This window comes from Butyricimonas sp. BSD2780061689_150309_C8 (genome assembly GCF_015560935.1).
Classification (GTDB): Bacteria; Bacteroidota; Bacteroidia; order Bacteroidales; family Marinifilaceae; genus Butyricimonas; species Butyricimonas paravirosa.
In genome coordinates, this window is sequence record NZ_JADMSV010000016.1 from 1 (window position 1) to 57,671 (window position 57,671).

The window sequence follows — 57,671 nt, forward strand, 5'->3', positions numbered from 1 at the left end:
TCCATAATTATCCATTTTTGAAAATTGCATTACAAAAATAATCAATTCGGAATTTACACACTTTTTGAAACACTATCTCCAATTTGATCATGTTTCAAAAAAGTATCACTCACGAAACCTGTATTACAACAAAAAAAAGAGACTAAAAATCAATAATTTAGTCTCTTTTCGTGATCCAGCTGGGACTCGAACCCAGGACCCCAACATTAAAAGTGTTGTGCTCTACCGGCTGAGCTACTGAATCCTTCAATTGTGTTTCTCAATTGCGGTTGCAAAGGTATATCTTTTTGTTTCTCTCACAAATTTATTTCGATTTTTTTTCACGCATTTTTTTCATGAAAAGAGTAAAAACTTCATTATGATTTAATTGAGTTTCCCGTTTCCTCGCCATAAATTCGGACAAAAGATAGGAATTGTCGGTATATTTTACTTATTTTACCAAACAATCACAAAAAAATCATTCATGAACACATCAAAAATTCTATTTTCTTTATTCCTTGTGCTATCTCTTTTAGTTTCCTGTGAAAAAGACAACAATCACTCGGAAGACAATGAATTAGCCACACGGATGAATCAATTCATTCAGAACAATTTATCTACATTCTACTTGTGGTATGACGAGATTCCGGACATTAAACCGGAATCAGAAAAAGACCCGAAAGAATATTTCAAGGCCCTCCTTTCCTCCAAAGACAAATGGTCCCTGATCACTGATGATGCCAACGGACTTCTAGAAGAAATGGCAGGAACAGGGGAAACTTACGGTTACGGGCTTGCTTACGGACGATTCAATAACAGCGACAAATGTTTTGCCATCGTCCAATACGTTTATCCCGGTTCTCCGGCTGCCGAAAAATTGAAACGAGGAGACATTATCTTAGAATTGAACTCGCAAAGCTTTACAGAAAGCGACCTCAGCAAACTTACCAATCCCGGGACCCTCAACTTGGGAGTGGGAAAACAAGAAGGGAATGTCATAGCTCCTTCGGGAAAGACTGTCACCATCACTTCCCGGAAAATGGATGCAGACCCCGTTCTTATAACCAAACTCTTCGAACGGGGAAACCACAAAATCGGCTACCTCATGTACACCAATTTCACGAAAACGTTCAATACTAGCATTGTAAAAGCCTTCAACGAATTTAAGGAAGCCGGGATTACCGATCTTATACTCGACCTCAGGTACAACCACGGAGGTGACGATGACGCCTCCACATTCCTATGCAGCGCGATTGTTCCCAAAGAAAAAGCCGTGGTAGGTACACTTCTCTCCAAAGAAACATGGAATTCGCCCTGCCAAAAAATATTCGAAAGTGATTCCCAATACGAAAACTTACTTAACAGGTTCTTCGTGGAAACCAATTGCAATCTGGATTTACCCTCCCAGAAAGTATATATCTTAACCTCTGGCGAGACTGTTTCTGCCTCCGAGTACACGATTGCCTGCCTTAAAGCATTTATGGATGTCGAACTCGTGGGAACAAAGACTTACGGAAAATACGTCACCATGTACGCTTTCTCCCCGCAATATGAAGAAAATGGGAAATTAGTGGCAGATAAAGAACTGGCCAACTGGTTAATATTTCCGGTATGCTCCCGATTCACCAATATCGACGGGTATCCCAACTCCTTGGAAGGCATGACACCTCAACACGAGGTTAAAGAGGATCTTTTCAACGGTATTCAACTTGGCGATGAAAACGAACCCTTACTGGCAGAGGCCCTATCCCTCATTTCCGGAACACGGCGAATGCAAGTAAAAGGCAGAAGCATTGAAACATCTCCTGTATTTAATATGCTCCCAAAAGCATTTAATGACATCAAAAGCAATCGGATAATTCACGTAAAATAATCAAATCAATATAGTAACTATTTAGTAAAATATTCATAACTTGTGATGGCGTTTATACAGCTAATATCACAACCATGTTTATCAGAAAATCGGAGAAAAAAGGAATCATAACATTGGGCATTCTTACCATGGCATTATTCGTGCTACCACGAACCATTCACAAGAGTGAATACCCGGTCTTCCTGATTCCCTATTCCCGACTTTCTGATACGACACAAACCGTCTCCCCAAACCCTCTTGTAATCGAACTCAATTCCGCCGACAGCACGGCATTGGTCAGTATCCGGGGCATTGGCCCATACTACGCCAGCAAAATCCTGCGTTACCGGGAACAACTGGGCGGTTTTCACACCACCCGTCAACTCAAAGAAATTAAATTTCAATACCTGAACATAGATTCATTACTTCCCCATTTCTCCGTGAATCCCGCGCTAATCCGAAAAAAGGAACTGGACACCATGAGTTTTAAAAGCGTTTTACATCACCCCTATCTAGTGTACGAAGATGTTCAACTCATCTTCAACGCCAAACGAAAATTCGGTAAGATTGACTATTCTACCTTGGAATCCCAAAATATTTTACCATTATTTAAACTCAAAAAAATAAAACCTTACTTCAAATAATTTTGTATAACTTTGTATAGAACAATACATGATAGCTTGTCGTAAATAATTTACAACACTGTCATTTACAACGCAAACAACACACATAACTTATAGCGTATGAAAAAAGTATTTATAACACTAGCAATTATTATCGTGCTAATTATTGTCACACTGATGGTTATACCCGTCTTTTTCAAAAGTGACATCCTACGATTAATCGAGGAGAAATCCTCAAAATACATCCAGGCCGAACTGGCTATCGGGGACGTACATCTGAGCATGTTCAAGAACTTCCCGAACCTAAGCGTATCCTTGGATAACGTGGTCATTTCCAAGGAAGAAACGAACACTCGGGACACTTTAATCAATATTCCTCTTTTCGAGGCATCCGTAAATTTACGTTCCTTAATTTCCGGTAAAGAAATCATAATCAATAACATTTTATTAAAAGATTGTGATTTTATGCCCAAAGTCAATGCCGAAGGAAAAGCCAACTGGGACATCATGGTTCCTTCCGACACGACAGAGGTGAAAACAGAAGAAACTCCCGTGGAAACCACGGAAGAGTCCGGTTCGGAAACTGCCATCGCTTTCAACAACATCGAAGTGCGTAACCTGATGTTAAACTACCAAGACGAACAAGCACAGACATTTGCCCGGGTTGATGCCGTGAACATGGCCTTACAAGGAAATTTTTCCGAAACCAACACCATACTAAACGTGTTATTGGAACTCAAAAACATATATTTGCGTCAAGGTAAGAGTGTGTGGGTAAACAACACTGATTTCAACTGGCAAGCCGAAATCGGTGCCAACTTGAAAGAACTCCAATTCGATATCAAGAAAAATGATATGTCATTGAATGACTTGAAACTGGATTTAACCGGAAGCATTGATATTGATGACGACAAATACACGATGGACTTGAATCTGAACGCACCCGACACGAAATTCGAAAGCCTGTTAGCGCTAATTCCCAAAGATTTCCAGAAAGAAATCGAGGGGGTCAAAACTTCCGGAGAATTCCAACTCAGCCTATCCGCGAAAGGGGAATATTACGAGAATCATCTTCCCGCTTTTGACTTGCGTTTCAACATTCTGAACGCAAACCTGAAGTACCCGGACCTTCCCGAATCGGTTGAAAAAATCAATCTGAAACTGGCAGTAACCAACCCCGGCGGAACTATCGCGCAAACCAAGGCAGATTTAAGTACTTTGACCTTCACGGTTGCCAACAACCCGTTCAGCATGAACCTGCTTGTGGTCAATCCGGACGACCCGACATTAAAGGGCGACATGAAAGGCGTTATCAACTTCGAGAGTTTGAAAAAAGCCTTACCGTTAAAAGACATCACATTAAACGGTATCTTAACAACTGACCTTTCCTTTGACGGGAAGTACCAATATATCGAGAAAGAACAATACGAAAAGTTCACGGCAAACGGTAAGATTGCCCTGCAAAACGTGTTGTTCAAGAACGCGGACTTCCCTGCCGGAATTTCTGTTCCCTCCGGAGAGGTAACCATCACACCCGCCCGGCTGAACTTGAAAGATTTGAAAGTAAAAATCAACTCTTCAGACTTCGCCCTAGCCGGCTATCTAGCCAACTACCTGCCTTACGTGTTCAAGGATCAGACCTTAAAAGGTAACTTCACCTTGAATTCCAACAAAATCGACTTGAATGAATTCATGGCAAACATGACGACCTCAGAGGCCGACACGACACAGGCTGCAACAACACAAAGTTCGGCCCCGGCAGAAGAAACATCAAGTGTACTGGCTATTCCGAAAAACATAGAACTGGCCTTCGGCACGAACATCAAAGAAATTTTGTTCGATAGTCTCGTGATAAACTCCGTCAAAGGAAACATCGAAACATCCGGTGGTATCGCCACGCTAAAGAATCTGAGCATGGATATGCTGAACGGGAACCTGATCATGAACGGGGCCTACAACACGGCAAACCCGGCCAAGCCTTCCGTAGACTTGAATTTACGGGTTACCGACATTGACATTCACTCGGCATACAACGCCTTCTCGTTCATCAAACAAAGCCTGCCGATTGCCATGAACTGCAATGGTAAAATATCTGCTGCCATGAAATTTAGCTCGGATCTGGACAAAGAAATGAGCCCGATCATGACAACGGCCAATGGTGGCGGTAGCCTCTCAACCAAGGGATTTGTCCTGAATGATAATCCGGCCATGACCCAACTGGCCAGCCTGTTGAAAAATGACGAGTTAAGCCGTTTAAGTATTTCCAACTTGAAAATAGACTTCAAGATTGAACAAGGAAATATTATCGTAGAACCGTTTACCACGAATATCGCAGGTAACCCGACCACCTTCTCCGGTAGCCAAACCGTTGATGGCAAAATGGATTACACGATGTCCATGAACATTGCCCGGAAATACTTCGGGAAAGACATTGACAACGTGTTGAAAGCCATCCCCGGAGCCAACAACATTCAATCACTGGACGTTGATGTCAAACTTGGTGGTACTCTGGATAAACCGACAATTACCCCCGATTTGTCTAAAGCATTGAAGAAAATAGAAAAAGAAGCCGGTAAAGAATTAAAAAATAACCTCTTGAAAGGCTTGGATAAACTATTCAAATAAAAGAAACGGAGGAGCGTAAAAAACATTCAAAAAAAGCAATTCTAAAAAGAATTACCACGCTCCTCCTATATATTTTTCCATCAATATCTCTTGCTGCAAGCAATGGATATCCCCGGCATAATAATCGGCCAAAGCGGCATCACACAATTTTCGGGCTCCCATCATAGCCTCTTTGCCATAGAATCCTGCAAATGAAAGTATATTCACCTGCACCTTTCCACCTTTTTCTTTAAACCGCTCACAATACCGGACAATATCCTTCGCGTAAAACGGATACCGTTCCGGATGCGCCAGCACAGGACAAAATCCCCGTCCCTGCAAACCAAATAATATATCATCCACGTAATTAGATGGCCCGACAAAACTATGTTCAACCAACACTTCCCCCCGGTTCGATGCCATGATTTCTCCCCTTTCCAACACCTCCAGCATAAACTCCCCCATCCGGTATTCCGCCCCGGAATCCACCTCAACACGCACCCCCTCTTCCCGCAAGCGGGACTTCAACACGAACAACATACTCTCCACATCTTTCGGTGTATTTATCATAGCCGGGTAAGCCACGTGGGGCGTACACGTCAATCGTTTCAATCCCACCCGTTCCATTCGTTTCACGATCATCACGGCCTCATCCATCGTCTTCACCCCATCATCCAAACCGGGTAAAACATGAGCATGTATATCATTTTCATACTCGAAAAAATATCGTTTACGTCTATTAAAAAACAACATGATCAAGAAGTTTTACGATCTTTATTCCCGTTACCGTAACCGTATTGATAGCCGTATACATAACCGTATCCGTACCCGCCCGATTCAACCTTTACCCCGTTGAGAACAACCCCTAAATCCGATAGACGCTTATCTTTTTCCAGCTCGGATAAAAGTCTTAACGATTCCTTCCTCAATACATTAGCCCGCACCACGTAAACACAGGCATCCGCCAACTTACTCAAAGTAAAACCTTCTGCCAGCACACCCAGAGGCGGTGTATCCAGAATAATACAAGAATACTTCCCTCTCAGATACTCCAACAACTCCTGCATCCGTGGACTAGCTATCAATTGTACCGGATTAGGCGGTATAACTCCCCCGAACAAAACGTGTAACTCCTCGTTAACCCGCCAGATTAACTGCTCCGGAGTATCACACAATCCCGCCAAATAGGCAGACAATCCCTCCTGTCGATCGAAATCAAGAAAATTATGCAAACTGGGATTCCGCAAGTCACACCCGACAACAATCACTCGCCTCCCTGCCTTGGCATACGCGTTGGCCAGATGAGTTGCAACCATAGATTTTCCTTCTCCGGGAATGGTAGAGGTCACCATAATCACCGGGGACTTTTGTTGTTTAAGGATATAATTCAATTTCTCCCGGATCAACTGCATCGATTCCGATTGAATAAAATCCTCTTCTCCAACCTTTACCTTTCCACTCCCGACCTCCGGGAAGGTTCCCAGCAAAGGCAAACGAACCACTCGTTCGAGATCCTCAACACTCCTCACTTTCGAATCCAACATATCCATTCCCAGAATAATCCCCACGGGTATACACACGCCCAACATACACCCCAATAACAAAATCAACGATTTCTTCGGGCTTACAGGCCCCTCTCCCGCATCAGGATCTTCGATAATCTTCGCTGTCGGCACATAAACCAGTTTCGCAATTTCCGCCTCTTCCCGCTTTTGCATCAGAAAAAGAAACAAATTCTCCTTCAACTCCTGCTGGCGGGCTATTGCCCGGTATTGTTTCTCCTGCGTGGGTACCGAAGTCAATCGTTCGTCCACCGAAAGACTTTCCCGTTCCAACCCTTTAATCTTTATAATCAATCCCTTTTCCACGTTTCCGATGGCCTCCCGGATACTACTCTTCACCCCTCGCAACTGCATATCCAACCCCGTCACGATCGGGTTATTCTCCCGGGCACTCAACAATAATTTCTCGCGTCGTAATATCATTTCGTTGTAACGGGAAAGAGCGTTATTCAACCCGTCGTCCGTCAACCCCATATTCTCCGGTAGCAACGAGAACTCCCCATCCTCGTTCTTTTCCGTCAGCAATCGAATACTTCGCACCACGTCCAACTCCGTTTGAGCCTTTAGTAACTCCGTTCCGGCCAGCTTTTTCCTTTCCATGGCAAAAGCCGCATCAGAAGTCAGATCCGTCAGTTTATTCGTGCGCTTAAAACGTTCGGCATCATTCTCAATTGTCCCCAATTCCCCGTTTATTACCTGCAAGCGAGCATTAATAAACTCCACCGTCTTAGCCGAAACCTGTTGTTTATCCGTCACCCCGTTCTGGTTATAGCGATCCACCAAAGCGTGTATCAACTCAACTCCCCGCCCCGGAATCGGATCTTTCAACATAATTCGCACGGCATTCGTATTTTTTTCCAGCGGTATGATACTCAAATTTTTATAAAAAACCTTCGTGGCCGTTTCGTATGAATCCAAGTTAATCCGGACTTCCCATAATTCACTCCCCATGTAGTCCGCATTCTTTTCCACGGAGATACAATAATCCCCCATGGAAATACTCTCCGAGAAATGCCCTCGCCGGATCACCTCTCCCTTCGGATCGGTCACGACAATCTCGTCATTTGCAGCCAAAAGAACATACAGACAAGTATCCTTTATACCCTCCGGGTGATCAACCAATATCTTCACGGGAGAATCATTATAAAGTTCATGATCCCGGAAAAAACATTCTTGAGTATAACGTATATTTAACTCCAAATCCCGAACCACCTCCCGCATCAAATTCTTCGACTGCAATTCCACCATCTCGTTCTCCACGTACACGTCCCCCGCCCGGAACAACCCCAACTCCTTCATCATCACGTTCGTTCCCAACTCACCCTTTTTCGTGTCACTAATCATCACCTTCCCGTGAATATCATACACCGGAGTACTGATTAAGCAATAAAACAGTGCCGCCGCCAGACACAGCGGCACCGAGATGATAAACCAACGCCACCGGACTAGAATCTTATAAAACAACTTACCCAAGTCAATGACATCTTCCTGATCAGACAGTGTTTCTCTACTAACATTCTCGTTCATAAAATGGTTATTTTATAGATTCATAAATAGTTGCAACCAGCTCTTCCGGTCATCATCTTAATATTAAAGCCAACACGGCCACGAAAGTGGATACACTTGATAATATATAAGGCAGGAAAGTTCCCGCGTTACCTCCCACGATACGTCCACGACTCGGTTCAACATACACCACGTCATTTTGCTGCAAATAGAAAAACGGGGAATGTAACAACTCACTCGAAGTTAGATCGACACGGGAAAACACCTTTTCATTCCCATCCTCCCGCATCACCAGAACATTCTTTCTCTTGGCATTAATCTGTAAATCACCCGCCATTCCCAAGGCATCAAGAATAGAGATTCGCTCGCTGTTCACCTTGTAGCTCCCGGGATTACGCACCTCTCCCAAAACCGTCACCTTGAAATTCAGGAATTGAATCGTCACGATCGGGTTCTTCAAATAACCGGACAACTTCTCCTTCAACAGGTCTGCCAATTCATTACGAGAGATACCGTCCACCTGCAACTTACCTAAAACAGGAAAATCAACATATCCCTCTTTATCAACTAAATATCCCAAGGCTGCTTGCTGGTTCCCCGAAGTGACCTCTTTCCCTAAACCGATCATCGGGGTATTGAATGGTAAAGCTGCCTCAATGTCATCACACGACACGATAATCGACAATAAATCATCAACGTGAATCACGGTTCGATACTCACATGCCGCCTTAACTCGTTTATCCACTTTAATATCCTGTAAATAAACGACCTTTTTACTGGATGCACATCCGAGAATGCACATTCCACACACCCAAACAATAAATAGCTTATAAACAGACATATACACCTCTCTTTTTATACATTCACGCTATCAAAAAACCAAGGTTTAATCCTGTTTTGAAATTATGTGAGAAAACGGGGGATTTCGTAGGGATCGGCATTTATGACGGAAGAGAAAGAGAAGATTATTGCTCGACTATATTGCAAGTTGAGGCATGAATTGCGTGTTTATGCTGCTCGCTATTGTCCTGATGAGGCAGAGGATATAGTACATCAGGCTTTCGTGAACGGTTATAACAAGATCGTGGAAGAACGAAATGAATCGGAACAGCGTTCCTATCTTTATTCCACGGTAAAAAATTTGTGTCTGAATTTTATTCGTAATTCTCGTCCGGTATACATGGATTTATCCCCCGAGCTGATGACCGAGTTTGTTGTCGTGGATACTCATGATTATATGTACGAACTGATCGGTCGCTTACCGCGAAAAGAGCGTTGTATTTTAGAATTAGCCTTACAAGGATATGACACGAAGGAAATCGCAGAACAAATTGGCATGGAGTATAATACCGTGCGGCATTACAAGAAAGAGGCTTACGCTAAAATACGAGAGGCATTGAAAAACGAGATTTAATGTCCTGTTTTATTTTGAAAAGGGGGCCGGAGTGAAGGATATTTTACTATTTTTGTGGGATTAGGCGTTGAATATAATCAAATTTGTAAGGTCGTGGATAATAATGGTCGGTTCAATAGTGGACGTGTTCAAGATTTATTGAATAAGGCACGAATGGGTTGGTGGGAAGCTGATTTCTCTAAAAAGCAGTATGTCTGTTCTGATTTTCTTCGAGAATTGTTAGACTTGGGCGAAGATGGGATAATCAGTTTTGTTGATTTTCGTAAGTTGATCCGGGAGAATTATCGTTTGCGAACGGTGAACGAATTTCGTTTTGGAAAAACCCAGAATATATATGACCAGATTTACCCGATCGAGGTGAGAGGAAAAATCGTGTGGGTACGAGTGAAATTGTGTTCCAAGGAGGTGAATGCCGAGGGGAATATGAAAACCTGTGGTTTCATGGAGTGTCTTGATGTCCCGGAGAATATGGATACGGAGGAAACGGCGATGGAACGTGTGAACAATTTGTTTGCCCAGCAAAATAGTATCTCTCGCTCGTTGCTTTCATTGCTTCGTTCCGGGGATATGAGCAGTGTTATCAATAAGATTTTGGGTGATATTATGCAGCATTATCCGGAGGGGTGTACCTATATTATAGAGTACGATTGGGAAAATCGCACGCAGACGTGTCGTTACGAGGCGGGAAATTACAAGTCTTTTAAGAAAAAGAATTACATGGAGAAGTTCCCGATGAGTAATATTCCCTGGTGGACGAAACAGTTGGCCGGGAATGCGTCCCCGATTATTTTTGCCAGCTTGGACGAGTTACCGGAAGAGGCAAGCGAGGAAAAAAGGCGTCTGACGGAGCAAGGGGTGAAATCGCTTATTGTTATCCCGATGTTTTCAAAAGACGGCGTGTCCGGGTATGCCGGTATCGACATTTTGGATAAGCCTCACGTGTGGAAAAATGAGGATTACCAGTGGTTTGCCTCGATGGTGAATATTATCAGTATTTGCATGGAACTCCGGAAGTCGGAGGATAAGGCACAGGAAGAGAAAAAGTTCTTGGCTGATTTGTTTAAACATATGCCGGTGGGGTATGTGCGGATGAAATTGTTTTATGACGAGGATGGACACGTGAAGGATTATTATTTCATGGATTCGAACACGATGGCTCAGATTCTTTACAACACGAGAGGGAATAGTTGGACCGGGAAATATGCTAGTAAAGTTGATCCGCATTTTGTGGAACGGCTGCCTGATCTGGAACGGGTGATGCGAAGCGGGGTTGTACGGGATATAAATTATCATCTGGAAGAGAAAAATAAATATTTCCATGCCGTGATGTATTCTCCTTGCAAGGATGAAGTCGTGTTGATGTTTTCGGATATGACCGATACCTTCTCAGCCCACGAGGCGTTGGACCGGAGTGAACGTTTGCTGCGTAATATATATCAGAATATCCCGGTCGGGATAGAGTTGTATGATAAAGACGGGTATCTTGTCGATTTGAATGATAAAGATCTTGAGATGTTCGGGTTGGTTAGGAAAGAGGATGTTTTGGGAATTAATATGTTTGAAAATCATCTTATACCGGAGGGGATGAGGGAAAGGATGAAGAGAAGAGAGGATGTGAGTTTTTCTCTGGTGTATGATTTTTCGAAATTGAATGGTCTTTATGTTTCTAAGAAGACGGGAAGGTTGAATTTGTTGACGAAGGTAACGACGTTGTATGATGCACAAAATAATTTGATCAATTATTTGTTGATCAGTCTGGACCGGACGGAAGCCACGGAGGCGTATAACCAGATTCAGGAGTTCAAGGATTTTTTCACGTTGGTGGGCGATTATGCCCAGGTCGGGTATGCGCATTTTAACGCCTTGACTCGTAACGGGTACGGTCTGGATAGTTGGTATAAGAATGTGGGAGAAGAAATCGGGACGCCTCTACCGCAGATTATCGGGGTACACTCGCATTTTCACCCGGAGGATCGGGCTATGATGCTTGCCTTTTTGTCAGATGTAATTGCCGGGAAGCGGACGCATTTACGGAATGATATGCGAATCCGACGGGCTGATGGGCATTACACGTGGACGCGGGTGAACGTGCTGGTGAGGGATTATCGCCCGCAGGAAGGAATGATCGAGATGATTTGTATTAATTATGATATTACAGAATTGAAGGAGACCGAGGCGAAGTTGATCAAAGCGAAGGATAAGGCGGAGGAATCGGATCGTTTAAAGTCGGCGTTTTTGGCGAATATGAGTCATGAGATTCGGACTCCGTTGAATGCGATTGTAGGTTTTTCCAATTTATTGGCTTATGCCCAAGAGGAAAGTGAGCGTGCGCAATATATCGGTATCGTGGAGGAGAATAATGAATTGTTGTTGCAGTTAATTTCGGATATTCTGGATTTATCAAAAATCGAGGCGGGGACTTTTGAATTCGTGTATGATCGGGTGGACGTGCGCCAGTTGTGCGAGGATGTCGTGACTTCACTCCGGGTGAAAGTTCCAGCCGGGGTTGATTTGTGTATAGCTCCCAATTTGCCGGAATGCTGGGTGTACAGTGATAAGAATCGGTTACGGCAGGTTATTTCCAATTTTGTGAATAATGCTTTCAAGTTTACGACTTCCGGGGAAATTGCCGTGGGGTATACGTTGAGAGATGGAGAGGTTGAAATATCAGTGACGGATACGGGCGTGGGCATCGAAGAAGAAAAGCAGAAACAGATTTTTGACCGTTTTGTGAAATTGAATAGTTTTGCTCATGGAACAGGTTTAGGATTATCTATTTGCAAGAGTATCGTGGAACAGGTGGGAGGTCGCATTGGGGTTAATTCTGAACTGGGGAAGGGTTCTCGCTTTTGGTTCACACATTCACTGGGTAGATAATATTTGTATACAATATGATTGTTAATGTAAGTTAAATATAAATTTTCTTTCATACATTTTTGTTGTTCATGTGTAACATGGATATAAGACAAAAAGATGATGAAGGAACTACATAAATTAATCACGAAGGACATCTTTGCTTGCTTGTCGGAAGAGGATGCCGCGAGGTTACGAGAGTTGCGTGCCGAGCTGCATATTGATGATGAGGCATACAGGGAAATGAAAAAGATGATCACCAGCCGGGAGGTTCACGAACGGATCATGGAGGTAAGGAAAAAGCCGAGCCGGATGATAAAGATGATGCGTTACGCGGCCATTCTGATTTTACCCGTGGCTGTTGCTGTCTATATCTTCATAAGTCAAGGAAATGTAATAAAGCCGGAAATAGTGGTACAAAATCAAGTCGAAGAAAAATTGCCTGTTCCGGTTCGTAAACAGGCCATGCTGGTTTTGGAAGACGGTTCTGTCTTGCAACTTCAGAGAGTGGAGGGTAAAAAAGAGGTTACCTCGAATGCCATCACAAATGGAAATGAGCTTGTTTATTCGAAGAAAGATTCTTCAGAGAATAACGTGGTGGTTGAGTATAATACCGTGGTGGTTCCGAAGGGTGGAGAGTATCACGTGATGTTGGCTGACGGAACAAAAATTTGGTTTAATGAAGAGACCCAATTGAGGTTTCCCGTAGATTTTGTTGGTGATAGCCGTGAAGTGTTTTTGAGCAAGGGCGAAATTTATTTGGAAGTGGCGAGAGATGAGAAACACCCTTTTATCGTACACACGGAGAATGGAGATATACAAGTGCTAGGGACGGAGTTTAACGTGAAGTGCCTGCCGGATAAAAAGGTGGCAACGACTTTGGTGAAGGGTAGCGTGCAAGTGAAAGGGAAGGATGCGGAAGTTGTGTTAAAACCTAATCAGCAAGCAGTTGTGGGTAACGTGATGAACGTGGTCTCGGTGACCGAGGTGGATGTTGAAGAAATTGTTTGCTGGAAGGATAACATGTTCTTTTTCCGGGACGTGGAATTGGAGAAAATTCTGGATCAATTGGCGGAATGGTATGGCTTTACGGTATTCTACGAGAATGCGGATGTAAAGCAGGAGAAATTTTTTGTCCGGGTAGATAAATATGCCGAAGTAAATAAAATCTTAGATGTGATTTCTGAAGTTGGTAATGTCAAATTTAAAATAAACGGAAAAATAGTAACAGTATATAAGTAAGGAAAGCGAGTGCTACGAACACTCGCTGTATCCTATGCCTGAAATGGCATAAGTGTTAAATTCTAATTTACAAATGTATGAAAAAAATGTTTGATTTCTGGGGAAGTCATATTAAAAAAATTCCCCATCAAGGATTGTCATGTCTTCTTATCTTGTGTTTGAGTTTACCGCTTTGTGCTCAGAATGAGGGTGGTAAAATAAACATTAGTATGAAGGATGCTAATGTAAAAGAGGTGTTAGAGGTATTGAAAAAGTATAACTATCGGTTGGCATATTCCACGGCAGTCATCGAAGCTTGTAAGAAAAAAGTAACCTTGGACATGAAAAGAGCTACTCCTGCACAAGTATTAGATGAAGTTTTTAAAGAGACGAATTTGGTATACAAGATCGAGGGTAATCTGATCACGATTAAAGAGGTGAAAAAGGATGAATTGATTGTTGTCCAAGGAGTAGTGAAGGATGAGAAAGGGGAACCTATTCCGGGAGTATCCGTCCTGATTAAAGGAACCGTGACTGGGACAGCGACGGATGACAAAGGAAACTTTCAGATGAAAGTAGCAAAAAATAGTGCATTGTTGTTTTCTTTTGTCGGAATGGAAACGAAAACTGTTTTCGTGGAATCAGAAAAACCTATATCAGTGGTTATGAAAGAAATGACAAATGAAATGGAGGAAGTGGTAATCACGGGGTATCAGAAGATCAACAAAAGAGAGTCGACTTCTTCAATCGTGTCATTAAAAGCTGAAGATATTATAGAACCTGTCGGAACATCTATTGACCAGATGTTACAGGGGAAAGTGCCGGGGATGTCCGTGATGCAAATGACGTCGACAGTTGGGGCGGCTCCGAAGATTCGTATTCGCGGTTCTTCAACGATTATCGGAAATCGGGAACCTGTATGGGTTTTGGACGGAGTGGTTTTGCAGGACCCGGTGCCCTTGGATGCCACAGAATTAAACAGTATGGATCAAGTAAATCTTATCGGTAATGCCATTTCTGGATTGAATCCGGAAGATATAGAGCGAATTGATGTGTTGAAGGATGCTTCTGCGACTGCACTTTATGGAACCAAGGCGGCTAATGGAGTGATCGTGATCACGACAAAAAGAGGAAAAAAAGGAGCTCCTGCTGTTCGTTACAGTAATTCAATGAGTTTTATTGAACGGCCGAGTTATGATGATTTATTTTTAATGAATTCCCAAGAAAGGATCGAGGTCTCTGAAGAAATTTATCGGAAAGGTTTACAATTTGTTGGGTATTCTCCGACGAATGCGGGGTTTGAAGGTGCATTATATCAATTACGCAATGGTTTGATTGATCAGGCACAATTCTCTCGTGAAGTACAAAAAATGAAAGAGATGAACACGGATTGGTTTGATTTGCTTTTCCGTAACTCTTTCAGTCATCAACATACTTTGTCCATTTCCGGGGCTAACGACCGGGTGGATTATTATTTCTCTGCGGGATATTCTAACCAACAAGGTTCTTCTTTGCAGGAACAATCAGAACGTTTTAGTTTTATGTCAAATCTAGGATTCAAGATTTCAGATAAATTCCGTGCCACGGTTATGTTAGGTGCAAACGTGACGACGACGGATCGCCCGACAGTGGATTTGTTCGAATATGCTTATACGACCTCTCGTGCTATTCCTGCCTATAATGAAGACGGGAGTTGGTTTTTCTATGATTGTGCCGAAGGGTATGCTGATATTTGGTATGATAGAATCCCGTTGGTGTATAACGTGTTTAACGAATTACATTATTCAGGATCAACTGATAAAATCAGTAGTATCAATACGAATATTAACTTAGATTATAAAATCGCTTCTTGGCTTTCTGCTAGTGCTGTTTTGTCCTATAATACAAGTTCAACGGAAAGTGAAACTTACTATGATGAGCGTACTTATGAAGTATCTGTTTATCGGGATCTTCCTTATGGGTATGATAGGAACCAGTTGGTGAACTTGTCTAATTATATGACGAATGTTTGTTTAATTCCCTATGGTGGAATCTTGAATACCAGTTCAAACGGGGCTGATTCATTTACGGCTCGTGTTTCCCTTAATATGAATAAATCCTTTAATGATGTGCATAGTGTGTCTTTTATGGCGGGGCTTGACATACAAAGTCAAAAATCAAAAGGATACTCGAAAGAAGAATGGGGATATTTACCGGAACGAGGGAAGAACTTCGTGTCTCTTGATAACCTGACTGATTGGCCCGCTGCTGCGTTGAGAATGGTACAAATGAAGCCTTCAATTACGGACGCCACGAGTAATAATATTGCTTATTACGGGTCATTCTCGTACGGCTATAAAGGAAAATACGTGATGAGTGCTAATATTCGCGGAGAAGGTTCTAATAAATTGGGAGAACAGGCTCGATTTTTGCCTATTTGGTCTGTTTCTGGACGTTGGAACGTGACGGATGAATTTTTTATGGACCCGTTTTTAGATGTCCTTTCAAGTTTAGCAATCCGTACTTCGTACGGTATTCAGGCAAACGTGACGGATGCTCATAACCCAAATATGATTATTTCTATCGGTTCACTGGATACAAAGTCCGAGGAATATGTGGCAACTCTTTCCTCTTTACCAAATGAGGGGTTGAAGTGGGAAAAAACGTATTCTTTTAATTTAGGAGTTGACTTTGATCTGTTTAAAGGAAAACTCTCCGGAGCTTTTGAGTATTTTTATAGGAAAAGTAAAGATCAATTACTTAATTTGCAAGTAACCAGTACGAATGGAGGGAAATCTGTTACAATAAATGGCGGAAACCTAACGAATAAAGGATGGGATTTAGCCTTGTCTGCGACTCCGATAAAAACGGAGAATTTTGAGTGGAGGGTGACTTTTAACACTAGTAAAGTGTATAACGAGGTTTCCACGACGGCAGATCAAAGCGTAACTTACGAGAATTATCTGAATGGTTCCCTTGTGAAAGACGGATTCGCCTTGAACTCGTTCTATTCTTATCGTTTTGCAGGTTTGGATGCTAAAGGTATTCCGACGTGGTACGGATTAGAAGACCACGATGAAAGTGGAAATGTTACAATTACTACTCAGGAACAAGCTTTTGCTTCAGCTATGGTTTATAGTGGTAAACGTGAACCGGATCTTTCCGGAGGGTTAAGTATGGGATTCCGTTATAAGAATTTGAGTATTAATTCTACGTTTACAATTCAATTGGGTAGTAAAATCAGATTGAATGATTTGTATGACGGGGATAATTTTAAATTGCCTTATCCAGGGCAAAATATGGGATCGGATTTTGTGAAACGTTGGAGAAATCCTGGTGATGAGAAATCCACGAATATACCGGCTTTAACAGATGAACTTTATACGATAAGCGGTGTGTACAGGGATATGGATAACCCGATTAATAAAACGGATATAATGAATAACGTTTCTTCAAATTACTGGCAGATGTATAATAATGCGGATATGCGTGTCGTTTCCGGTAACTTCATGCGTTGTAATTCTATCTCTTTGTCTTATACGTTTAATGGAGACTTCGTGAAGAAGTTATACCTTAAATCACTATCCATGAGTTTGGGCGTAACGAATCCTTTCGTTATCAAATCAAAAGGTTTACAAGGACGGGATCCTGAACAATTAACGATGGGATCGGGAACGATACCTCCTCAACAAACTTATTCTTTCACGATGAATGTAACCTTTTAATTAAGAAAAAATGAAACATATAATATTTTTAGTTAGCTTGATCCTGTTATTTGCTTCCTGTAATGATTTTCTTGATTACAAGGATAATGACAAGGTGATTCCGGAAGAACTGGACCAATATAGCGAATTAATCTTGGGGGAGCTGATCCAAAAATCGGTGGGGGCGACTTGTTATAATCTTTGGATCATGAGTGATGATTATAGTACTTCTGTACCTTCTTATATTGGCTCGACCAGTACGGATGAACGTATTGATTATCAAAGTTGGTATACGTGGGCAAGAGAAACACAGATAACCCCGGAAGGAGATGAAAAGATAGATCCTGCTTGGGAACATTTTTACCATAAAATATTGATGTGTAATATTATCGAAAAGGCTGTCAAGGAGTTCGAAGATGATCCGGAAGGGGTGAAATACCGTTTGTTGGGGGAAGTACAGGTAATTCGGGCAATGTCCTATTGGTACTTGGTAAATATGTACGGGGACCCTTATCGCAATGAAGAGCAGGCAAAGACGGCTATGGGGATACCGATTAACAAAGAAACGAGTATAAAAGATAAATTATACACGAGGTCTTCTTTACAGGAAGTCTACATCTTGATGGAAGGTGATCTTAAAGATGCCTTGCAAAATTTGGAGAAAGGAGAACAGAAAAACTCTATTTTCCGCCCAAATCCGGATGTGGTACGTTTATTCCTATCCCGAATTTATTTGGAACAGAGAAGATATGAGGATGTGATTACAATCTGTAACGAAGCTTTGAAGAAAACGACTAAAACGATTATTTCATTGAGTGATATGTTGACGTATAGTGATAGTGAAAAACCAATAATAAATAAAAATAGTAGTAGTTTGCTTTATTCTTGGTTGTCGCGAGAGGCTCAGCCAGCTTCTTCTATGAACAAATATCAACAGGGGTGTTATTGTCCTTCGGATGAATTACTAGGATTGTTTGCAGATGATGATGTACGTAATTATAGAGATGTACTTGTTGATTATTGGACCCCAACTAGAGTGATTAAATACAATGCGAATCATTCTGGATGTTATGATATGAACTATCGTGTGGAAGAGTTCTACTTCAATCGAGCTGAAGCTTATATTGAATCAGGGGAGTGGGAAACGGGAATGGGGGATTTGAATGAGGTTTATTCCCAACGTATTGAGGGGGGAAATGGCCAATTGAATGTAAGTAATGTAGATGATGCTCGGAAAAAATTGCGTGAGGAGAAACGTAAAGAATTTTGTTTCGAAGATATTCGTTGGTTTGATATTCGGCGTTGGGGACTGGCAATAGAGCATAAGTATTATAATTTTAGTATGGATGGAAGTTTTGTTACTTACCTGTTGGATGCGGAAAGTCCCAATTATGTGTTATCTATCCCGTTGGATGTTCAACGTCGTAATTTCGAGATAGAACAACCGCAACGAGTTGAAAGTAAAACCAAATAAATAAATGGCTATGAAAAAAATACTGATACCCTTATTGTGTGGATTATTACTCACTGCCTGTTTTGATGATGAAAATATTCATGCCGATTACGTGGAATACGGGAGAGCTTATGATACGACCTCTTCGGATCCTGTGTTAAAGTATATTTCCCAATATTATTACAAATATGGTAAGGTTTTAATCACGGACCCGGATACGGCGGATTATATGTTCAATTTCCAGATGAAGAATAAGGTTCGCATGGTGGAACCCCGGCAAGATCAAGAACATCTTGTGGAAGCGTTGACATTCTTGAAAGAATTATTCCTTGATGGGTATAATGACAAAGTAAAGAAAGAAGTTTTCCCGTATGCTATTATTATGGCAGATTCTATCTATGATTGGGGAAACGAAAAATATGTTAGTGAGTACACTGCATCCTCTTATGTAGCCTTTTTGGTAAATGACGAGATGTTGAGTAAAAATGAGGAAGAAAAGGTCGCTCTTTCTATGGAATGGAACAGTACTTTTTTGAATTATTGTATGGATAAGGTTGGGTGGACGGCTCCGGAAGAATTTTATCTTTATTCTGATGCAGAGTATGGAAAAAAGGAGAATTGGTTTATTACGGGAGTGGAAGAAGGAGATATAGATGCAGTTTGGGAGAGGGGATATCCAATTGGAAAATGGGATTGGAATTTTGATGAAAATTGGAATAGAGTTTACGGTTATTCAGTTTCTTCTTCTAGAGCTGGTTACTTGGAAAAATTCTTTGAATTTTTATTTACAACACCTCAAGAAACTATAAATAAAGCCATTCAAGATCATGAAAAACTAAAGAATGCCCATGATATATTAGATCAAGCCTTGAAAGATGACTTCGGAATAGATTATCGTACGATGATCTATAAAGCAAAAAAATAATATTATTTACTGCAAGAATGTTATGAAATAATTTTAAATGTGATTTGTATGAATAAAGTATTGTATATAATTATTTTACTGTGTTTTAGTGTTACTTGTGTAAATGCTTCAAATTCTTCTTGGGGAAAAAAGAAGAAAAAGAAGGCCGGAACGGAAAAGGTGGAATCGAGTGATTCCACCTCTAAGTCGGCTTCTACGAGCGAGTACGAGAAGTTTATGAAGGATGCGGTGGTAAAGAAGGGAATGTTTAACGTGATTAAGAAGAAGGATAAGATTTATTTGGAGATTCCGAAGGCGATTATGAGCCGGGATTTCTTGATTAGTTCGCGGGTTTCTTCCACGAGTCGTACGTGGCAGATTGATCCGGGAACGATCAATCGTGACCCTTTGCTGATAACATTCTCATGCGATGAGAATAAGGTGTATATTCATTTTCCTCATTTGGATTACGTGTGCAAAGAGTCGTCGGAAATGTACGAGGCTTACAAGAGACATAGTAACCCGCCGATTTGGAAAGCGTTTAAAATCGAGGTGATGTCAAAAGATTCTTCCAGTTGCGTGATTGATGCCACCCCGTTGTTTTTGTCTTCGATTGCTGAGTTTTCTCCATTCCCGAATCTTCCTGCCGAAGTACATACGATAATTCCGTTTGGAGGTTCTTTCCAAAGTGACCGTTCAAAGATTGAGGAATTCAAGGCTTTTGAAGATAATATTATCGTGAAGAGTATGATGACTTACACGACGGATAAAGAAGGTCCTTTGACCACGATAGAGGCTCGTAATATCATTATCTTGCCGGAGATCCCGATGGTTCCCCGTTATGCGGATGAACGGATTGGCTTTTTTGAAGAGTCTCGTAAATTATTTGACGAACATCATGATCGTTTACAACAATACGGGATTATCAATCGGTGGGATTTGCAACCGAAAGATATGGATAAGTACTTGGCTGGAGAGTTAGTAGAACCCGTGAAACCGATTGTTTGGTACGTGGACCCCGCGATTCCCGAGAAGTGGAGGAAATACGTGAAGTTGGGTATTGCTGACTGGAATATTGCTTTCGAGGCTATCGGTTTTAAGAACGCCATTGTCGTGAAAGATTACCCGACAGATGATCCGAATTTTGATCCGGATGATATTCATTATAATTGTTATCGTTTTGTAGCATCGACAAGAGAGAATTCAATGGGACCGTCGTGGATTGATCCCCGTTCAGGAGAAATTTTGTGTGGAGACGTGATTTCGTGGTACGGTGTGGTGACTTTGCTGAACAAGTGGAGAATGATCCAGACCGGGGCGGTAGATCCTTCCGTGCGTTGTCCCGTGATGACGGACGAGAATATGGGTGAAGCCATGCGTTACGTGGCGGCTCACGAGATCGGTCATACGTTAGGGTTAATGCATAATTTTGGAGCATCAGCGGCTTACCCGGTAGAGAAGTTGAGAGACCCGGAGTTTACTCAAAAATACGGGACTACCCCGTCGATCATGGATTACGCACGGTTTAACTACGTGGCACAGCCCGGAGATTTGGAGAAAGGTGTAAAGTTGACTCCTCCTCTGATTGGCGAGTATGATAAATTTGCTATTAAATACGGGTATCAGGTACTTCCGGACGTGAAGAGTGCGGATGATGAGAAAGAAATTTTGCGGGGATGGGTGAGAGAACAGATCGGAAATAAGATGTGTTTTTACGGGAAACAGGTGTTTCAATTTAATTTTGACCCTCGTTCCATGGCAGAGGATTTAGGGGATGATGTGGTGAAAGCAAATACTTATGGTCTTAAGAATTTGAAATATGTGGCGGCTAATTTTGTGGATTGGATGGCAGTAAATGATGAGGGGTACGCGGCTGTTGAAAGTACTTATAAGGAGATTATCGGTCAGTTCGTGCGGTTTATGGATCACGCAATGGTGAGTGTCGGGGGAATGTATATTAATCCGAAATATTATGGTGATCCGGAACCTCTTTACCAGTATGTTCCCAAGGCAAAACAGATCGCGGCGTTGAAGTTCGTGTTGAAGAATTTGAACGAGTTGCAGGACTGGATTATTAATGATAAGATTACCGCGATTATCGGCCCGACAGCCAAGCACTACGTGGCTCAAACGCAATTCTTCAACGAGATGTTGACCCGGGAGACGTTAGGGCGCTTGCAAATAAACGAGGTGGACGGAAAGAATGTATTCACGTTGGATGAATATCTGGGAATTATTTTTGACGAGATGTTTACCAAGAAAACCGGTAATCTGCAGTTGGCAGATATGGCTTTCCAGAATTCTTTCGTGGAAAATCTGACTGGGTACATGGATAAAGGTGAGTTCAAGAGTGCCGGGAGTAATTCGTTGAGAGAATGGTTGAACGAGACAACTTGTAGTTGTCATGCCTATTGCGAGTCTCATCATAGTTTTGATGCAGAGGATGCTCTTGGTGAAATTGTGTTATCTCCGAGAATTGACAAGTCAAACAAGCGTCCGATCGTGATGAAATATTTGCGAAAAACATACAACACGGCCAAAAGTCGGACGAATACAGGAAATGATAAAACACGTGAACATTATCGATTGTTAGTGTTAAAATTGAATTATTTATTCGATTAATTAATTTATAGAGATTTGTGTTTTTTTATCCCCGGGAGAGAGAAGGCTCCCGGGGATTCTTGTGTAATGGCTATGATAGCTAGTTTGTTATATGTTTGAATGAATTATGTTTGATGAGGGGGCAAGCGTCTTGTTAAAGAATAATTGTGAATTTCTTTTAGAATTTTGAAACAAAATACACGCTTGTTTCGTATAACGGATTAAGTATATTTTTTTAATTTGAAGATATAATATATCTTTGTATCCATTTTAAGGATAATTAGTTGTGTGCTAGAAGTGAAACATAATATCGTGTAAGTTAATGGGTATGACAGACGAGAAGAAAATTATTTTTTCCATGATGGGGGTGAGTAAAACGATACCACCTCAAAGAAAGATTATAAAGGATATTTATCTTTCCTTTTTTTATGGGGCAAAAATCGGGGTGATCGGTTTGAACGGTTCCGGAAAATCGACGTTATTGAAAATTATTGCCGGGTTAGACCCGAATTACGAGGGTAAGGTGATCTGGTCGAAAGAACATTCTATCGGGTATTTGCCACAGGAGCCTCAGTTGGATGATTCCAAGACCGTGAAAGAGGTCGTGCAGGAGGGTGTTCAGGAGGTGATGGATTTGTTGAAGGAGTACGAGGAGGTGAACATGAAGTTTGCCGAACCGATGAGTGATGAGGAGATGGATAAGTTAATGACTCGTCAGGGGGAGTTGACAGAATTGATCGAGCATCACGGCGGATGGGAGATTGACCAGAAGTTGGAGAGGGCTATGGATGCTTTGCGTTGTCCTGAACCGGACGCGGAAGTGAAGTTCCTTTCCGGGGGAGAACGTCGTCGGGTGGCCTTGTGTCGCTTGTTGTTGCAAGAACCGGATATTTTGTTGCTGGATGAGCCGACGAACCATTTGGATGCCGAGTCGGTGGAATGGTTGGAACAACACTTGCATCAATATCCCGGTACGGTGATTTGCGTGACGCATGATCGTTACTTCTTGGATAACGTGGCCGGTTGGATACTGGAGCTAGACCGGGGTGAGGGAATTCCATGGGAAGGAAATTATTCTTCTTGGTTGGAACAGAAGGCAAAACGATTGGAACAGGAGGAAAAACAGGCCAGCAAACGCCGGAAGACGCTGGAACGGGAGCTGGAATGGGTACGTATGGCTCCTAAGGCTCGTCAGGCAAAGAGTAAGGCCCGTTTGAAGGCTTATGACCGGATGATGGATGAGGACGTGAAGGAGAAAGAAGAAAAGCTTGAAATATTTATTCCGAACGGTCCTCGTTTGGGAAACAAGGTGATCGAGGCCGAGCATGTGGCGAAGGCGTTCGGGGATAAGGTGTTGTTCGATGATCTTGAATTTAAGTTACCCCCGGCCGGAATTGTCGGGGTGATTGGCCCTAACGGTGCGGGAAAGACTACTTTGTTCCGTTTAATTATGGGCGTGGAGCAACCGGATAAGGGAACATTTGAAGTTGGGCCGACCGTGAAGATCGCGTATATAGATCAACAGCATAAAGCAATAGACCCGGAGAAGACGGTTTATCAGGTGATTTCCGGGGGAAGTGATTTGATAAACCTGGGAGGACGGGAAGTGAATGCCCGGGCTTATGTTTCCAAATTTAACTTCTCCGGGACGGATCAGGAAAAGAAATGCGGGGTGTTGTCCGGTGGGGAGCGTAATCGCTTACACTTGGCTTTGGCATTAAAGGAGGATGCTAACGTGCTGTTGCTGGACGAGCCCACGAATGATATTGACGTGAACACGTTACGGGCCCTGGAAGAGGGATTGGAAAACTTTGCGGGCTGTGCCGTGGTCGTGTCGCATGATCGTTGGTTTCTGGATCGTATTGCAACTCATATCCTAGCTTTCGAGGGTGATTCTAAAGTGGTATATTTCGAGGGAAGTTACTCCGAATACGAGGAAAGTAAGAGAAAACGTTTGGGAGATGTTACCCCGAAACGTATACGTTATAAAAAATTAATCGGTTAAGATTATAAGGACGTGCCTAAGAAAAAAGAAAAAAAGATTGTAGATACCGGTTTCGTGCCGGGTATCTACAATTATTGCGACAGATGGTGTGAACGTTGTCCATTGCAGCTTCGTTGCATGAGTTACATGATGGGTAAGAAGTTGAAGGAGCGTACGAAAGTGAACTTGGGAGAGGAGATGCCGGATGATGACGAGTCGGCGTTAGCCCGTCTGAAAAATATTTTTGATTCTACTTTTGACGTGTTGCGAGAGTTGGCGGAGGAAAGAGGTATGGGGATAGAGGATATTTATTCCTCGGAGAAGGTGGACCGGGGATTCTGGGGGGAAGATTACGAGGATTTGGAAGATGAGGATGAAGAGGCGGTCAGGCAGATAGAACAGGAAGATCTTGTGAAATGTGACCGGATCTATAAAACTTTGGCTGAGAAGTGCCAGGAGAGTATTTATCAATGGTTTGACGAGGCCAAGATAAAAGAAGGTGATGCTCCCAGAACGAAAGAGGTCGGGGATGCGTTGTTGGAGGTAAATTGGTATCTGGATTTGATTCACTCCAAGATTAGGAGGGCGTTGTACGGGTATTATATCTACTCGGATAAGATTAATGCCACGCAGAAAGAGGATGATTATAATGGATCGGCGAAGGTAGCCTTGTTGGCTGTCGAGATTTCTCAAAATGCGTGGATGGTTTTGAGGGAGCGTTTATCAAGTTTTGAACCGAATATATCTCACTTGATCGTGGTCTTGGAACAATTGGGCTTGGAGATTGATCACTTTTTTCCCAAAGCCCGTTATTTTAAGAGACCCGGTTTTGATTGTTAACATAAAAATGTAAATTGAGGTAGGGCGTTTGATGTTTAAATACCGTTTTTCTTTTACGAATCATTCGTGTACAGGGTGAAATTGAAAAACGGTATATTTCGAGGGAGAATAATAACATAGTTGTGAGATAACCTGTTTTTCGAACGAGTGAAGTGTTTACTATTTTGTTAAAAATGTGGTGTTAAATAGGTCGAAATCGGCTATGAAATGTGTGAGTGAAATTTTCTAAATTTATGGTGATTGACAAAAATATTGAAAATGATTAGAGGTGTATGAAAAAATATCTATATTTGTAATCAAATAAACGAACGATTCTTAATATTATAAATCCTCTTCTTCTTTTTTATTTATGTTTTTTGCTTAGTCATTCATACACATACCTTTATGACTAGGTGACTTTTCGTGATTATTTGATTTTACCTTTCTTTTTTCGCTATCAAAAATCGTTCGTTTAATAATATTGATTTCTGTTTTCGTCAGGGACGTTACTCTAAAGAAAAATCCTTGATGTATGTTTTTGATTTTGAGGGAAGAATAAAAAATACATCAATTTTGGTAATTGTGTGCTATTATTACTATTTTTGAGGATTATTAAACGAACCATTAATGCTTCTTTTATCAATGACACCTTGACATACATTGATTACGTACTTCCAGTTCATTTCAACCAAGAAGATTTTCGCTTTTAAACTTTTCACCATATATTTGTGTGGATAAAATTCCTGACATGAGCGACTCTATTAACGGTATAGATACATTTAAAGAACTGTACACGGATTATTTTCAAGCCGTGTGGGGATTCTGCAATACCTATCTAAAAGACAGGGAACAAGCCATGGACGCCACGCAGGAGACATTTTTCAAATTGTACGAACGCTTGGATGATTCCTACACCAAGCGAAACGCAGTTGCCTTCATTTATATCACGGCAAAAAATATCTGTATGGATATCTTGAGACGGAACAAATTTAAAACAGAAGATGCCGAACAGTTAAAGGATGAGTTACCCTCTGAAGATTCGTTTTTAGAAGAAATTGCCACTCAGGAAATGATCCGGTGTGTACACTCCGCCATCAACCAACTCTCCGGACGTAGCCTCGAAATCGCCACCCTCGCATTAGAAGGCAAATTAAACCCGGAAATCGCGGACGTGCTGGGAATCTCTCTTAACTCCGTGAAATCTCTCAAAAAAGAAATGTACACCAAATTACGAAAGATTATCGGACACGAATATATTATCCTTTTTTTCGCCAAGCACTTACTACACGTGGATAAATAAATTCTGCAAACCCGTCATTTCCATATATTTTTTATAACTTTTGTCCTATCTCAAATCCAATTAATCAGGTTTTCAGAAAGCATTTCTACCCATAAAAATAATAAAAGAGTAATATCACAGGTATTATAATAGAATTACTATCTTCATATTTATTTTTTATTTTCAATCTGATTTCTATAATAATTAGTGTTGAATAGGAGATGAATGGGAGTTGAATAGGAGTTGGTACGATAAATATACATTAAATATAAGAAAAAATTATCTTATATAGGCATTAATATCTATATAACAGGGTTGAAAAAGTTTACCTGCTCCCGGTAAACTTTTTCCCAAAGAATATACCTGCATTTTTATCTTCTTTTCCTATCACGGAAAAGGAAAGCCCCGAACGGCAAACAGATTCCAGCAATAACGATCTGGTAAGCCCCGTATAAAACACGAGTGTCGTTAGCCAGCACGTTACCGGCAACCGACATACTCCCCTCTTCCTTGTCCAGACCGAGCGTGATCATCTGCCACAAAACCACGAAAGCGGCAAGCAACGAAAAAAATGATCCGAGGTATAGTAACCCCATGGACATATCCTGCTTTGCCTCTTTCCGCAAGCCAAAAAGAAAAACAAGGGCAAACATGATAAACGTAAACCAACCAACGGTTTGATACCCCATGATCATTCCCAAGCCACCGATTTCATACCAAGGTAGAAACGTCGCAATCATACCAATGATGGCGATCAAAAAAACGACAAATTTTTGCTTACTCATAATATCCGATATTTTTATTATCAATATAAATTTCACTCTTTCTAAATAGGGTTTACGTAACGAATAATGATGAAGTTATCAATACTTTATTTAAAACAAGTATAAACTCGTTTTTTTTGAAAATATTTACCGCTTTTACTTGAAAATCGCAAGAACAATGAGTAGTTTCGCGCATAAATATTGGAACGAGAGAAATATTCGAAGAAAGTGCGCTATAAATAAGCTAAATGATTAAAATATAATATCTAACTTTAATGTTTTTTTGTTATGAAACCAACACATATTGAACACATCGGCATCGCAGTTGCCAGTTTAGATGAAGCAATCCCATACTATGAAAAAGTATTAGGTTTAGAATGCTATGCTATTGAAGAAGTAAAAGATCAAAAAGTAAAAACAGCTTTCTTTAAAGTAGGACAAACTAAAATTGAATTACTGGAATCAACTGACCCGGAAGGCCCTATCGGTAAATTCGTTGAGAAAAACGGGGGTGGTATGCACCACATCGCTTTCGCTGTTGAAGATGTTCAAGCCGCATTGAATGATGCACAAGCTGCAGGTTGCCAGTTAATCGACAAAGCTCCGCGCGGAGGTGCAGAGGGATTGAGAATCGGATTCCTTCACCCGAAATCAACGTTCAGAGTATTAACTGAACTTTGCGGAACGAAATAATTTCTTTTAAATAATCAGCTCATATAAATTTTGATAATATGACAAATCAAGATAAAGTCAAAGAGTTAATCGAATTACGCGCGCAGGCAAAGCTTGGCGGAGGGGAAAAGCGTATAGAATCCCAACACAAAAAAGGGAAATATACCGCTCGCGAAAGAATCGCCATGTTGCTGGACGAAAATAGTTTCGAAGAGTTTGATATGTTTATAACACACCGTTGTTATAACTTTGGGATGGAAAAGACCAAATTCTTGGGTGATGGTGTGGTAACCGGACAAGGAACAATTGACGGACGTCTCGTATTTGTTTTTGCTCAAGACTTCACTGTTTTCGGAGGAGCGCTTTCCGAAATGTTAGCTCAAAAGATTTGCAAGGTGATGGACAAAGCCATGACCGTGGGAGCTCCCATTATCGGATTGAATGATTCGGGTGGTGCTCGTATTCAAGAAGGGGTTAACTCCTTAGCCGGATACGCGGAAATTTTCGAACGGAATATTCTCGCTTCAGGAGTTATCCCGCAGATCTCCGCTATTTTCGGCCCTTGCGCCGGAGGTGCCGTGTACTCTCCTGCCTTGACGGACTTCATCCTGATGACTGACCAATCATCATACATGTTTGTAACCGGTCCGAAAGTAGTGAAAACCGTAACGGGAGAAGATATTACAACCGAAGAATTAGGAGGTGCAGAAGTTCACTCCACGAAATCCGGTGTTTCTCATTTCTTGGCAGAAAACGAGGAAGAGGGTATCTCTATCATTCGCGATTTGCTTTCTTATTTACCTTCCAACAACTTGGAAGAGGCCCCGATTGCCATATGCAATGACCCGATTGACCGTCTGGAAGATCGGTTAAACGAAATAATTCCTGATAATCCGAATTTACCGTATAACATGATGGATGTCATTGAAGCTATCGTGGATAACGGAAAATTCCTGGAAGTTCACAAACGTTATGCCCGTAACATCATTGTCGGATTCTGCCGTATGGGCGGACGTTCTGTCGGCGTTATCGCTAACCAACCGAACTTCTATGCCGGAGTTCTTGACATTGAAGCATCTCGTAAAGCTGCACGTTTCGTTCGTTTCTGCGACTGTTTCAACATTCCGGTATTGACCTTGGTTGACGTACCGGGATTCTTGCCGGGACGTGTACAGGAGTATGGTGGTATCATCACTCACGGAGCAAAATTAATGTTTGCTTACGGAGAAGCGACTGTGCCTAAAGTAACCGTTACTTTACGGAAATCTTATGGTGGAGCTCACGACGTGATGTCATGTAAACAATTGCGTGGAGACTTCAACTACGCTTGGCCCACGGCACAAATCGCCGTTATGGGAGCTAAGGGTGCAATCGAAGTATTGTATGGTAAAGAATTGGCAGCAATCTCTGATCCTGAGGAAAAAGCTAAATTCGTTGCCACGAAAGAGGAAGAATACAACTCGGCTTTCGCAAACCCATACAAAGCCGCTTCATATGGATACATTGATGATGTTATCGAACCGCGTAACACGCGTTTCCGCATTATCCGTGCTTTCCAGTCTTTACAGACCAAGCGCGTTGTTAACCCGATGAAGAAACACTCAAATATACCGTTGTAATTCATATGATTACATTAGCAATTAACTGGGGTTACGCACTCCTCGTTACAGGCGTGGGGATGGTAACAGTATTTCTGCTATTGATTCTTTTGATCTGGATTATTAACTTACAGACCAAGTTGACGAATCAAGTAGAAGATCATGCGAAAACAGTTCAAGACACGGAAAAAGCAGTAGTGACAACGGATACCCATCCGACACCTCACGAACAAGCTGCCATCGCTATGGCTATGCATCTATATTTCAACTCTCATGACGAGGAACCTCACGTGATCACGATCGAAGAAGTTGAAAAACGTTATTCTCCGTGGAGTTCTAAAATTTACGGTATGAGAAACCTTAATAAGTAAAATAAACAGATTATGAATAAATTCAAAATCACCATAGACGAAAACAATTTCGATGTAACTGTGAATGTAACGGATCATGACAAAGCTACAGTTGAGGTGAACGGTATATCTTATGAAGTATCATACGAAAGCAAAAACACGGTTGCTACCACAGCTCCTCGTAAACCTGCTGCCATACCGACTTCAACTACATACAAGAGTTCCGCTCAAAGTACATCTGCAACAAGTAACAAGACTACCTACATTAAAGCACCGCTTCCCGGAACGATTTCCGCTATTAGCGTGAAAGTTGGCAGTCAAGTAAAACGCGGAGATTGTCTATTAGTCATGGAAGCCATGAAAATGGAAAATAATATCGTGGCAAGTGTTGACGGTCAAGTGAAAGCAATACATGTAACAGCTGGTCAAAGTGTTTCTCAGGATGATCCGCTTGTTGATTTGGTTTAATTTACCGTAAAACAATTGAAAATGAGACAAGTGGAAAAATACCTGTTAAAAATAGCCTTATTACTCGGCATATTTATCATGCCTTTTGCCGCTAGTGCAGAAGAAATTGATATGGGCGAAAAAGTGTCTAAATTCTTAAATGACACGGGATTTGCCCAACTTTTCGCCGGGAATTGGCTATGCTTAGTCATGATAGTTGTGGCATGCGTGCTATTTTATTTGGCTATCGTGAAGAAATTCGAGCCGTTATTATTGTTGCCAATAGCTTTCGGTATGTTATTGACTAACTTACCCGGAGCCGGATTATTCCATCCAGAACTTTTTGACGGAGGACACGTTCATTGGGCAAACTTCACTGATTCTAATAACGTTGGTTTGCTGGATTACCTGTACTTAGGGGTAAAATTAGGAATCTATCCTTGTATTATCTTTGTTGGTGTTGGAGCCATGACGGATTTCGGTCCATTATTGGCAAATCCTAAAAGTTTTCTTTTGGGAGCTGCAGCCCAACTCGGTATCTTCGTAACGTTCTTGGGAGCCCTTGCGTTAGGCTTTACCTATGCTGAGGCAGGATCTATCGGAATTATCGGAGGTGCCGACGGACCGACGGCTATTTACCTAACCTCAAAATTAGCACCGAGCTTACTTGGTCCGATCGCAGTAGCCGCCTATTCATATATGGCTTTGGTTCCTGTGATACAGCCACCTATCATGAAAGCGTTAACAACCCAGAAAGAACGGGAGATTGTGATGAAACAATTGCGTAAAGTATCTAAAAAAGAGAAAATCGTATTCCCGATCGTTGTAACCATATTTGTATCATTATTATTACCTTCTGCAGCTCCTCTAATCGGATGCTTGATGTTAGGTAACTTAATGCGTGAATGTGGTGTAGTTGAACGTTTGAGTAAAACAGTCCAAAATGAACTAATGAATATCTGTACGATATTCTTAGGTATCTCGGTCGGAGCCACGACTACGGCTGCTGCATTCTTGAATTTTCAAACATTAGCTATCCTGGTGATCGGAGTTCTAGCTTTCGGTATCGGTAGTGCCGGTGGTGTATTACTGGCAAAATTTATGAACTTGTTCACCAAGAACAAGATCAACCCGTTGATCGGTTCTGCCGGAGTTTCTGCAGTTCCGATGGCAGCCCGCGTATCACAGAATGTGGGACAAGAAGCTAACCCAGGAAACTTCCTGTTGATGCACGCCATGGGTCCGAACGTGGCCGGAGTTATCGGTTCTGCCGTTGCAGCCGGTATATTATTGTCATTCTTAGGATAACCTAATATTTCAGACTACCTCAAAGTAAATTTGAGGTAGTCTTTTTATATTCTGTTCATTATACATTATTTTCTTTTAACCACAAACTAATTTATTCTATTCATGGGACTTAGAGGTTTCGGTAGTGACAATTTTTCCGGAGTATTACCAGAAGTATTTAAAGCACTGGAAGAATCAGCCTTCGGACATCAACATTCTTACGGGGAAGACAAATACACGGAAAAAGCCATCGAAGATTTCAAACAAATCTTCGGAGACGATGTTGACGTGTATTTCGTTTATAATGGAACGGGAGCCAATATATTGAGTCTCTCGGCTTTCACTCATTCATATAATGCGATCATTTGTGCGGAAACAGCTCATATTAACGTGGACGAGTGCGGGGCTATCGAGAAACAAACCGGCAGTAAGCTGTTGACCGTTCCCACATTTGACGGAAAACTCACCCTGGGATTGATACACAATCATATGCATGGATTTGATGATCAACACCACGCCCAACCGAAAATCATCTCGCTAACTCAGTGTACGGAACTCGGAACAGTCTACACGCATGATGAATTAAAAGAAATTTGTGACTTCGCCCATGCCCACGATATGTATGTTCACATGGACGGAGCCCGTCTGGCAAATGCCGTTGCATACCTGGGATGTACCCCGGCCAGCATCACGAAAGAAGTGGGAATCGACGTTTTAAGCTTCGGGGGAACCAAAAACGGCATGATGTTCGGGGAAGCTGTTGTCTTCTTTAACACCACGATGTCGAAAGAGGTGAAATATATCCGGAAGCAGTTGATGCAGCTACATTCCAAATCGCGCTTTATCGCCGCCCAGTTCTCGGCTGTTCTAAAAGATAATTTATGGTTGAAATCAGCCGCACACGCAAATGCCATGGCACAAAAGCTCGCTAATGCGGCAGAGCAGATTCCTTCCGTGAGCATCACGCAGAAGGTTGAGGCAAACGAGATTTTCGCTATCATCCCGCGAGAAAAGATTACCAAACTTCAGGATGAATGTTTCTTTTACGTGTGGGATGAAGATGCGGCCGAAGTGAGATGGGTTTGCTCGTTTGACACCACGGAAAATGATGTCATCGAATTCGCAAACCTATTGCGTCAAGAATTATGCTAGAAGATGGATAGAGAAATTATTACCACAGAAGACGGAAGTACCACCCTGTATATACCGGAACTGAACGAGCATTATCATTCCATTCACGGAGCCATACAGGAATCTACTCATATATTTATAAAAGCAGGCATTGAATACTACGGGCAGAAGAATATCCGGATTTTGGAGGCCGGGTTCGGAACAGGTCTAAATGCTTTTCTAACGTTGCTTGAGGCGAGGGATAATGAACGCAAGGTGGTGTTTCACACATTCGAGAAATATCCGCTGACACCTCAGGAGGTGGAACAGATTAATTATTCCGACCTCTTCACCCCGGAAGATGCTCCCCTGTTTCAACAATTACATGATGCGCCTTGGGAAGAGGATGTTGTCATCACTCCTTATTTCACGCTCCACAAGCATCGGGCAGATTTCGAAGAAGTTAATTTTCACGAATATTTCGATATGGTCTTTTTCGATGCTTTCGCCCCCGACGTACAACCTCGCCTATGGACGGAATCTATGCTTACCAAGTTTTACAAAGCGCTTAAACCGGAAGGAATTCTCACGACCTACTGCGTAAAAGGAACCGTGAAACAAGCTCTTCGTAATATCGGTTTTAACTTGAAACGCCTTCCCGGTCCCCCGGGGAAACGGGAGATGTTGAGAGCAGTGAAATGATTTCATGATTTAGCGATTTCATGATTTCCAATCAGATGTTTCTAAAATCACAGAATCATTGAATCGACAATCACAGAATATTTTAAATTTTGCCCCGTGTTTTCCAAAGACTTAAAACAATTACTTGACGAGAAGTATTTAGAATACAATAAATCGGAATTCTTTATAGAAACCGATCCGATTCAGATACCGAAGTGTTTCGAAGAAAAAGAGGACATCGAAATTGCCGGATTTCTGGCAGCATCATTAGCATGGGGACAGCGGCCCACGATTATCAAGAAATGCAAGGAGTTGATGCAATTAATGGATTATGCGCCCCATGATTTCGTGATGCAGGCGGAAGACCAAGATTACGAACGTTTCTGCAATTTCAAGCACCGCACGTTTAATAGCTACGATTGTGTTTACTTTTTGAAATCGCTAGCGAATATTTATCGCCATCACGGGGGATTAGAAACCGTTTTCACACGGGCCTACCAAAAGCATCAAGATATGTTTGAAGTTCTAAAAGAGTGGTATTCTGTTTTCACCTCTTTACCTGCCGAGACAAGAGTACTGCGACATATCGCTAACGTGGAGAAGGGTTCAGCAGCGAAGAGGGTAAATATGTTTTTGCGCTGGATGGTAAGACACGACGGAGAGGTGGATTTCGGCCTGTGGAAAGATATTCCCACTTCTGCCCTATTGATTCCGCTTGACTTGCACACGGGTAACGTGAGTCGGCAACTAGGCCTGCTTACCCGTAACCAGAATGATCGGAAAGCCGTGGAAGAACTTACTGCACGTCTCCGGGAAATGGATCCTGTCGATCCGATTCGCTATGATTTTTCACTTTTCGGGTTGGGGGCTTTTGAGAAATACAACCGTTCTAATCTTTAAAACGTTTCAGGTTCGCTGAAGTAAATCCCCATTCCGGAGTCAAAATACTGCCCTCTCCCTTGAGGGTGTACCACGGGGATTTATCACGCTCTTTCGGGTTCTCCAGCACTTGAATATCTTGAGCCGGCATATAGCTTTGGGCCAGCAAATACAACTTTTCTCCTGTTGCGGGATTCTCTGCCATATCGACCACGATGACCGCGTGCCCGGGTGAACCGCCTTGAATAAGCACGTCCCCGATCTGCATGGAAGTCACCGGTACGGACGTTAATTCCTTCGCCAAAGATAAAGTCCCGGCATAAGCGAACACCACGTCCAGATAGGCTCTAAAAGTTTTATAAGAGTAATCTTTTTCTTTGGATTTGTACCAAGAAACTTGATTTCCTTTCACGCTGATCCGGTAACCTTCTGCCCATTTCGTGTAATCGGCACGGAAACCGTTCGTGAAGTTAAAGTGGATCCGGTCATACGCTTTATGCTTATACAGATATTCCGCCCGCAAACGAATCACGGCATCGGCACATTGTTGCAAATCCCGCTTACCGATCTCCATATCCACCACGGCACAATACACGCTCCGGTTCCATTTCTCCCGGCCATCGAAATAATGCACTTTAGTCCCGTGAGAACGCAAAGGAAGGTTCCTCAGGTATTCACCAAAAGAACCTTCCTTCACGTTTACCCTCGCATATCCCTCGGGGGGAACAATCCGGGTATGGATTTCTTTTCCATCCGCCCGGAGCAAAGTGTTCTGCCCTATCCCTTGCAGACAACAAAACAGGACGATGCAGAGGGTAATGCAATTTTTCATATTAATCCAGTAACATTCCAGCCGCAACTTCTTCAGCCACTTTCTTGGAAGTTAATTGTTCCAAAATAGCCAGACCGAATTTAAAAGCATACGCCGGACCTCTACCTGTGATCACGTTACCATCAACCACCACGCCATGAGGTTGCATTTCGGCTCCCGGTAAATATTCTTCAAATCCCGGATAGCAAGTCATTGTATATCTTTTGTTCATTTTTATCTTACTCAACACCAAAGCCGGAGCTGCACAAATAGCCGCCACGTAACCACCTTTGTCAAAGTGTTTCTGAATCATTTGCACCAATGCCGTACAATCTCCCAGATTCTTGGCTCCCGGCATTCCGCCCGGACAAATCAAGAATTCCGCCTCTTCTTCTTTCACGTCACTCAACAAAAGATCGGCCATCACAGGAACTCCATGCGCGCCTGTAACCTCTTTCTTATCGGAAATAGAAACCGTTTTCACTTCGATCGTTCCCCGACGTAAAACATCTACAACCCCGAGAGCTTCTACCTCCTCAAAACCATCCGCTAAAAATAAAAATGACTTTCTCATAATTCTTGTAGTTTTAAATGATTCTCCAAAATTACGAAAAATATAACAGGTTTCAAATCCTAAATAATAAACTACTCCTTCACACGCACCAGTTTCACGGCATCAGCAATGATCAGTTGTTTCTTAACTGGTAATTTATCATCCGGCACGCCATGAACTTGCACTAAACCGGCACTTTTATCCTCTGCATCAGCCTTGATCTCCCCACCCCTGTCATCCAGAATCACTTGAGCCTTCCCGACCGGAAAATCGAATTTTCCCAAGGAAACCCACCCGACCGGAATAATATCCGCTTCCACGATCACCTCTTTTTCCATCAAGCTATTACATACCTTGTAATGCAGCAAAGAACCCGTGAAAACGGAACTAATCGGGGGATAAGTAAGTGATGAAACCTGATGATAAAAAAAGACTTCATATTTCCCGGCTTCCTTTATATCTGCCGTCCAGATAGCCTTTCCCGCCCCGGTTCCGGAAACTTTACCAAAAGCACTCCGCACGGGGATTCCATAGCTTTCTGCCGTGAACATTTCTGTCCATTCCTTCTTCTCCAATGACGCCTTAAAAGTCGATTTACGCTCCTTTGTCAAGAACGGTAATCTTTTCCGCTCCCCGGAATCAATCAACTGGAATTGTTCACTCCGGTTATCAACAATGATCTCGCCGGAATTTTCGAAGAAACGACGATCAATATCCCAAATGCCCTCCATGCCTTCCCTTATTTTGGAAATTCCTTCTTTTACTAAAGGAATATTATAATCACCGGGAAAATTAGCCGCCAAATTCGTCCCGATGTAACCATGATCCCCGTTCATGATAAATTTTACCTCCTTGCATACTCCGGCCGGAATCATGTAATATTTCTCTCTCAGGGGCATATTAAAATCCACGGCAATGCCTCCTTCTCGTTTCGACATAAATTCATCCACCGTTTCATCATCAGCAAGAATTGATATAACCCCATCCATATCCGACATATTCCATACTTTAAAACCAACTTGATATTTCGGGAAGCCATCCGTAATAATTTGCTGCACCTGAATATCTCTTATATCAAAAGACGGGAGTCCCTCCCGTTGGTATAATTTATCCATAAACGGAAGTAAATCAACCCCTAGATCAGCCTGAAAATTCCGAGCGATCTGTTCTAAAGTAATTTCTTCAAATTGAGTGCCGGAAGAGAGCTGTTCCGAGAATTGGTACAACTTTTCGGGGGCAACAGAAGTAGATAAATAAGCTGCCAATGCTCCTGCTTCCAACTCGAAAATTCTTGCCTGTACTTTATCCGGTAACGAATCGTTAGAAAGAATTTCCTTCAAGCTGGCTTGCTTTAAACAATCAATAGCTAACATATCATCCGGTCTGAGACCGGTATTTCCTATTGTATATTTCTTTTTAGAAATAAACATTTTGCTAAGTAGCATATTGGCTGCCGGATAAGTACCTGAAGACAAGAATCCCGTGAAATCGTAATACATAGGCAAAATGTCATGTAACTTTTGTTGAAGCAACGTGACGTTAGATTGCAATCCCATACGTTCAACACTATAAATCCCTTCCGGATCATCCAAATTCTCCTGTCTTTCCTTTGCAAATTTTTTCGCAACAGTCATCGGAACGTAGGAAGGAATACTTGCTGCCCGTTCTCCCAAAAAAACAAATTCAGGCTGGACAAATTCGCTACCCGTTTTCCATTTCCGTAAAAAAGAAACAAACGAGAGAGGACTTTCTACCAACATCAATTTTTGAAACGGGTAGCCCCGCCCGATTCTTGCCTCCAAACGTCCTTTGAGCATGGCCAATACCTTGCTCAATTTCTCTCCCTGAATTTCAGTATACCCCTCGAAAAACAATTCATGGTCGGGGAAATAATAAAATTCCACATGAAGATTACCGATCTCGATTTCTTTCTTATGGTAGTTCCCGATACAAAGCGTTATCCCGGGTAATTTCTGCCGATTCTTGAAAAATACTTCACCTGTTCCGTATTCCGGCTCGCCTTGCGATAGAACCTGTTGTCCATCCCGTGTTTTTACCCGCAGAGTATATTCCGAAAAATTTATTTCACGAGCGTATGGTGATACCATATTGATCGGGGGGACAGCTACCGGGTACCAAAGAATTTCCGGGTGTAACAAGGTATAGTTTTCTCCCAGATAAGCAAAACGAGTTCCGAAATTGAATAATCCACGTCGCTTTCCGGGATCATACCTTCCTACATTATGCCGCTCTTCAAAAGGCACATCCAAGTAGCATATCGCTTCATCAATTTTACCTTTATAGGAGAGATGCAAAGAAATGGTATCACCCGGCAAAAGCTGGCGTTCAAGCACGACAACCTGCTGATCCCGGTGATAACCCATATCGTTACCTGCCTCCTTTAGAGAATAAATCTCTAACGAAGGATTCAGGTACAACACGATCTCCGAGAGCCTTTCCTGATTCCGATTCTGTAAGGTCATCCTGCTATCCAACCACATCTCTCCATCCTTCCACTCGTAGGAGATTTCATGGTTGGTAACCCGTGCTTTAGGTCGGGATTGATATTCGACATAAGCTTGCCTATACTCTTCTGAACGGCACTCCCGCTGCCGAATTGCATCCCAATATAAAAACAAACAGATCACGCTGCACAATACAACCACTCCCCCACTTCCCCATTGCAATCCTTGATGTTCTTTATGGTCCCGCAGACGTTTCATGTTAGCGACCCAGAATAAAACTCCGGCAACACCCAACCCGGTATAAGTCAAGCGATGCAGCAAATACCCCTTCAAATCAGGGTGTCCTACCACGTCCGAAAACATATTCGGCAAATTCCTGCCCCAAAAGTCAAACGCTCCAAACTGCCACTCATCCAAATAGAAATATACACCCAATCCCAAAAGTCCCAGAACTAAAACAGATAGCGGACGATTTTTGACCATTGCCGATATACTCAACGCACAGCCCAATACAAAAATTAAAGTCGGGATGGACAAGGTGAACAGATAGAAAACATAAATCCACACGTTAAAAGGGGCTCCTACAACCCAAAGGTTTATATACATACATACCAACAGCACGCATATATTCACGAAAAGGAACATCCTGAATATTCCTAGAAAACGACCGATGCAGTATTCACTGTTCCGAAACGGTCGGCACAGGAATACTTCCATCGCGTCTTTTTTCCTTTCCCGGTACACGACCTCCATGCACACAAACAAAGCAATCAGGACTTGTACCAGGTTATAGTAATACATACTAAAAAAAGGAAAAGAAGAAGGAAGAGCCACTTTATACCAAAACACATTTACTCTTCCTTGCTTTATCATCTGCCATAACGAAATACCGACAAGGGCAATCACTACAAATCCCAGAAAAACAATATCTCGTCTTAACAATTTAGACTCATAGCGAGCCACGATATTCACGTTACGCATATTCATTTTATCTACCCCTCCTACGGTGCCAGATTAATATTCCACAACCAATTAATAACAGGGGTAATATCCCCACGAACATCACTTTCACCCACTTCATAGATGACAATTCCAGTGAAATCGAGGTATCGGCAGGATCTGGACGACGGGTATTCACCGGGAATTCCCCATCCGTCAACCAACGGAAGGACTCCGTGATCAACGAGAAGTTGGACGCCTTGATACCCTTCCGGTACATCATCAGTTCGGAGTTACTGATACAATCCGCATCTCCCAACACGATAATCCTTTGTTCCCGGTTTCCCATCTTCCGGCTCAAAGCCAAGGCTATCGGGTAAACACCTTCTTTTTCCCCGGCAACAGGGTTGAGTTTTACCGGCTCATTCAATAAATCCCGGGTTTCTATCTCGTTCCAACATCCCGTGTCACGCGTGGTCAAAACAGGACGCACCATAAAACCTTTATCCATTGTATAGTTTAACGCCGTGGCTCCGGGCATCGTGATCACCCGTTTTTTCTTCTGCAAATTGGCATAGTTAAGGGACATCTCTGCGGCATCTTTTGTCAATTCACCCCGAATCAGATCCGGATCGAAATCCCGACTGGGTTGTACCAGAACACCGGGCATAAACTGCACCCCGAAACGTTCCACCAAAGGATTCATTACTTCCTGACGCCCCGGTTCTCCCGCAATCAACAAATTTCCTCCACGGGCCACGTAGCGGTCAATCTTTTCCAACTCGCTTTCGGTCAACGGTTGTTTCACATCAGCAATCACCAGAATACGAATATCTTCCGGAATCTCCTCCCCCTCGGTCATGCGATAGGCGATCACATCAAAACCATTATTTACTAAAGCATAACGAAAAGTCGGATTCTTGGCAAAAGCATAATAATCCCGATCTCCCACGTTGTTCATATCCCGCTCGCCATGTCCCGTAAGACAAGCTACCTTGGGTACCTCCATGATGAGGCGTTTCAGAGCCGCGGAAACCTCTGCCTCCATCGGATGTACAAACATATCATTATACAACCGCAGGAAAGTGGCCGAACCGTCGGGTAACACCAACTGCCGCACGAAACGATAACCTTCCGGAGCAAGGTCAATCTGGGCCTCGATCTCTTCGGGAGATAAAAACATTTTCAGATTCAATTTCATCTGATCAACATATTTTTCGGCCACCTCCCGGTCGCTCACGTCAGCATACCGTTCCCGTATGTAAGACGACGCTTTTTTATAATAATACACATACTTCATCTCGATATTCGATTTGAAACGGATGTACGGTTTGAAGTTTTCCATGTCACTCTTCAGGGAACGGGGCATCCCGTAAGAAGAGTTATCTCCCAAAAGATTCACGTAAGTGACAATTGTCAAATCGTCTTTCATCCTTTCCAGTATACTTTGACTTTCTTTAGTCAATGTTTGCGTCTTACTCGCTGTCGCATCATAATACCATAAAAACGTGGGACGAGAAGTCATATACCCTAATGCCACGGTAACTGCAATCACAACAAGATAACGTCCTACCGTCATCACTTGACTCCGTTTTGCCCGGTGAGCCTCGATCTTCATGATTCCCAACGTCAGGAAAAAGAGAATGACCACGACAAAATACAGGAAGTCCTCACTACATATCAACCCGTCAATGAACACGGTTGCCCGCCCCTTGATTGACAACCAATACGTGATTTCACGCACGAAAGCTATATCCTGCCCCACACTACCGATGAAATTCAGCACGATTAACACGGCCAACGTTCCCACGGCCGCCACAACCTGATAAGAGGTCAGGCTGGACATATAAAGCCCGATTGCCGCATAAGCACACATTAACAAATACAATCCGAGTAAACCCGATAAGGCCGCAGAAAGATCAAATGATTCCACCGTGCAACAAGCAAAAAGAACCAGAACCAGCAACACGCCCATCAATATCAACCCGTAAACCATCATAGAAAGGAATTTTCCCCAAATGATCTGTCCCGCTGTCACGGGGGACGAGTACAGGAGTTTAATCGAACCGCTACCCAATTCCCGGCTCATCAATCCCATCGTCAACAAGGGAACATATAGATACAAATATTGTTGTATCACCATAAATGTTCCCGACATTCCTGTTAACAGAGCCGTCGTGATACTATATTCTATCGGTTCCCCCATAAATTGTTGTCGCAAAACACTCCGGAACAAGTCGGTAAAAGTCATTCCCGACTGAACAGCAAATATCACTAAAATAAACCAAGCCACGGGAGAACAAAAGAGAGCGCGCAACTCATTTCCCGCTATTTTCAATATCTTTCTCATTCGTTTACAATTACGTTATCTCCGTCTTCTTTTAAACCACACGCCAAAATACCCCAACGCAAACAAGATGGGTAATCCCCACGTGAAAGCAAATTTCGCATAAGGTACCGTGTCCTTACTCAATTCCAACACCGTATCCACGGGCGGTATATTCGACAAAACGATCGGGAATTCCCCGTAGCTCAACCACCGGAACATACCCGTGATTAAAGAGAAATTACTCGTTTTCATCCCAACTCTAGACATCAATAACTCGGCATTACTGATACAATCTACATCACCTAACACGAATATCCGCTGTTCCCGGTCTCCCACGTTACGAGTCAAGGCAAGCATCGTCGGGTAGGACTGTTCTTGCTCCCCGATTTCCGGATTTAATACAGCTTTTTCGTCCGTAAAATTTACGGTGGTTAACTCGTTCCAACTTCCCTCGTCTTTTGTCTTTAGCAAAGGATACACGTTGAAACCATGTCCGTTTTTGTAACCTAACGCGGCAGCTCCCGGCATCGTAACCCCATATTTTTGTTGCCATAGTCCCCGCAAAGGAGTCACGATATTCACACCCTCCTCAACAAAAGAGCAAACCAGCAAATTATCATCGTAAGCTTTCGTCGGTTGTACTAAAGTTCCCGGCAGGAAACTCACGCCCAGAGAAGCCGTAAGAGGATTCATCAAATCCGATTTTCCCGGTTCCCCGCCAATAACAATATTCCCACCTTTCGCTATGTATTCTTCGAGCCGGGCCAACTCACCTGTTGACAAAGGACGCTGTAAATCTGCAACAACCAACACGTCAATATCCATGGGTATCGGCCGATCCCCCATCAAGGTAATACTATCCACGTCAAACCCTTGATTAATCAAAGAATGACGGAAGGTCGGGTCTATGGCAAACGTGTAGTAGTCCCGGTCTCCTGCCCGTTGAATATCACGTTCCCCGTGCCCGGTCAGAAAAACGACCTTGGGGGCTTTCGTCACCAAACGTTTCATGGCCGTGGAGATTTCTCCTTCCCTCGGATAAATGTAACTATCATCGAAAATCCGCAAAAAGGTCTTTTCCCCGCTTTCCCGTTCCAACAAACGCACGAAACGATATTTTTCACCCGAAAGATCAACCTGTTGGGCTACCTGTTCCGGGCTCAGAAACATCTCTATATCCAAATCTTCCATGACCGCCATTTTCCACGCTCGTTGTTGCGTGTTCAGATCGGGGAAACGATCTTCCAAAACCTCGTTTCCCGCATCGGCATAGTAATACACGTAGTTCATCTGAATTTTCGGTTTAAAACGAATAAACTTTTTAAATCGATTTGCATCACTATTCCTTTCCGAAGGAGCCCCCCGGTAAAAATTACCTTCCAAAAGATTCACGTATGTCGTGATTGTCAGTCCTCCCTCCATTTTTTCCATAATCTCCTGACTGACCGGATTCAGACTATTCAGTTTAATGGACGAGGCATCGTAAGAACATTGCAATCCCGGCCGGGAGGTCACGTACCCCAACAGCATCGCCAACACGATCACCCCGGTATAACGGGTAAAAGCCATACTTTTTGATAACTTGCGTTTCCCCGACAAGATGACCATAATCGAAAGCATCAGGAAAAGGCCGATCACGATCAGAAAATAAAACACATCCTCACTGCTGATCAAACCGTTGATTAACTCGTCGGAACGCCCGGAAATTGACAGCCAATACGTGATGTCCCGAATAAAAGGAACTTCCTGTCCCATTCTTCCCACGTAATTCAAGAAGGCCAAAGCCCCTAAGGTGGCAACAGCCGCTACCACTTGATAGGAAGTCAGACAAGACATGAATAATCCTATCGCTGCATAAGAACAGATCACCAGATAAATTCCCAGCAACCCCGATAAGGCCAACGACATATCAAAAGAAGGCACGTTCCATGCCGTGAACCCAACAAACAAAAAGAGAATACCCACCAGAATAAGGCTGTATATCATCATGGAAAGAAATTTCCCGAAGATAATCTGTATGCTGGACACCGGTGAAGAATATAATAATTTGATAGAACCGCTACTATATTCCCGGCTCATCAATCCCATGGTCAATAAAGGAATATACAGGTAAAGATGCACCAACATATTCGGGAACAATCCCATATTTCCCGTGTACATCTCTTTTGCTATACTATACCATAAAGGCTTGTTAAATTGCTGCATCAACATAATGTCCACTAAACGGAAATAGGTCATGCACGCCTGAACAGTAAAGATAATAAGGACTAACCACGCGATAGGGGAATAGAACAGAGTGCATAACTCTGTCAACGCTATCTTGAATATTTTTCTCATACTACACGAACTTATGATTCACGTTTACTTTTTCCCGACAAGCGAGCGAACACTTCATCCAGAGAACTCCGTTCCACGGAAACCTCGCTTAACTCCCATCCCCGGCTGACACTCTCGTGTACCATACGAGCTGTCACGTCGTCATCCGTATCAAACCATACCCTGAAACTTTTCGAATTTATTGCCTCCACCCGACTAACTCCCAGCACGTGTTCCAACTCGGTCATTCTCGGCGGATTCTTCAGTACCACCACGAACGAATTCGGTTGGATATAATTGTTAAACTCATCCATCGTCCCCGCGAATACCAGTTGCCCTTCCTCGATCATCTTGATGTGGTCACAGGTGGCCTGTACCTCCGACAAGATATGCGTGGAAAGTAGCACGGAACGATCCGTAGCAATCTCCTTGATCAATTCCCGGATTTCCAGTATCTGGTTCGGGTCAAGTCCATTCGTCGGTTCATCCAATACCACGAACTTCGGATTGTGTATGATTGCCTGCGCAATACCCACCCGTTGCTGGTAACCTCCCGATAAATGTTTCAGCAACCGTTTTCGGAAATGCGTGATCCCGCATTTCTCCATCGCGTAGTCCACCGAAGAACGAATCTTTTTAGGAGCGACCGAACGCAAATCCGCACAATAGGCTAAATACTCTTCCACGGTCAAATCCGTGTACAACGGGGGTTTCTGTGGTAGAAAACCAATATTCATTTTAGCCGCAATCGGGTCCTCCCGAAAATTAATCCCGTTAATATACACTTCCCCTTCTGTCTGGTTCAACACACCACACATGATATTCATCGTTGTCGATTTACCCGCTCCGTTCGATCCCAACAATCCCAATATTCCCTTCTCGTAAATCTCGAAATTAATATCCCGTATCGCCCATTGCACACTATAACGGTGAGACAAATGTTCCACCTTTACAACCGGATTCTCCATGTTATTCATTTTAAAAAATTAACTATTATGGCAGGTAAGGCTTTCGTCACACCTTACCCGCCTGTATTATTATAAACTATCTTCCTTGAGCTGTTATATCTGAAATCTTCCCGAAACCGTCATATTTCACCTGCTTTTCCTCATCCAAATTTCCCGTTCCCGGATCTTTTTGCGGAATCAGGTAAACATATCCTTCCGAATCCGATGCCTGCGTTGCCATCATCACGGCTTTCGTGTTCAACGGTAAGGTCAGCAAACTTTCCGTGTCACTGTCAAAGTCTTCCGAATTGACATTATATCTTCCTTGTGTGTAGAATTTCAGAATAGTGATATTCTCTCCTGCTACCGCCGTGTATTTCAATGAGGAGGCAAGCGAACCATCTATATTCAAACGAACCGCATGAATCTCTCTGGCCGTTGCCACGTACATAATAGGATCTACTGTACTGAAACAAATTGACACGGAACGATCCAACAAATCCTTGATGGCTGCCGGAACCGAATACAAGTAACTCGGTGTCGGGTTAACCAACGTATTATCCTGATTTTTAGTAAAGAACGTGTAAAGAGAATATTCTCCCGATACTTTATCCTTCAACACCATCACCAAGGAAGAGCTATTCATGAAACCTCCAGCCACGGCTTCTTTACCCGGCACGGCAGAAGGATCGAAGGGGAAATTGTCGTCATTCTCAGAAGAGGAATACAACGAACATTTGTTCTGCGAGAAAGCCCCGTTAAAACGCCCGAAACGTCCTACCTGTGAATCATACCAGATCGACGATCCACTGGAATGAGTCCCATCGCCCGTGGCCGCGGCAACCACTCGATTATCCACGTAATTGGACTGCAAACCGCCCAAGTCGGAAACCACTTCCGGTTTGATGAATATCGCATCATTCTGACGAAGATGCTGGTACACCTGATTATTCATCACGAGAATCGTCGTTTGAGGTGCCAAATAGAAATGTCCGGAAGTATATGTCTCGGTCACAAAAGGAATAATTTTACCCGTTTCCAAGAAGGAATAGTCCCGGCAATCAGCCCGGAACAATCCATTCCTTCCGGCCATCCACAGGATATTCTGATAGGTACTCCATGTCGCTCCCGACACGGTATAGGCCACGTTATCAATCCAATCACCCAAAGGCTCCCCCTTAGAGGTGAAAATATCATCGTATTGAATTTTCTCCGTTCCCGTGAATCCCTTGCTAATGTCTTTATCCATGATTAACGACAAATCGGAGGTCTCCCCATCACGGGAATGAGCCACGATAATACCTTCCCCGAATTGGCTCTCCACCACTAGAGAAAAGACAGAATAATATTTAAGCGTGGAAACTTTGTCCGTCACTTCCAAGGTCAACGTGTAACCACTAGCCTGAATCGGCATGGAAGCAATCGTGTCAAGCACCCGTTCGTTCGACAACACTTCTCTCAATCCCGCTGACGAACTTAACTCGATCTCCCATTTATATTCCAAATCCGGATGGTCCGGGGTTCCGTTTTTCTTCACGGGAATATCAATATGCAATTTGCCCAAATACGCCACGTACTGCGTTTCCGACACACCATTCAGGTCTAGTTCCACGTTAGGAATTTCTTTCGTGTCATAGGTACTCTTGTCGTCATAACACGACACGAGGCCGTATCCCAACACGAGCAACAACAGGTAATATATTGTTTTCATCTTCATTATCTTTAATCCGTTTTATCAAAACTTTCGCGCTCTCACGGGTTGGTTTATAGCAAGTCCTCCATCATGCAACAATGGGGTTCCATGTTCCTGTTCGTAATCATCCAGATACTTCTGTAACAACTCGTAGTAAGCATTCGTGATTGCCGTATTATAGAACATATACCCATCCGGGTCCATCCGGTTATACTGGGGCCACTGGTCCGCCTGCCACGGCCACCCTAAAGCGGCCAGTATCGCCTTATGCGCATTCCGGCTATAATAATTATAGTTCGCCAGATTCATACTTTGCCCTGCATTTATTAAGAAATTATAAGTTCGGGCATAAAATGAACCACTGGGAAGCATCGGTAATTGATTATCCCACGAAAACTTAATGCGTGTATATTCCGGTGGGCCGGCCACGAAATATTCCGAAGCACCCAACACAATTTCCATCATACACGTCGTGTCTTCCAATTCAACTAATTTCGGCAATTCCAGCGTGAGATACCCGTAACGTTCCCCGGCGGGAATAACGGCATTCAACACCTTATACGATCCTTCCAATAATCGGCTGCTATCCCGGACGATCGTGTACCCTACCGTCCGGTCGTAATCCCGGACGTCCCCGACCAACTTTAACGGGATATTCACCACCATCGTCTCTTCTTCCGGATCACTCCAAAACGAATAAGTCTGGTCAAAAGTCTTCGTTAAGGAGTTATACCCCGGATAAGTCCTCACATCTACAACATTCCATGGAACCGTTACCGTGGCTTGGGTCTCGTCAAACGTATCTATTCCCACTTTCGAGCAACCGCCGCATAGCAAACCACTCAAAAGAAAACATATCGCGTACAGAAAATTAAATCTGTTCATATCCTTTCATTTATAGCATTATTAATCATCATTGAACACGTCCCATTTCCCGTTCAATAGCGGGATAAGGCCACAAATATTTTTCGTCACTCATCACGATGGTCGAGTTGGGAATATCCGCTGCTCCAATACGCTTGAAATAGAAGAAGGACACCCCCTCGCACAAGAACTCCCGCCGATATTCATTCATCAGGCATGTTAATAACTCGTCTCGTGTATAGCCACTAATATCAATATAGTTCGAACGATTCTCCCGCAACGTCTTCAAATAAGACACGGCCTCGGTCAAATCAATATTTGCTCCTCGCAAATAACTCTCGGCCACGATCAAGTACATTTCCGGAAGACGGATCAAAGGCATGCGGTTTAGTTTTAAATATCCCGATGAACGATCCTGCGCTAACTTTAACGGTGTATAATACCCGTTGGAATTCCTGAAGAATAACTTTTCCCGACGGTAATCGGCATTTTCCCCACTTCCCGTTTCTTGGTAAATATTAAGCAAATTATCCTCACTCAATTTGATAGCTTCATACGCCGTACCTTCCAAGAAATTATAAAGATAATAATCCGTCAAACGATCCGTGAATGCCGGAATATTTAAAGAAGTAATATGTTCCGTGGAATGAATCGGGTCTGTACTTACCAAATCTGTCGTCACCCACTGGTAGAGTCCTAAACGCTCGCCTTCACGAATCACATCCGACGCTTCTTGACGAGCCAAAGCGATGGATGCATCACTTCCCTCCCACATATATACTCTTGCCAATAAAGCTTTCACGGCGAAATAATTCAACCGGAAAGTACGGTCACTGAAGAACCCGTCGTCATTCAACGCATCGTAATAATCTGCAGGATGTTTTCCCGTGATAGGCTCATCATCCAATAATCCCAAAGCATCTGTCAAATCCTTAACAATCAATTCTATCGTCTGATCATACGACAACTGGGGAGTCATCTCTTTGTCATAATCCGTCACGTACGGCACGGTTGGTTTCGTTGATTTATCCGTTCGACCAGCCAAATTCCCGTACCCATACAAGCGCATCATATCAAAATGCAACATAGCACGAATAGCTAACAATTCGCCTTTAATCATCCGGTAAGAAACCGGATCCAACACCCCCTGACGCTTATCTATAAATTTCAACGCGTTATTCACGTTGGCAATCACGTTATACGCCTTCTGCCAAACACTGTTAAGCATACTCAATGCCCGCTGGGCCGTGTACTGGTAGGTTCCCATTGCATACACGTAAGCCTGCGAGTGAATCGTGTACTGCCCGCTTTGCATTTCCGTAGAATACCACGTGAGCTGTTTCCCGTATAAATCAACATCCGCCATACCGATATAACAACCGATCAGGGCCTGCCGGAAACCAAATTCATCATCGAACTGATCTTCTTCCGGTACTTGCGAAGGGGGTGTCGTGTCCAGCCAACTATCACAAGCCACCATCGTGCATAATATCACACACAACACGATATTTTTTATTATTGTCTTCATATCTAACTAATTAAAATGTTCCAATAAGCGAAAACGACATCGTTCTGGCAAAAGGATAATCAAACCCTCTCTCGGCCTTTATAGATGAGATTTTCGAGATCTCTTCCATATAGAAAGACACTCTCAATCGTTTCATTCGAAGATATTTAAGTATATCCGCCTGAAAATCATAATACACGTTCAACGATCCCCAAGTCAATTCCTTCGCATCCTGCACGAAACGAGAAGTTGCCCTTGTCATCTCCTGACGTGACAAGGGATCATCGTCATACCGGAAAGTTCCCAAACGTTTAAAAGGAGTTACCTGTCCCGGTTCTTTCCAACGACCGTACAATGCCCGTTTGTCAACATTATAATTCATGTCCACGTTCTCCACCCGGTCTATCAATGTCCTATTATAATACTGATACCCGGCTTGGTAACGGAAAGTCGTGCTGACACCAAATCCTTTATGCTCGAAAGTGAAACCGAAAGTTCCCCTGTATTTGGGTAATGAATTACCTACCGGGTATAAATCCGATTCGTAATACGTGTAGGTCAGTGAACCATCCTGACGAATATAAAGTTCCTGTCCTGTCATCGGGTCGATCCCGGCAGAGCGCACAGCCCAGATAGTCTCCATGGACTCCCCGTCCACGTATTTCAGCACCGGACGATTATTTGCTTTATCCGAAGCCATCTTATCCCGCAATTCGTTGAATGCACGCATACTTTCCGACAACCGGATAATTTTGTTCTTCGTGGTCACCAATGAACCGAAAACGGTCAAGAATGTTCGGTTCTGTTGCAACACTCCATAAGAAAGATAAGCCTCAATTCCACTATTCCGTACCAGTCCCAAGTTATCTTTCACGGTCGCAAATCCCGTACTTGTCGGCACAGAAACATCCGTCAACATATTCTCCGTATCGGCCCGGTAAAGATCGAAACGTAACGTGGCCCTATGAATTGTTGCATCAACCCCCACGTTATAATCTTTTTTCTGTTCCCACTTCAACGAGGGGTTTGCCAAGCGCCCTAAATAGGATCCCGTCATACCCAAATAATTCGCATCCGTGTAATACTGGTAAGTTGCCACTGCTTCATTGGTATCAAAATTCTGATTTCCGGTTAATCCGATCGAACCCCGAACTTTAAATTGACGAACCAAATCCTTCCATGGGAAAAAATGCTCGTTATGCAAGTTCCATCCAACTCCCACGGACCACCCCGTAGCCCAACGATTATCGTTTCCGTAAAGCGAGGAAGCACTGGTCTGCACGTTAAAATCTAGAAAATACCGGTCGTCATAGCTGTAACCACCTCCCAACACGAAATTAATCTCCCGACGCAAAGATGACGATCCTTCCGGACGACTGTCCAAGGCATACTGACGAGCAAATGTAATATCTGCAGACTGGCTATTGGGGAACCCTTCGGCCTTATGCACGTAAGCCTCGTATGAATATTCGGATATTCCAAAACCACCCATTGCCAAGATAGAATGTTTACCTATCGTGGTTGCATAATTCCCATGTAAATCACCGGACACGTTACTACTTTTCCCATTATCCAAACGATAAGATCCTTTTCGTAATTGTTCCTCCACCGGAGAGTCTTTCGTAATATTAGCAAAACTTGAATGCGCAGCCGGTAAGAACTCGTCGCCATCATTCCGCTTAAAAGACAACATCACACGAGCTCTCAGGATCAAACCATTCAACGCTCTCCATTCCACTTGAAAATTATTCAAAAAATCCACGTAAGACTCCTTTTTTAACGTACCGATCTCGGCATCATACATCGGGTTGGGAATCCGATCTTCAGCCCAACGTACCACCTGTCCCGTTTCGGGATCCTTTGCCCGCCAGTAGGGATTCATCTTCGCATAATCACTAAAAGCACCATAAGGGGAGTCATAACTTTTATTACTATTTACAGTCATTGTATTGCTAAAAATCAAGTCATTCCTCCGATAAGACAGATCTAATGAACCGGAAATATTCCGTCTATCGGATCCCTTCATTACACCGATAACTTGATTGTAGGACACGTCCAGCACGGCTCTTAATGTCTCGGCATCTCCCAATTCCACGCTCAAGTTGTGCTTGTGCCCCACACCCGTACGCAAAGGTTTCGATAACCAATAGGTGTCTAATCCTGCTGCAACCAATTGTTTCCGCTGCTGATACAACATCTGCTTTTGCGTGTATAACAGAAAATTAGCATCATCATAAATCCCGTCAATACGTTCCGCTTCCAACTTTTCCTCTGCATCACACAAATTGTAACTACTCAAATCCGGCATCTGTATATCCACACTTCCCGTGTAAGTCACCCGCTGTTCGTTACCGGCCAAACGCCTCGTCGTGATCACCACCACCCCATTAGCTGCTTTAGAACCGTAGATGGCTTTCGCGGAAGCATCTTTTAACAAGGTTACACTCTCAATCCGGTTCATATCCATATCCATTACCCGCTCCGCCGTCACCTCGAACCCGTCAAGGATAAACAACGGTTGATTCGGACTATTTTTATAATTTCCCTTCAAGCGGACACCTGTCTCTTCCAGCGGGAAACTCGATATACCCCGCATCTTCATTTCCGGAATCGCATTCGGGTTCGAACCCATCTCCAAGTTATCCATAATAAATAACGACGGGTCAAGATTCTTCAGACTCTGAAACAGATTTTGATTTCCGGCCCGCATAATATCCTTGGCTGTCATCGTGACAACCGCACCCGTGTAACTACTTGCCTTACGGGTAAATATACCCGTCACGACCACTTCGTCCACGCTTTTCACCTCCTCTTCCAACACCACGTCGATCTTCGTACGTCCACCGACAGTCACTTCCTTCGGTTTATAACCCACGAAAGAAAATACCAACGTCGTCACGCTTGTCGGCATCGTCAACCGATATGCACCATCAGCTCCTGTACTCGTCCCCAAGAACAGAGAATCCCCCTTCACGATTACCGTTGTCCCCGGTAGAACTTCACCGTTCACATCCCGCACGGTTCCCGTAACCGTGATCGAAGTCGGTTGCTGCCGAGGAGTCACGACTACCTTTCCCTCAAAGTCCACACAAGTTAATCCGGTTCCCTCCACACAAGCCTCAACCGCAGCCTTAACTGTCACGTTTTTCAGGTCAACCGTCACTCGCTTGGTTTCCCGCTCCACCTCCTCTTTCTTAAATACAACCACATTGTCACTCAACCGGTTGATCTCGCGTAACGCCTCAAGCAAACTGGTCGTTTCAAGCTTTAAAGAAATTCTTTTCACATTCTGTTGTCCGTAGACCGGTGAGTGAGTAAACAACGTGGTTAAGGATAGTAATAACAATCCGCATAACGCACCACGCATCACCGAAAGTCCACAAAACACTTTTGCTTTGCAGTTTTTTTTCATAACTTTGTTCTGTTTTAATTAAACAAGTGCCTTGTTATCAACAAGGTCCCAAGCCGGAAATGCCTCCGAAACATTTCCGGCATTTCTTTTTCACCTTTTCTCTATAATATGTACAATTCCATCTTCCACCCTAAATTCCGGCCCTCCCGCCAGAGTCAATATTTTTAAAATAGATTCCAACTTCTCATCCTTACTCATCTTCCCGCTAAACGTGTGCCGCCCCTTTCTTTTCCCGTCATACACGAAACGAACCTCGTACCAACGGGACAACATCCGGGTCACCACTTCAATATCGTCCTCATCAAACACGAATTCCCCGTAACGCCAAGCTACCACATTTTTCGTGTCCACTTTCCGCACTGAAAATTCTCCCGTTTCCTTTTTCCAACAAGATTGCATACCCGGTCTCAACACCATTGACGGGATGTCGGACCTCTGATCCGTTAAACTGACCTGTACTTTCCCTGTCAGCAAGGTCGTGTAAACCGACTCCTCGTTTTCGTAAGCACTAACATTGAAAGCCGTCCCCAACACCCGGGTTTCAACATCCCGAACCTGTACAATAAATGGCCGGGCAGGATCATGCTTCACCTCAAAATATGCCTCTCCTTTTAACTGTACAACCCGGCGATCACCAATAAACTGTACCGGATAAACAAATTCAGACGTGGAATTCAACCACACCCGTGTACCGTCACTCAACACGACAAAAAAATCTCCCCCCACGGCTGTTTCTATTCGGTGGAATTCTTCCCGCTCCGGTACTGAATCCGTATTTGCCTCATAGTGTAAACCTCCTTTCGTACCAATCAAAGTTGCCTGTTCCAGTTTCAAACTATCGGGGACCTGTTTCACCAACCCGATACGCTCCCCATTTCCCAGTACGAGCATCACTTTCTCCTTCACGATCTTCATCTCTTTCAGTTCCCCCTGCACACTTATCGATTCGTGTACCTCCACTTTTATCAAAGGATGTAAAGCCACGAAAATCCCCACGAGACATGAGGCAATTGCCCCGCTAACCACAACAATCCGTCTCAACGAGTACCGACGAGAACGATGCACGGCTAAACGTCGAGCCACTTCCTCGTACACCTTCTGAAAATCAGTGGTCTGGTTAATTTCATCTTCCAATCTTAACCTTCCGGCAATACTTCTTCCTCTAATAATATTTCTATACAACCTTCGATTAGCTACCTCTTCATCCAACCACTTTCCCAAAAGCTCCCGCTCCTCTTCAGTAGCCATTCCCAAGCGTACACGAATAATAACCCTTGCTAGTATTTGTTCTCTCTTCATCACCATATATCATCTTGCATTTGGTATATAGACACCACTAGTTGAACAACGGGATGAACCGGATTATACTTTTTTCTGCATTTTATATCAACTCTCATCAAAAATATAGCCACACGGGACGAAATCGAAAACCTTCAAAAAATACTTGAACTGATAAAATCATTATTAATAAAAAAACGGGATTTCATTCATCCCTCAAGATTTCGGGCGGTGTCTATAACAATATACCGTGTCAAACAAATATCCTATATTGTGTATGATAACACTTTCTATATTTAACACTTATTACAGATTGTCTGAGAATAGGCCCCAAAGCGTTATTTTCTATCATCCGTTTAAGAAAAACACCGTTACTAACCTTGTAACACTTTGTTCACACCGAATTTTTATCCAAATTGTATTATCAAGACAAATCTTACTTCATAACCCACATCCAATAAGAAATAAAAAAGGATATTTCAATCAACATGCTCCCATCGTTTCAACGATACCTCATGACGTAAACTCCACACGAACCATACCGTCCATATAAGTGTTACAAATTATGAGAGAAGATCAACAGCTAGAAATTTTCATTCGAAAACACTACTCATCCATGTGTGCTGTCGCCCTACGCTTTATCGGTTCTCCCGACATCGCACAAGACATCACTCAAGAAGTCATTATCAAATTTTGGAAAAACCGGGCAAACTATGAAAACATTAAATCCACGGATAACTTCCTATATACCATGATTAAAAATGAAGCCTTAAATTACCTGCGAGGCTCACAAAGAGAGAAACAACGTTACAACCATCTTGAGGTAGAGGAATTTGAACATCCAAAAGTACTTAATATGTTGATCGAAGAAGAGATCAATCAAATTTTGATACACGCCATCGATCTGCTACCCGTACAAAGCGCTCGTATCATGCGCCTCATCCTGTCAGGGTACGAGAACAAGGAAATCGCAAAAGTCATGGGTGTTTCCGTGAACACGATCAAAACACTCAAATATTCAGCGATCCGCAAATTGAGAGAATATTTCAATTCGAATGATTACGAGCTTGATCAGCCATGAAAGCGTATTTTACATAGGCACAAACATTTAACCCAGTTAAAATATTCACATTTCATTCATCCTCACTCGGTTCGAGTGGTGTCTTTTATTTAAAATCAAGCTGTTCCAAGTAACAGTCATGTTTAATTAAAACTCTACAACTATGAAATCTAAATTATTATCAAAACGAGTACTCGTACTCTTCATTTTATTACTGGGATTCAGTCCGCTAAGCCAAGCATTCGCACAATTCGGGATCACGGGAACCGTAACTGACTGGGCCCGAAATCCGATCATCGGGGCAACCGTGGTAATTCAGGGTACCAACATCGGCACCACAACCGATTTCGACGGTCATTACACGATCTACGCCATACCTGGAGACACGCTCATATTTTCGTATTTAGGTATGAAAACCTTGAAAGTTGGAGTCAGAAGTTTTGGAAGTGTTATTAACGTGGTCTTACAGGACGATTCTTTTAACTTCGAAATCTCGCAAAACGATCCGGTAATAAACGAACCAACAATAGAATACAAGGCTATTTGCCCCTGGCACACACGTCTGTATTATATAGAGAAATCACCACGGATTCGGGTTACGCCCTCAAACAAATCTCTGAACCTCCGTATAGCATGACACAAATGAAGTGCCCCTAAAAGTTAGACACAAAACTTTTAGGGGGCACTTCATTCTATATCCTCCCAATTCTTAGACACCACTCAACAAATCTAGAGATGAACGATAACAAGAATAATTTAACCTTACTACACATTAAGTCATAAAAAAACAACATTTCATTCATCCCGGATGCCTTTCGACGGTGTCCTTTATTTAGAAACAATATCACCCAAACATTCGGCCTATAAACCTTCAAAGTATTCGCTACAAGCAAGGGAACATGTGACGTTCCCTCGCCCCCTTTTCGTCAACACGCCGCAAACCGCCTTTCCCTTATCCCCGGAAATACTTGTCGCCGGAATAACACCGTCCATCCCTTGACATGAAATAACAATACAGGTGATAACATTTCGTAATTCCTTCCCTCAATTCGATCATTCCCATCCCTTCCGACCGGATTCCCGTCACATTTTCTGCCAACAACGGACGCAAAGGCTCGTCATCATAAATCACCCCTGCACAAAGCCGATCCGTACCGGCATCAAGCGAAGTCTGCCATCCCGTATCCCAACACACTTTCAACTTGTTTCCCTTTCTTTCCCTAATCTCGAAACCCATAGGCACCTTCAAAACTCCTTTACTAAAATGAATCTCCTCGTAATTACTAATGCCCATCTCCCCGTTAAAAGCCTGGATATTCGAAGCGATAAAAGCATTTAGCCCATTCACGCTCATCAACTTACCTAACTTTTCCCAAATCGGTTTCAAACAAACTCCATTCAATGAACGATAGAACGAAATACAGGCACTGAAACGATTCTGCCATAATTGCTGGTTCTTGCTCCTCACCAACATCTTCCTATACGGTCGACGCCGTGCGTACAAATTCCCGTTACAATAATAATAAACTACATTCCCGATTTTTCCGGAAAAACCTCCTAAACAATTTCCCACTTTTGCCATAATTCTCTTTTTTTTATTCATGAAATATTTGAATTCCCTCTCGTCATGCTACCCTCTCTCTATCTTAAAATATAGTTTTGGACAAAAATACCCCCTTTCTCAAACAAATATTTTTCTAGCGTCACTCGCAAGTGACACGGAGAAAGCACGGAGAAAGTACGGAGAAACCCTAGCCAAACAACGAGCAAACAGCATATTACAAATACACCTATCTACACGATGCTAGCGAATCAATGTATCTAACATTATTTAACTTTTACAACCGGGGTATTAAAACCATTTCCTATATTATATAAGAAAGGATCCTTTCAAATTAATAATCACTTAAAACCTAAAAGTTATGGCTGAATATCAAGCGCCAATGGCTGAAAAATTGAGAAAATCCGTGGGAAATGTAACGTATTACATCATGCACGGTAAAACATTCGCCCGGGCGAAAGTCGCACACGTAAAAAACGCGAAAACCCCAAAACAACTTCGTCATCGAGCAACCTTCACGATGCTCGTACAATTAGCACGGGTACTAATCGAAACGACTCGAACCGGTTTCCCAGAAAAAGCGAAGGGGCGTTCCTCGTCGAACGAGTTCATGAGAGCAAACAAAAACTTCGTGGAAGTGGATGAAAACTACGAAGCCACGATTGACCTCGAAAAGCTACAGGTATCGGGCGGCAAACTGCCCTGTTTCTTCGAAGTCACGGTAACGTACAACGCCGACGGCAGGATGCTCACGTTCCAACAAGAAACACAGTCGAACTCGTTGCTGAACAGTGACCCGAAGGATCTTCTCTACGCATCCATCCTCGAAACCAAGACAAATCTCAGCGGGATCGTATCATTAAGAGCGCGGGGAGAATCGGGGGTAACCTCGATCGAATTACCCGAAATCTGGACGGTGGAAAATTGTAACGTCTATCTTTTCGCCACTTCAGAAAACGGTTACCTGGCCTCTCCCTCCCAACACGTGAAAATAACAACCGCGTAAAACGGGAAGAAGCTGATTTTAGGAAGGATTGTCCAAAAGTCAATTTTGAAAAACTACCCCCACTAACTCCCCCTTACACAGGGGGAGAAACCGCTTGGTAATCAACTCTTCCCCTGCGTATGGGGGGAGCTGAGGGGGTAGTTTTAACACTGGATAAGACTTGTTAGACGACCTCTCTATGTGCATTAGATTTATAACGTAAAGTGAAACTGTCAATACTCTTGACCTATTAACGAAAACGATGTCAATAACAGGTCAATAAAAACATAAAAAAAAGCGCCAGTTGGCGCTTTTTATTTATCCTAGATAAGTTTTTAGTAGCTTACTTCTGGAAGAGTGTCGCAGACGGCGAATAGCCTTTTCCTTGATTTGGCGAACACGTTCGCGGGTTAACCCGAACTTCTCACCGATTTCTTCCAATGTCATCTCTTGACAATTGATGCCGAAAAACAAACGAATAATATCGCGCTCTCTTTCAGTCAACGTGGCCAATGCCCTCTCGACTTCCGTTGACAAGGACTCGTTAATTAACGTCTTGTCCGCGACAGGAGAATCATCGTTTACCAATACATCGAGCAAGCTGTTGTCCTCCCCCTCAACGAAAGGTGCATCCACGGAAATATGACGGCCGGACACTCTCAAAGTATCGGCAACTTTTTCAGCCGGTAAATCCAATGTCTCTGCCAACTCTTCCGGTGACGGGCGACGTTCATGTTCCTGCTCGAAACGAGAAAATGCTTTATTGATTTTATTCAAAGATCCAACTTGATTCAAGGGCAAACGCACGATACGCGATTGTTCTGCC

Annotated in this window: 41 protein-coding genes and 1 tRNA gene (1 of these 42 running past the window's edge); 24 read left to right on the forward strand and 18 right to left on the reverse strand. The window is 42.9% G+C overall.

The annotated features are described in order from the left end of the window. Window positions 1–171: 171 nt before the first annotated feature. Window positions 172–244: transfer RNA gene (locus tag I2I33_RS12485), tRNA-Lys, on the reverse strand. Between the two features lie 219 nt (window positions 245–463). On the opposite strand from I2I33_RS12485, the gene I2I33_RS12490 reads away from it, so the two are divergent. From I2I33_RS12490 to I2I33_RS12500, 3 genes are all read left to right on the forward strand, one after another. Continuing rightward, entirely contained in the window at window positions 464–1,852 is a 1,389-nt protein-coding gene (locus tag I2I33_RS12490) for a S41 family peptidase (protein WP_140402619.1), read from the forward strand. Between the two features lie 74 nt (window positions 1,853–1,926). After that, entirely contained in the window at window positions 1,927–2,475 is a 549-nt protein-coding gene (locus I2I33_RS12495) for a ComEA family DNA-binding protein (protein WP_087422280.1), read from the forward strand. Window positions 2,476–2,574: 99 nt separating this feature from the next. After that, on the forward strand, window positions 2,575–5,079 hold the full coding sequence (locus tag I2I33_RS12500; RefSeq protein WP_087422281.1) for an AsmA family protein: 2,505 nt from the start codon (window positions 2,575–2,577) through the stop codon (window positions 5,077–5,079). A 51-nt stretch (window positions 5,080–5,130) separates the two neighbouring features. On the opposite strand, the gene I2I33_RS12505 is transcribed toward I2I33_RS12500, so the two are convergent. Genes I2I33_RS12505 through I2I33_RS12515 form a run of 3 tightly spaced genes read right to left on the reverse strand, consistent with a single transcriptional unit; the run spans window position 5,131 to window position 8,967 of the window. Beyond that, window positions 5,131–5,811 carry a tyrosine-protein phosphatase gene (locus I2I33_RS12505; protein WP_087422282.1) on the reverse strand — a complete coding sequence of 227 codons (681 nt, stop codon included), beginning with the start codon at window positions 5,809–5,811 and terminating at the stop codon, window positions 5,131–5,133. A gap of 2 nt (window positions 5,812–5,813) precedes the next feature. Beyond that, the gene (locus tag I2I33_RS12510) at window positions 5,814–8,147 is read right to left on the reverse strand and encodes a GumC family protein (RefSeq protein WP_087422283.1); all 2,334 of its coding nucleotides are present in this window, start codon (window positions 8,145–8,147) and stop codon (window positions 5,814–5,816) included. Between the two features lie 52 nt (window positions 8,148–8,199). Continuing rightward, window positions 8,200–8,967 (reverse strand): polysaccharide biosynthesis/export family protein, encoded by a 768-nt coding sequence (locus I2I33_RS12515; protein WP_087422284.1) that lies wholly within the window; start codon window positions 8,965–8,967, stop codon window positions 8,200–8,202. A gap of 102 nt (window positions 8,968–9,069) precedes the next feature. Here I2I33_RS12515 and I2I33_RS12520 point away from each other — a divergent pair, with 102 nt between their 5' ends. From I2I33_RS12520 to I2I33_RS12565, 10 genes are all read left to right on the forward strand, one after another. Further along, window positions 9,070–9,540 (forward strand): RNA polymerase sigma factor, encoded by a 471-nt coding sequence (locus tag I2I33_RS12520; protein ID WP_027202992.1) that lies wholly within the window; start codon window positions 9,070–9,072, stop codon window positions 9,538–9,540. Window positions 9,541–9,633: 93 nt separating this feature from the next. Then, window positions 9,634–12,417: an ATP-binding protein gene (locus I2I33_RS12525; protein ID WP_239428334.1), complete on the forward strand. Its 2,784-nt coding sequence runs from the start codon at window positions 9,634–9,636 to the stop codon at window positions 12,415–12,417. A 96-nt stretch (window positions 12,418–12,513) separates the two neighbouring features. Then, window positions 12,514–13,635 (forward strand): FecR family protein, encoded by a 1,122-nt coding sequence (locus I2I33_RS12530; protein ID WP_087422290.1) that lies wholly within the window; start codon window positions 12,514–12,516, stop codon window positions 13,633–13,635. Between the two features lie 77 nt (window positions 13,636–13,712). Next, window positions 13,713–17,318, forward strand: a complete 3,606-nt coding sequence (locus tag I2I33_RS12535) for a SusC/RagA family TonB-linked outer membrane protein (RefSeq protein ID WP_087422289.1) — start codon at window positions 13,713–13,715, stop codon at window positions 17,316–17,318. A 10-nt stretch (window positions 17,319–17,328) separates the two neighbouring features. Further along, complete coding sequence (locus I2I33_RS12540) at window positions 17,329–18,771, forward strand: RagB/SusD family nutrient uptake outer membrane protein (RefSeq protein WP_087422288.1); 1,443 nt, start codon at window positions 17,329–17,331, stop codon at window positions 18,769–18,771. 10 nt (window positions 18,772–18,781) lie between these two features. Further along, complete coding sequence (locus I2I33_RS12545) at window positions 18,782–19,675, forward strand: hypothetical protein (RefSeq protein ID WP_140402620.1); 894 nt, start codon at window positions 18,782–18,784, stop codon at window positions 19,673–19,675. 48 nt (window positions 19,676–19,723) lie between these two features. Continuing rightward, a complete protein-coding gene (locus I2I33_RS12550) occupies window positions 19,724–22,276 on the forward strand; it encodes a zinc-dependent metalloprotease (protein ID WP_087422286.1) in 2,553 nt (850 codons plus the stop codon). 307 nt (window positions 22,277–22,583) lie between these two features. Continuing rightward, a complete protein-coding gene (gene ettA / locus I2I33_RS12555; protein ID WP_087422501.1) occupies window positions 22,584–24,260 on the forward strand; it encodes an energy-dependent translational throttle protein EttA in 1,677 nt (558 codons plus the stop codon). Window positions 24,261–24,272: 12 nt separating this feature from the next. Further along, a complete protein-coding gene (locus tag I2I33_RS12560; protein ID WP_195666814.1) occupies window positions 24,273–25,079 on the forward strand; it encodes a hypothetical protein in 807 nt (268 codons plus the stop codon). Between the two features lie 727 nt (window positions 25,080–25,806). Beyond that, on the forward strand, window positions 25,807–26,358 hold the full coding sequence (locus tag I2I33_RS12565; RefSeq protein WP_087422292.1) for an RNA polymerase sigma factor: 552 nt from the start codon (window positions 25,807–25,809) through the stop codon (window positions 26,356–26,358). 350 nt (window positions 26,359–26,708) lie between these two features. Here I2I33_RS12565 and I2I33_RS12570 read toward each other — a convergent pair whose 3' ends face one another. After that, entirely contained in the window at window positions 26,709–27,122 is a 414-nt protein-coding gene (locus tag I2I33_RS12570; protein ID WP_087422293.1) for a hypothetical protein, read from the reverse strand. A 267-nt stretch (window positions 27,123–27,389) separates the two neighbouring features. Here I2I33_RS12570 and mce point away from each other — a divergent pair, with 267 nt between their 5' ends. The 8 genes from mce (at window position 27,390) to I2I33_RS12610 (ending at window position 34,146) form a co-directional block, all read left to right on the forward strand. After that, entirely contained in the window at window positions 27,390–27,794 is a 405-nt protein-coding gene (gene mce / locus I2I33_RS12575; protein WP_087422294.1) for a methylmalonyl-CoA epimerase, read from the forward strand. A 38-nt stretch (window positions 27,795–27,832) separates the two neighbouring features. After that, window positions 27,833–29,392: an acyl-CoA carboxylase subunit beta gene (locus I2I33_RS12580; protein ID WP_087422295.1), complete on the forward strand. Its 1,560-nt coding sequence runs from the start codon at window positions 27,833–27,835 to the stop codon at window positions 29,390–29,392. A 5-nt stretch (window positions 29,393–29,397) separates the two neighbouring features. After that, entirely contained in the window at window positions 29,398–29,742 is a 345-nt protein-coding gene (locus I2I33_RS12585; RefSeq protein WP_087422296.1) for an OadG family transporter subunit, read from the forward strand. A gap of 60 nt (window positions 29,743–29,802) precedes the next feature. Beyond that, the gene (locus I2I33_RS12590; RefSeq protein WP_239428336.1) at window positions 29,803–30,189 is read left to right on the forward strand and encodes an acetyl-CoA carboxylase biotin carboxyl carrier protein subunit; all 387 of its coding nucleotides are present in this window, start codon (window positions 29,803–29,805) and stop codon (window positions 30,187–30,189) included. 78 nt (window positions 30,190–30,267) lie between these two features. Next, on the forward strand, window positions 30,268–31,476 hold the full coding sequence (locus tag I2I33_RS12595) for a sodium ion-translocating decarboxylase subunit beta (RefSeq protein ID WP_410492001.1): 1,209 nt from the start codon (window positions 30,268–30,270) through the stop codon (window positions 31,474–31,476). A gap of 102 nt (window positions 31,477–31,578) precedes the next feature. After that, window positions 31,579–32,607 (forward strand): threonine aldolase family protein, encoded by a 1,029-nt coding sequence (locus I2I33_RS12600; RefSeq protein WP_087422299.1) that lies wholly within the window; start codon window positions 31,579–31,581, stop codon window positions 32,605–32,607. 3 nt (window positions 32,608–32,610) lie between these two features. Next, complete coding sequence (gene mnmD, locus I2I33_RS12605) at window positions 32,611–33,267, forward strand: tRNA (5-methylaminomethyl-2-thiouridine)(34)-methyltransferase MnmD (RefSeq protein WP_087422300.1); 657 nt, start codon at window positions 32,611–32,613, stop codon at window positions 33,265–33,267. A 96-nt stretch (window positions 33,268–33,363) separates the two neighbouring features. Continuing rightward, the gene (locus I2I33_RS12610; RefSeq protein ID WP_087422301.1) at window positions 33,364–34,146 is read left to right on the forward strand and encodes a TIGR02757 family protein; all 783 of its coding nucleotides are present in this window, start codon (window positions 33,364–33,366) and stop codon (window positions 34,144–34,146) included. Here the strand turns inward: I2I33_RS12610 and I2I33_RS12615 are convergent. The 11 genes from I2I33_RS12615 to I2I33_RS12665 all read right to left on the reverse strand — a co-directional run bounded on the left by I2I33_RS12615 (window position 34,136) and on the right by I2I33_RS12665 (window position 53,266). Then, a complete protein-coding gene (locus tag I2I33_RS12615; protein ID WP_087422302.1) occupies window positions 34,136–34,957 on the reverse strand; it encodes a DUF4846 domain-containing protein in 822 nt (273 codons plus the stop codon). The two genes, I2I33_RS12610 and I2I33_RS12615, sit on opposite strands and share 11 nt — an antisense overlap. Before the next feature lies 1 nt (window position 34,958). Next, entirely contained in the window at window positions 34,959–35,510 is a 552-nt protein-coding gene (locus I2I33_RS12620) for a DJ-1 family glyoxalase III (RefSeq protein WP_087422303.1), read from the reverse strand. A 71-nt stretch (window positions 35,511–35,581) separates the two neighbouring features. After that, entirely contained in the window at window positions 35,582–38,935 is a 3,354-nt protein-coding gene (locus tag I2I33_RS12625) for an ABC transporter permease/M1 family aminopeptidase (protein WP_087422304.1), read from the reverse strand. Window positions 38,936–38,942: 7 nt separating this feature from the next. Further along, window positions 38,943–41,243 (reverse strand): Gldg family protein, encoded by a 2,301-nt coding sequence (locus tag I2I33_RS12630; RefSeq protein WP_087422305.1) that lies wholly within the window; start codon window positions 41,241–41,243, stop codon window positions 38,943–38,945. Window positions 41,244–41,258: 15 nt separating this feature from the next. Further along, window positions 41,259–43,559: a Gldg family protein gene (locus I2I33_RS12635; protein WP_087422306.1), complete on the reverse strand. Its 2,301-nt coding sequence runs from the start codon at window positions 43,557–43,559 to the stop codon at window positions 41,259–41,261. 11 nt (window positions 43,560–43,570) lie between these two features. Further along, window positions 43,571–44,506: an ABC transporter ATP-binding protein gene (locus tag I2I33_RS12640; RefSeq protein WP_087422307.1), complete on the reverse strand. Its 936-nt coding sequence runs from the start codon at window positions 44,504–44,506 to the stop codon at window positions 43,571–43,573. 76 nt (window positions 44,507–44,582) lie between these two features. Next, window positions 44,583–46,196 carry a PKD-like family lipoprotein gene (locus tag I2I33_RS12645; protein WP_162613857.1) on the reverse strand — a complete coding sequence of 538 codons (1,614 nt, stop codon included), beginning with the start codon at window positions 46,194–46,196 and terminating at the stop codon, window positions 44,583–44,585. A gap of 24 nt (window positions 46,197–46,220) precedes the next feature. Continuing rightward, complete coding sequence (locus I2I33_RS12650; RefSeq protein WP_087422309.1) at window positions 46,221–47,063, reverse strand: DUF4843 domain-containing protein; 843 nt, start codon at window positions 47,061–47,063, stop codon at window positions 46,221–46,223. 28 nt (window positions 47,064–47,091) lie between these two features. Then, window positions 47,092–48,570, reverse strand: coding sequence for a RagB/SusD family nutrient uptake outer membrane protein (locus tag I2I33_RS12655; RefSeq protein ID WP_087422310.1), 1,479 nt, complete (start codon window positions 48,568–48,570; stop codon window positions 47,092–47,094). 10 nt (window positions 48,571–48,580) lie between these two features. Beyond that, complete coding sequence (locus tag I2I33_RS12660) at window positions 48,581–51,961, reverse strand: SusC/RagA family TonB-linked outer membrane protein (protein ID WP_229128292.1); 3,381 nt, start codon at window positions 51,959–51,961, stop codon at window positions 48,581–48,583. 90 nt (window positions 51,962–52,051) lie between these two features. After that, window positions 52,052–53,266: a FecR family protein gene (locus tag I2I33_RS12665; RefSeq protein ID WP_087422311.1), complete on the reverse strand. Its 1,215-nt coding sequence runs from the start codon at window positions 53,264–53,266 to the stop codon at window positions 52,052–52,054. A 538-nt stretch (window positions 53,267–53,804) separates the two neighbouring features. Here I2I33_RS12665 and I2I33_RS12670 point away from each other — a divergent pair. Beyond that, window positions 53,805–54,320 carry an RNA polymerase sigma factor gene (locus tag I2I33_RS12670; protein ID WP_087422312.1) on the forward strand — a complete coding sequence of 172 codons (516 nt, stop codon included), beginning with the start codon at window positions 53,805–53,807 and terminating at the stop codon, window positions 54,318–54,320. Window positions 54,321–54,462: 142 nt separating this feature from the next. Beyond that, a complete protein-coding gene (locus I2I33_RS12675) occupies window positions 54,463–54,936 on the forward strand; it encodes a carboxypeptidase-like regulatory domain-containing protein (RefSeq protein WP_087422313.1) in 474 nt (157 codons plus the stop codon). A gap of 315 nt (window positions 54,937–55,251) precedes the next feature. On the opposite strand, the gene I2I33_RS12680 is transcribed toward I2I33_RS12675, so the two are convergent. After that, complete coding sequence (locus I2I33_RS12680; protein ID WP_087422314.1) at window positions 55,252–55,881, reverse strand: hypothetical protein; 630 nt, start codon at window positions 55,879–55,881, stop codon at window positions 55,252–55,254. Between the two features lie 340 nt (window positions 55,882–56,221). Between I2I33_RS12680 and I2I33_RS12685 the strand changes: the two genes are divergently transcribed. Then, window positions 56,222–56,866: a DUF6266 family protein gene (locus I2I33_RS12685; RefSeq protein WP_087422315.1), complete on the forward strand. Its 645-nt coding sequence runs from the start codon at window positions 56,222–56,224 to the stop codon at window positions 56,864–56,866. A 297-nt stretch (window positions 56,867–57,163) separates the two neighbouring features. Here the strand turns inward: I2I33_RS12685 and I2I33_RS12690 are convergent, their stop codons facing one another. Further along, window positions 57,164–57,671 carry the 3' portion of an RNA polymerase sigma factor RpoD/SigA gene (locus I2I33_RS12690; RefSeq protein ID WP_026207779.1) on the reverse strand. Its footprint extends 353 nt past the window's final position, so 508 of the gene's 861 nt are visible here — the last part of the coding sequence; its start codon lies beyond the right edge, outside the window; its stop codon occupies window positions 57,164–57,166.

Excerpts from the sequence above, each read along its gene's own strand:
- I2I33_RS12600 (WP_087422299.1), top strand. The coding sequence starts at position 31,579 with ATGGGACTTAGAGGTTTCGGTAGTGACAATTTTTCCGGAGTATTACCA.
- I2I33_RS12510 (WP_087422283.1), bottom strand. The coding sequence starts at position 8,147 with ATGAACGAGAATGTTAGTAGAGAAACACTGTCTGATCAGGAAGATGTC.
- I2I33_RS12540 (WP_087422288.1), top strand. The coding sequence starts at position 17,329 with ATGAAACATATAATATTTTTAGTTAGCTTGATCCTGTTATTTGCTTCC.
- I2I33_RS12650 (WP_087422309.1), bottom strand. The coding sequence starts at position 47,063 with ATGAACAGATTTAATTTTCTGTACGCGATATGTTTTCTTTTGAGTGGT.
- I2I33_RS12545 (WP_140402620.1), top strand. The coding sequence starts at position 18,782 with ATGAAAAAAATACTGATACCCTTATTGTGTGGATTATTACTCACTGCC.
- I2I33_RS12675 (WP_087422313.1), top strand. The coding sequence starts at position 54,463 with ATGAAATCTAAATTATTATCAAAACGAGTACTCGTACTCTTCATTTTA.
- I2I33_RS12670 (WP_087422312.1), top strand. The coding sequence starts at position 53,805 with ATGAGAGAAGATCAACAGCTAGAAATTTTCATTCGAAAACACTACTCA.
- I2I33_RS12645 (WP_162613857.1), bottom strand. The coding sequence starts at position 46,196 with ATGAAAACAATATATTACCTGTTGTTGCTCGTGTTGGGATACGGCCTC.
- I2I33_RS12620 (WP_087422303.1), bottom strand. The coding sequence starts at position 35,510 with ATGAGAAAGTCATTTTTATTTTTAGCGGATGGTTTTGAGGAGGTAGAA.
- I2I33_RS12665 (WP_087422311.1), bottom strand. The coding sequence starts at position 53,266 with ATGGTGATGAAGAGAGAACAAATACTAGCAAGGGTTATTATTCGTGTA.
- I2I33_RS12625 (WP_087422304.1), bottom strand. The coding sequence starts at position 38,935 with ATGCGTAACGTGAATATCGTGGCTCGCTATGAGTCTAAATTGTTAAGA.
- I2I33_RS12660 (WP_229128292.1), bottom strand. The coding sequence starts at position 51,961 with ATGAAAAAAAACTGCAAAGCAAAAGTGTTTTGTGGACTTTCGGTGATG.
- I2I33_RS12640 (WP_087422307.1), bottom strand. The coding sequence starts at position 44,506 with ATGGAGAATCCGGTTGTAAAGGTGGAACATTTGTCTCACCGTTATAGT.
- I2I33_RS12655 (WP_087422310.1), bottom strand. The coding sequence starts at position 48,570 with ATGAAGACAATAATAAAAAATATCGTGTTGTGTGTGATATTATGCACG.
- I2I33_RS12490 (WP_140402619.1), top strand. The coding sequence starts at position 464 with ATGAACACATCAAAAATTCTATTTTCTTTATTCCTTGTGCTATCTCTT.
- I2I33_RS12580 (WP_087422295.1), top strand. The coding sequence starts at position 27,833 with ATGACAAATCAAGATAAAGTCAAAGAGTTAATCGAATTACGCGCGCAG.
- I2I33_RS12505 (WP_087422282.1), bottom strand. The coding sequence starts at position 5,811 with ATGTTGTTTTTTAATAGACGTAAACGATATTTTTTCGAGTATGAAAAT.
- I2I33_RS12635 (WP_087422306.1), bottom strand. The coding sequence starts at position 43,559 with ATGAGAAAAATATTCAAGATAGCGTTGACAGAGTTATGCACTCTGTTC.
- I2I33_RS12570 (WP_087422293.1), bottom strand. The coding sequence starts at position 27,122 with ATGAGTAAGCAAAAATTTGTCGTTTTTTTGATCGCCATCATTGGTATG.
- I2I33_RS12615 (WP_087422302.1), bottom strand. The coding sequence starts at position 34,957 with ATGAAAAATTGCATTACCCTCTGCATCGTCCTGTTTTGTTGTCTGCAA.
- I2I33_RS12565 (WP_087422292.1), top strand. The coding sequence starts at position 25,807 with ATGAGCGACTCTATTAACGGTATAGATACATTTAAAGAACTGTACACG.
- I2I33_RS12495 (WP_087422280.1), top strand. The coding sequence starts at position 1,927 with ATGTTTATCAGAAAATCGGAGAAAAAAGGAATCATAACATTGGGCATT.
- I2I33_RS12685 (WP_087422315.1), top strand. The coding sequence starts at position 56,222 with ATGGCTGAATATCAAGCGCCAATGGCTGAAAAATTGAGAAAATCCGTG.
- I2I33_RS12550 (WP_087422286.1), top strand. The coding sequence starts at position 19,724 with ATGAATAAAGTATTGTATATAATTATTTTACTGTGTTTTAGTGTTACT.
- I2I33_RS12680 (WP_087422314.1), bottom strand. The coding sequence starts at position 55,881 with ATGGCAAAAGTGGGAAATTGTTTAGGAGGTTTTTCCGGAAAAATCGGG.
- ettA (WP_087422501.1), top strand. The coding sequence starts at position 22,584 with ATGACAGACGAGAAGAAAATTATTTTTTCCATGATGGGGGTGAGTAAA.
- mnmD (WP_087422300.1), top strand. The coding sequence starts at position 32,611 with ATGGATAGAGAAATTATTACCACAGAAGACGGAAGTACCACCCTGTAT.
- I2I33_RS12520 (WP_027202992.1), top strand. The coding sequence starts at position 9,070 with ATGACGGAAGAGAAAGAGAAGATTATTGCTCGACTATATTGCAAGTTG.
- I2I33_RS12595 (WP_410492001.1), top strand. The coding sequence starts at position 30,268 with ATGCCTTTTGCCGCTAGTGCAGAAGAAATTGATATGGGCGAAAAAGTG.
- I2I33_RS12585 (WP_087422296.1), top strand. The coding sequence starts at position 29,398 with ATGATTACATTAGCAATTAACTGGGGTTACGCACTCCTCGTTACAGGC.
- I2I33_RS12530 (WP_087422290.1), top strand. The coding sequence starts at position 12,514 with ATGATGAAGGAACTACATAAATTAATCACGAAGGACATCTTTGCTTGC.
- I2I33_RS12500 (WP_087422281.1), top strand. The coding sequence starts at position 2,575 with ATGAAAAAAGTATTTATAACACTAGCAATTATTATCGTGCTAATTATT.
- I2I33_RS12535 (WP_087422289.1), top strand. The coding sequence starts at position 13,713 with ATGAAAAAAATGTTTGATTTCTGGGGAAGTCATATTAAAAAAATTCCC.
- I2I33_RS12630 (WP_087422305.1), bottom strand. The coding sequence starts at position 41,243 with ATGAGAAAGATATTGAAAATAGCGGGAAATGAGTTGCGCGCTCTCTTT.
- mce (WP_087422294.1), top strand. The coding sequence starts at position 27,390 with ATGAAACCAACACATATTGAACACATCGGCATCGCAGTTGCCAGTTTA.
- I2I33_RS12515 (WP_087422284.1), bottom strand. The coding sequence starts at position 8,967 with ATGTCTGTTTATAAGCTATTTATTGTTTGGGTGTGTGGAATGTGCATT.